Source organism: Streptomyces sp. MUM 203J (assembly GCF_022414595.1).
Taxonomy (GTDB): domain Bacteria; phylum Actinomycetota; class Actinomycetes; order Streptomycetales; family Streptomycetaceae; genus Streptomyces.
This window is the reverse complement of the sequence record NZ_JADWYO010000018.1, coordinates 1-57,671: the sequence shown is the minus strand read 5'-3', so window position 1 is coordinate 57,671 and position 57,671 is coordinate 1. Positions and strand designations below refer to the sequence as shown.

The following is a 57,671-nucleotide window of genomic DNA, read 5'->3' as shown; positions in this document are numbered from 1 at the left end:
CTGCCTGTGGGCATCCCGAAGCCTTCGCCGGCATCGCCCGTTTCCAGTACGAAGCTCACGACATCGACGGAGGGGCGCGAACCGCTCGCGAAGCGCTCGACCGGGGAGATGCCGCCCACCTCCATCACCGCATGGAACCCCTGTGGGCACGGCTGTGGCCGCACGGCATTGAACCGGACGGTACTCCCACCGCCGAACCGACCGGGACCCACTCCCTGCAGAAACCTAATCTGAGGCCGTGAGGTCGACGAGTATGGCCCCGGCCGCACGTTCGTCAGGCGGCTCGGTGACGGCGCCTTCGATCATGGCCCGCACTCTGTCTGGCAAAGGAGAGAGCGGCTGCTCCAGAGTTTCGCCGATGCCTCGGTAGATCGGCATGCCCAGCACCTCGTCCTCAGCGCGCTGGTAGTCCGGGTCCGGTACGTCGGGTGTCGCCATCGTGCCGCCTTCACCTGCTTCCTCAGACTCGTCCCAGGGTCCGTATCGGGCGGCAGCCCCATAGCGGTCCCGGTTCTTCGACCAGCGGACCTCGGCACGGATGGCGGCGCGTAGGTCGTGCAGCCCTCGTTGATGAAGGTGTTTGGCCGCCGTATGGGCCATGTGAAGCCCGGTCTGCTCGCCGCGGGGACCGTCACAGAGAAGGCGATGCCACGGAACGCTGCGGTCCCGGACGTAGGCTGCTTTCACGGGACGGCTACGCAGGACGGCGTGGACGGTCAACGCCGAGACGAGCGTGCAGCCCAACTGCCTCTGCTCGCCGGGCCCGTGACGGCAAGCAGTCACCTGTCCGAGTGGAGATGCCGCCACCCAGTTGCGGTGGTTGTACAGGACATAGGCGGGAAAGCAGCCGACGGCCTGCGCGTCCTGGACCAGCAGCTCACTTTGGCGGGCACCGGTCCGACGGACGACGTGCTCAAGCTCGTAGCCTCCGCCGCGCTTCGCGCGCTTGGCCTGGACCCGCATCCCGAAGCCGTGGCCGCCCGAATGGAACCACCATTCCCAGTCGGCTCCATTGAGGGCTTCTTCGCTTCGCTGGAACTCGCGGATCACCACGCGGTCGCTGTGCAAGCGGTAGATGTCCTGCAGGTTGAACTTGGTATACGCCTCTTCGTCCGGCACCGGCCCACGGAAATGGTCGTCAGCCAGACGCTCGAAGGTCCTCGTCGCGCAGGAACGGAGCGTTCGGCACAGTGACCCAGCCGATGGGGAAACGCCATGGCGCGCTTCGTCAGAACAGCGAAGCTCAATCCCGCAGTGCGGGCAGAAGGCGAAGTGCCCGGCGATGTCTCCGCCACAGCCACACAACAAGGTGCAGACCTCTCCCCACGTACGATCACGTGCAAGGATATCGGCAAACGGTGATCTCTGATGCCCCTTGCCTTACGCAAGGGCGCCTGCGTGGCCCGGCAGGGCGGCGCAGGAGGGGGCACCACGCCGGCAGCACGTTCCTCCCGGTGAAGAAGGAGCCGGGCGCGATGGAGCGGTGGGCCACCGGCAGCCGACCCCGTACAGCAGCGCCGTGCAGCAGGCGAACACCCGTTCGCCGCACGGCGCCGCTCGTTGCAGGGCGGGCCCTGCTGCACGAGCGGCACCGGATGATCGCCGCGCCCGCCGGGCAGGCCGTAGGGTTCACCCGGCAGGCCGCGCAGGTCCACCCGTTGAGCGCGATCGTCCGCCACGAGGCCGAGCAGGTTCCGCACGCCGTGACCGACGATCCTGAGGTCACCGACCGGTGGGCCAGAGGCACGGAGCACTGACGAGACTCGCCCCTCAGGGACGGTGCACCTCTGCCTGAAGATCATTTCCCGCGCTGTGCCGGCCGTTTCCCCGCGGCCCAGGCCGACGGCTCACCGCAGGGATGGCGGCGGCCCGCGCCTGATCCGTCCAGCTCTTATCGTGGAGGTCAAGGACGGCACCGAGCACTGGGCAGGCAGTCATGGCGGAGTCGGGAATCAACTACGAGGCGGTGTTCCGGGAGCTGCCCGGCATGGTGGCCCTGCTGACGCCCGAGCTGGTGTACGCGGACGTGAACGAGGAGTTCATGCGCCAATCCGGCCGTACTCGGCAGCAGCTGGTGGGCCGGTACCTGTTCGACGTGTTCCCGGACAATCCCGGAGATCCCGCCGCGACCGGCGCGCGGAATCTGAAGGCATCACTCAGGAGGGTGCTGACCACCGGTGAGCGGGACACGATGGCGCTGCAGCGCTATGACGTGGAGTCGCCGGAGCGCCCCGGTGAGTGGGAGGAGCGGTACTGGAGCCCGGTCAATGCTCCCATCATCGGCACGGACGGCCGGGTGGAGCTGCTGGTGCACAGGGTCGAGGAAGTCACCGAGCTGATCAGGGCCCGGGGCGGGCCGGAGGGCAGCCGGGCTCGTGTCCTGGAGGCCGAGCTGTACACCCGGGCCCGGGAGCTGCAGGAAGTCAACGAACGGCTGCGTGAGGCCCATGCCCGGGAACGCGAGGTCGCTCTCGCCCTGCAGGAGGCCATGCTCCCCGCCCCCGGGCCCGTGGGGCACCACCGGGCCGCTGTGCGCTACCGGCCCGCGGTCGGCTCCCTGAACGTGTGCGGCGACTGGTACGACCTCGTCGACCTGCCCGGTGACCGCATCGGGATCGCCGTCGGCGACGTCGTCGGCCACGGCCTGCAAGCTGCCGGTGTCATGGGCCTGCTCCGCAGCGCTCTCTCGGCCGCCTCCCGTGTCGCCGCCGGCCCCGCGCAGGCCCTGGAAGTCCTCGGTCTGTACGCCCGTTCCATCGAGGGCGCCGAGAACACCACCGCGGTGGAGACCTACGTCGACTGGGACACCAACACCCTCACCTACAGCAGCGCCGGCCACCCCCCACCGGCCCTGCTCCGTATCGACGGCAGCGTCGAGTTCCTCGACCAGGCCACCGATCCGCCGCTCGGTGCCCGCCCCGAGCACGGCGCCCGCCCCCAGGCCACCGCCGCGTTCACCGAGGGCGACACCCTCGTCCTCTACACCGACGGCCTGATCGAGCGCCGCCGTGAGGACATCGACACCGGTCTCTCCCGCCTCGCCGACGCTCTCAGCCGCCATCGTGCGGCCGACCCCGAACGCCTTGCCGACATCCTTCTGTACGAGCTGCTCCCGACCGGAGGCGCCATGGACGACACCGCCCTCGTCATCGTCCGGCTCTGAGGAATCACCGGGGTCGGTGGAGTCGGGTGCGTCCGGCGGAGATCTGGTGGAGGAGGCGCCGCTGACGGGCAGGGGCCGCGGCCGAGCCACCGGGCGACGCCGCGGTGGAGGCGCAGCGCAGCGGTGCAACCGAGGACGACCTGGCCCGGCTGCACCCGGGTGCGGTCGGATGCGGATCGGTCGGCACGCTCGTCGTCGAAGCCCTGGTCCGCACCGGTATCCAGCGCCTGAGCCTGTTTCGACTTCGACACTGTTGAGGAGTTCAACCTCGACCGGCTCCTCTACGCCACCCTCTGTGACGTACGCCTGCACCGGGCCAAGGCCCACCTCGCCGCCCGGGGTGCCCGCCGCGCGGCCACCGCCACGAACTTCCGGGCGGCGCCGTACGAGCTGACCGTGGCCGAACCGGACGGGTGCGCTGCCGCGGCCGACTGCGATGTGATTCTCCTGCGCCGACCGCCCCTGGCCCCGAGCCGTCCTGGGCCAGCACGCCCCCGCCCACGTCCAAGACGCACGCGACGGTTCCCTCGACCATCCCGCCTACATCACCGGCCTGCCCGCCGACCATCCGCCGCGCCGCAAGGAGAACGTCTTCGCCTTCTCCACCAGCGCCGCGGCAGCGCAGCTGAACCAGTCAGTTCGTCACCATGACGACCGCGCCGGGCTGCGTCGCCGACACCGGCGCCCACTTCCCCGTCCGCATGCGCGGCGGCCCGACCGCCCTCCTCGCCAGCGTTCCCCCTGTTCCTCTGATCCTCACCACGCCCGGTGCCGCACACCGTGTGGGGGACCGCGCCAGGGGGCTGCGGGACTGGGATCAGATCACCCTGGAGTGCCCGAGGGAGGCGTGGTCACGGTCACGGGCTGCCCGCCGTCCGTGGTCCTGGCGCCCGGGAGAGCAACGCCCAGGACTTGTGGATCGGCTCGCGGGAGAACGCACGAGGGGCGTAACTTCCCGAGTGATCGATTGATGGTCACCGAGTAGGCCCGCGTTGCACCGCGGGTTGGGAAGGCATGCCCGTGCTCAGCGCGGTCAACAACGACGGCACCACCGAGACCGGATCCCTGATGGACGAGATCGTCCGCGAGGGTGCCCGGCGGATGCTCGCTGCGGCCCTGGAGGCCGAAGTCAACCAGTACATTGCCGAGTTGGCTGGTGAACGGGATGAGGCTGGCCGCCGTCTGGTGGTGCGCGACGGCCATCACCGCGAGCGGACGGTGACCACTGCCGCCGGGACGGTCGCGGTGAAGGCGCCCCGCGTGAACGACAAGCGCGTCGATGTGGACACCGGTGAGCGCAAGCGGTTCTCCTCGAAGATCCCCGCGCCGTGGTGCCGCAAGTCCCCGAAGATCAGCGAGGTACTTCCTTTACCCTGCCTCCACGGACTGTCCTGCGGGGATTTCGTGCCCGCGATGGAGCGGCAGGCCAGGCACCAGAGGTGCTGGGTTCACAAGGTCCGCAATGTCGTGAACGCGCTACCGAAGTCGGCTCGGCCCGGCGCGAAGAAGGCCCTGCAGGAGATCTACAACGCAGAGGACCGCGACCACGCAGAGAAGGCGCGCGACCACGCAGAGAAGGCGATCAAGGGTTTCGAGCGCACCTACGGAGCGAAGTGGCCGAAAGTGGCCAAGAAGGTCACCGATGAGGCCGACGAGCTCCTCGCGTTCTACGACTTCCCCGCCGAGCGCTGGGTGCACCTGCGCACGACAAATCCTCGAGTCCACTTACAGTACCGTGAAGCTGAGGACCAAGGTCACCCGCGGGGCCGGCAGCCCGGCCGCGGCCCTGGCGATGGTCTTCAGCTCGTCGAGTCCGCCCGGGCCCGCTGGCGCGCGTTCACCGCCCCCCATCTGGTCGCCCTCGCCCGCAACGGCGCCCGCTTCAAGAACGTTCACCTCGTCAAACACCCCGAGGTCCTGGCCTCTTGACCCCGACCAACCGCAAGGAGGAGCTGATGGCCTTCGATGTCATCTGCCTGATCACTGAATGGGCGCCCGCCGTCGCGGCCTGCCGGGAGTCTCGCGGCATCAATTTCTACTGGAACGCACCTGAGAACCCAAACGGTGACGATCTGCCATTCGCAACCGAGCGAAACTACCGCGGTTTCGATTTCATCGAAGCCAGCTTCTACTACGAGATCCTGCGTGACCAGTTGCCAACTCTGCCGCGTAACAAAGCCGACGCTTTTCTCGGCTGCGTCCTCATGGACTTCGGACAGGACTGTCCCGAACTGCCCGAGGATCTTGCCGACGATGTCGGAATCGAACTCCCCTGCGACGAAATATACTACTCGATGCGTCCGGCAACGGTGCGGACGGTGCTCGAACGCATGAGGGCGGTGCCATGGGCCGAGATCGAACAAGCCGCCCATGACGCGGACATGCCGTCACCTATTCGCAAGTACGACATCCGTGACATCGAGCATTTTCTCTTCATCATAGAAATGCACCAGCGCTGGCTGGACGAAGCGGCCAGAACGGGACGTGGGCTGATCGTCCTTCGCAGTCAATGACCGGCAAGAGAGCTGAGCCAGTGAGGTTTTCCCAGCGAGACGATCTCTGTGGGGCCAGGGCGATCGGTGGGCGTCGCTGGCGAGCGGCTGCGGCCCCTGGGTTGCGGAAAGACATGAAGTTCCTGGTAGGGCAGGTCTCTCTCACAAGATCGTCCGCTGGACCAGAGGCTTCACGTTGGTCACCCATGTTGCCACGCTCGACGTCCCGCGCCACCTGGTGGAGTACCTCGCCCGCCTGCTGGCCGCCCACCGACGCCGGATCGGCACCCCGAAGGGCTCGCGGGCTCTGGGGCCGTTCCGTCAGGCGGTGCTGGTGCTCCGCTGGTTCCGCGACCGCGGGTGCGTGCACTGCCTGGCGCGCGACGCCGGCGTTTCCCAGGCCACCGGCTACCGCTACCTCCACGAGGGCATCGACGTCCTCGCCGACCAGGCGCCCGGCCTGCACGAGGTCCTGAACCGCTGTCGGCGCGAAGGCGTGACACACGTCATCCTCGACGGCACTCTGATCGAGTCCGACCGCCTGGCCCGCGTCCGCGACCACGGCAACGACCTGTGGTTCTCCCAGAAGCACAAGGCATTCGGCGGCAACTTCCAGTTCCTGTCCGCCCCGGACGGCACCCCCCTGTGGGTCTCGGACGCCGAGCCAGGGTCCACGCCCGACATCACCGCCGCCCGCATCCACGCCCTTCCAGTCCTGTACAGGACGGCAGCGGACGGCGGTCAGGGGAGCGCGGCGCCGACGGGCTCCGGTCGGCGTTCCGCCGGGTTGATGTCACAGTGACCGTCACCGGCCGCCGTCGAGTGCCGACTCGCGGCACGGCGGGTGGCCTTGCCGGCAGGGAAGAAGGGACTCCGCACCCCTCGGCGGGACACAGCCGTGCCCTGGGCGGCCGGCGCGAGGCCGGCTTCGGTGTGAGGCCCGGCCTCCACCGCCCTTGAGCATCTGTCTGACGAGGTGGCCTGACCGTGTGGCGTATGTCCATGGCGCCGAGCACAGCTCGCTCCTACCTTGTGGGCACACGCAGTTGCCTGCACCGAGCGACCCTCGGCGCTCGCCGCCGCAGCGGCAGGTCCCGCCCTGGCTCACAGCTGCCCCCGGCATCCTGCCGCACGTGGTCCGGTGGGCCGGGCGGCCGTCATGACGACAGGGCGAGAGGCCGCAGCCCCTTCTGCCCTTCCGGGTGGACCGCCTGCGGTCCGGCAGACCCGTGGTTCCCAGTCCGCCTCCCCCCGGCTGTTCCTGCCCGGGTGAATGCGTGCTGCGGTTCTGATCCCCGCCGGCACGATCCGAGCCGGGCGCACACACGTCGATTGAGAGTTGGGACATGAGCATTGCAGGCAGGGCCGGTCCGCGCGCCGACAGCCTCGGCCCCCGGCCGATCACAGGTCACCGTGACGGCGGGCCCGTGTGCTCCGTGGAGAAACCGGAAACCACAGACCGGGCCCGCCTCGTCCTGGCAGCCCACGATGACGCCGACAGCGATGATGGATCGGCCCTCGGCGACGTCCCGGGCAGCGCCTACGGCGGCTCGCGCCCTGGTCCGGATGTCCCCGAGTGTCATTGTGGGCAGCCGATGACCCGCTGCACCGGCTGTCGAACTCTCCGTTGCCTCGTCTGCGATCCCTACCGTTCTGATGACTGCACATCCGGCCTCTGAGCACCCCCGCACTTCCGCCTCCGCCGAGCGGTGCACACCCGACGCGGTCGGTGTTCCGCTCTCCGGGAACGGAACACCGGAGCGGTACTTCGTCGTGATCGGCAGTGACGTGGCGCGCAGGGTCTGCGGCTCCCTGCAGTCGGCAGGACACCGCGTGCGCCACTTCGCCCAGCCCACGGACGAGGATCTCCGCCAGGCACTGGACCGGCGGGTGGCAGGTGTCGCGATCCTGCTCGACGACGACGTCGCGTCCCTGCGCTACGCGCTCGCAGTAGCGCACATCCGCCCCAACGTCACACTCGTGGTGACGATCTTCGACCGGACCGTCGCCGAACAACTCGTACGCGTGGTTCCCAACTGTCAGGTCACCTCGCCGGCCGATGTCGCCGCTCCGGTCCTCCTGGCAGCCTGCCTTGAGCCCGATCTGCTCGCACTCACCCGTACACCCAGTGGGCACGCCGGTGCTCGCTGGGACGGGAAGAGCGTGAGCCTCCAGCCGTACCGGCCACCGCGCTCCCTGAGGTACCGTGCCTGGCTGGGGAGGGTCCGGGGGCAGCTTCGACCACACGACGGCAGTTCGAGGATCATGCTCATGGGTCTGGCGGGTCTGCTCGCCGTACTGCTGTCGGACTGGGCCTGGCTGGTGACCCGCCACCACCGGCCACCCGTCGAGGCGTTCTTCGAAGCAGCGCGAACCGTAGCCGCCGTCGGCCCCGCACTCGCCCACGGCTCGCACTCGTATCTGGTCTTCAACGGCCTCGCGATGCTCATCACCATCGTGTTCACCGCCGTCTTCACAGCAGGTGTGGTCGATCGCCTGCTCGCCCCGCGCTCAGTCGGCATCGTGGGCACACGGACCCTGCCCCGAGCAGGCCACGTGGTCGTGGTCGGACTGGGGCAGGTGGGACTGCGGCTGTGTACCCGGTTGCAGGCCCTGGGCATCGCCGTGGTCGCGGTAGAGCGGGACCCGACGGCCCCGAACCTCCGTCTGGCGAAAGCGATGGGTCTGCCGGTCGTCGTCGCCGATGCGACGGACAGGTTCGTGCTGCGCAGACTCGGCCTGCACAAGGCTCAGGCGATGGCGGCTGTGGCATCGGTCGATCTGGACAACGTCGCTGTGGCGGTGACGGCCCTGGCAGTCGCGCCTGAACTGCGCGTGGTCATGCGCGCGGGGGACCACGAGGCCATCGCCGAGACACGTTCGCTGTTCAAGATCGGTCTCGTCCATGACCTCGGCGGCCTGAGTGCCGCGTACACCACCGCGAGCCTGACGGGGCTGCGGCCGCGCGGTGTGCTGACACATGGCAAACGGCTTCTGGTAGAGCGTGCGGACGGGACGTTCGTACCCTGGCCGACGGCGGACCGGTGCGATCACTCACAGGAGTGAGATACCGACGTTGATATCGACGCCCGTGTATCCGGGCCTTCACCCGGCTGGCATCAGGGTGGTCCATGACATGTCCGTTTCTCTGATGAGGCCGGAGCTGAAGCTTCCCCATGATCTCGGACACTCGATATGACCGCGTGAATGTTCAGACCGAGGGCCGCCGGGTCGACCACGGCTCGGTGGCTGGTGATGACGGCGTTCTTCTCCAGACGTTGGATGCGCGCGCTGGCCGCGGGCTGTGAGAGTCCGACGCGGCGCCCTACCTCTGCGCCGGTCGACCGGCCGTCGGTCTGAGCCGGGCGAGGATGTCTCGGTCTATCCGGTCGAGTGGGTCCATTGCTGTCCGCGCCATCTTCTTTGAGATCACTTGCGTCACTGCCGTTGCGCAGATGTATCCGGCAGAATCTGCGCCAGGTGCTCCCGTGAACGTAGGGAGCGACGAGCGAAACGGTGGTGGGCAGTGGCCGCGTACGTCATCATCCCCGGTATCGACGGCTCGGACGGGCAACACTGGCAGACCTTGTGGGAACGGCAGTGGGACACCTCAGCTGTGAGGATCTCCCCTGCCTCGTGGTCCGCACCCGATCTGGATGACTGGGTCGACGCTGTGCAGGAGGCGTACGACGACGTTTCCCAGCAGGACAGCCACGTTGTGCTGGTGGCCCACAGCCTGGGCTGCTGGGCGGCGTCCGCCTGGCTGAACAAGAACCCCTCAAGTGCGATCGGCGGAGCATTCCTGGTCGCGCCGCCCGACCCGCACGGGCCGTCGTTCCCACGCCAGGCGGCCGCGACGTTCATAGAGGTGTCGGCACAGCCGTTGCCGTGCCCGGCTCTGGTCGTGGGCAGCACCGACGATCCGTACTGCACCCCCGGGGCAGCAGCCGGGTTCGCGGCACGGTGGGAGGCACGATGGCACCTGGCGGGCGCGTGCGGACACATCAACTCCGCCAGCGGACTGGGCTCCTGGCAGAACGGCCAAGAACTCCTGGACTCGCTGACCCAGTAGTGATCAACCCACACATGGGACGTATACCCGCCCGGCCGCGCCCTGCGCTTGGACCTCTCCGGCAGGACCGCCTCGCTGATCGTCCCTGTCTGCGTTCCACCCGGCGCCGACGGCGAGGACATCCTGGGCACCGCCTACGAGCCGGTGCGCGATCGCCGGCGCGCCGGGCGGCCACGACCACCGCATCCTCGAGCGTCTTCCGGACAAGACCAACCGCCTGCCGAAGGAGACCAGCGATGTCATCGCCTGCCGCTGGCACTTCGACTTCACCGTCCACCCCGAACGCATCGCCCAGGCGATGGACCTGGTCTCCTTCGGCCCCCGAGACCCGGCCGTCTCCCGCACCCGCCGCCTGGGGCTCGCCGCCGCCCGCTCCTACCGCGACCAGTACGGCCACCTCGACGTCCCCGCCGACTACACCGATCCCACCGGCTGCACCCTCGGCACCTTCATCACCACCACGCACGACGCGGTGAAGACAGGCCGCCTCGGATCCGACTGGATGGCCGAACTCGACGCCCTGGGCATGATCTGGGACAAGCACGACGCGGCCTGGCTGCCGCAGCCGACTACCACCGCCTGCACGGTCACCTCGCTGCCCCCGCCACCACCCACGTCGGCGCCTGGCTCGCCGAACAACGCCTCCTCGCCGCCAAGAACCAGCTTGATCAGGCCCGCGCGGACGCCATGGCCCACCCCCACCCCTGGCCAGCAGCTGATCACCGACCTCGGCCTCACTCCCGGCGCCACCCCCCTCGCCCCCACCCGTCGCGCCCGCCGCACCTTCGAGGAGACCGTCCAGCTCCTGGAGCTCTTCCCGCACCGCGAAGGCCGCGCCCCGGCCGCCCGCGAGACGATCCGCGTCGACGGCGACACGTCGAGATCGGCGCCTGGCTTGCCAAGGCCCGTACCAAGCACCGTTCCGCCGGCTTCACCATGATCACGTACGCCTGGTCGCCGCTCTGTCCGAGGGGGGAATGGACGGCCGAGGACGCCGTTCCGGCCGCCCTGGTGCAGGTCGTGTTCCGGGCCGGTGCTGCCGGGGTCCCTGAGTATCCAGGGCGGCGGGTCGGTGGCCCTTCGTCGGGTGTCGCGCAGGGTGGTCGTTGCAGCGGGCGAGGGCGAGGGCGAGTGCGTCTTGCGGGTCGTCGGCGCGGAAGGAGACGCGGCGCAGCAGGCGCACGTTGTCGAGTGCGACGCCTTCGCGGGCGAGGACGAAGAAGGAGGGTGAGGAGGGCGGAGCGGGCGTTGCCGTCGTCGAAGGGGTGTAAGAAGCAGACGTCGAGGAGGTCACCGGCCGACTCCGGGGCGGTTTCGGGCCGGGCTCCGCACCGAAACCTTTGCGGTCTTCGGTGCGTGGGCTCTGGTCGCGCGCCCGGTGCTGCTGTTCGATGGCACTGCCCCTGGCTCCGGGCCCGACCGCCCGGCGGGTGAACTGCGGCACTGCGACCGGCCGGGGTGCCCACACCCACTTCCCACGTTCCGACGAAAGAACCGTGTCCACTCATGAAGTACCGTACGACGTCAGTCGACATGGCGCCGCGTCGGCCGAGGCCGAGGCGACTGCGCAGGGTGACGGGGCGGTGATCGGTCTCGTGCTGATCGCCACCGCGGGATGCGGCGTGACCGGCGACGGTCCGGAGTCCCCTTCCCTGGGGCAGGACGAGGGACAACTGCCCTCCTCGCTGACAGTTCAGCGGCTTCTGCGGCCTACCTGTCCCGCCCCGGCCGTCTGCCAGGATGGCGGCCCCGCCCCGACGAGTCCTGGCAGTGCGGCACGCTCGCCGTTCCCCTGGACTGCACACGGCTGGAAGGCGAGACGGCCGGCACGGCGTTGATGCGCACCGGGGCGGCGGACCGTCGGCCGCCCCGGTGCGGATCTTCGAACTTCGGAGGACCGGGCGGATCCGGGATGACGGGTCTGCCGGCCACCGCCGGGCGGTTCGGCAGGGGGTGGCGCCGTGAGCCTGCGCTCCTTCCTCGGGAAGAGCGGTTCGGTCCGCTCCCGCAGAGCATCCGGCGCGGTCCGGGGTGATGCCCCCAAGATGTCGAACATCGCTCGGCTCGCCGGTCGGGCACGCCGTCGGCGGCGGTCCATCTCATTGCGTGAGGCGCTGTGAAGCGGGTTCTTCCGTTTTCTTCCACAAGCATGGACGGCAATCGGACTCTTTCTGTGTGAATGTTTTGCCGTTGGTGCCGATCCTGTCCGGATCCCCAGTTCAGGGGTGCGCGGTCGAGAAAGGGTGGCTGTAGAAATGGGACGCAATTACTGCCGTTACGGTGGAGGGAATCCGCTTGATCCGATTTCAGTCACCGGCTCGAAATCCAACGGGGTGACCATGAGAATGAGAACGGTCGGAACAGGACCTACGTAAGGCTGGTTTTCGTCGAATCGCATGCCGTCCCCGATGTGTCCTTCCCCGACCCGGTTCTCGGCCGTTCACATCGTGGAACTCGATCAGTCAGGAGAGAGCACCGCAATGCCCGTATCCCAGTCCCCCGGAGCGTGGCCGCAACAGGCGGCCGACCCCGGCGCTCCGATGCTGCGTGTCCTGGGGCGCATGTCGGTCAGGGGCGGAGGCCGCGAGCGCCCCGTCGGCCCACCGCTGCGCCGACTCCTGCTCGCCCTGCTGGTCGTCAGACGCGGTCAGGTCGTCCCCACCGAACTGCTGATCGAGGAATTGTGGGCGGGCAGGCCCCCGAAGAAGCCCCTCGCCGCTCTGCAGAGCCATGTCTCGCACCTGCGCGGCGTGCTGGATCCGCCGGCCATCCGCGGCGCGGCCTCCGCCCTGCGCCATCATCCGCCCGGGTACGTGCTCCTGCTCCCTCCGTCGCAGATCGACGTCCACCGCTTCGAGCAACTGGTCCACGCCGGACAGCTGCTGCTGAAGGACGGGGACGCGGCCGCCGCGTGCACCACCCTCACGGACGCGTTGACGCTGTGGCAGGGGTCCCCCTACACGGAGTTCGAAGACTCCCCGACGCTCGCCCACGAGCCCGCCCGGCTGGAGCAGCTTCGGCTCACCGTCCTGGAGCACCGGGCCGCCGCGCGCCTGCGCATCGGCGACGTCGAGCAGGTGGTGTTCGAGCTGGACAGCGAGGTGCGCCGCCATCCCGTGCGGGAGCGCCTGGTGGGCCATCTGATGACCGCGCTCTTCGCGCTGGGGCGGCAGGCCGAGGCGCTGGCGGTGTACGACCGGACGCGTGCCTACCTGGCCGAGGAACTCGGTGTGGAGACCGGCACCGAACTCCAGCAGATCCATGTGGCGATCCTCCGGCGGGAACCGGAGCTCTGGACCGCCGCGCTGCCGCGTACGACGGAGCGGCCCGCCGCCACGCCGGAGGCCGGGACGACGAATCAGCCCCCGGCCCCCCGCCCGGAAGGTGAGGAGCGTGGGACCTTCACGCACCCCTGCCCGGCCTCCTCGTCCTTCGTCGGCCGGGAGCGGGAACTCGGCCGCCTGGAAGCCGAGGCAGTCGGTGCCCTCACCGGGCACGAGCATGTGAGCTGCGTGACCGGCCCCCTGGGGATCGGCAAGACGCATCTGCTCACGGAGTTAGCCGCGCGCATTGCGACGGATCACCAGGACGTGGAGGTGGTCAGTGTCCACGCGCTTCACGATCAGGGCGTCCCGCCTCACTGGCTGTGGACCCAGGCGCTCAGGCGCTTATCGGTCACGCGTTCCGGTGCCTTCCACGACGCCGCGGCACCCTACGAGGCGCTGCTCGCTCCGCTGCTGCCCGGCTCCGGGCAGCGGAACGGCGCCGACGACGCCCGGACGCGATTTCTGACGCAGGACGCCGTGTGTGAGGTACTGCGCACCCTGGCCGGGCAGCGACCACTGGTCTTCTGCGTGGACGATCTCCACTGGGCCGACCCCGCCTCCCTTGGACTGCTCGAGATGCTCGCCCGGCGGCGCTGCGGCTGGCGGATCGGCCTCGTCCTCACCGTCTGGGACTGGAGGATCACGGTCGACGGCAGGCTGCGCCGGGTGCTGGGCGACATCCTCAGAGGCCCCCGGGCGGGTGTACTGAGGCCGGCCGAGCTGCCTCGGCACACCCTCGCCGCGCTGGTGCGCTCCCGGCTCGGCCCCGACACGGCGGAGGAGCACATCGAGTGCGTGTACCGGCAGAGTCGCGGGAACCCCTACTTCGCCCACCGGACCCTGATGTGGTGCGGTGCCATGTGTGACCGGGAGGGCCGGACCAAGGGTGCGTGCTGTTCCCGGACCGGGGCGAGATCGCTGGAGAGCCTGCGTCTTCTCCTCGCCAGGATGCCGGAACGGGAGCGGCGGGTCGTCCAGCTGTGTGCGGTGGCCGGCGACCGGACCGATCTCGGTCTGCTGCGCCGCGTCGCCGCCGACGAACCGGTCGACTCGGTGCTGGAGCAACTGCTGCGGGCAGAGTTGCTGCGCGAGGACCCTCACCACCCGGGCCGGTTCCGCTTCGTCTCGGCGCTCGTCCGGGAGGCGTCAGCCGAAGCCCTCACGAGCGAGGAGCGTCGCCGGATGCGACGGCGGATCGCCGCAGCGCTCGGAGATGCGCCGACCAGGGCGGGGCTGCCGGCCGCGACCGACGGCCTCGACGAGGTGGCCGGGCCGGCGTGTCACGGGTGCTGACCGGGCTCCCGTCCCGGCTCACCGCCCGTCGTGGCCTTGGGAGCCGGTGTACGGGAAGCGCTGATCCTCCTCACCATGTCGAGGAGGGACCGGCCGCCCACTTCCTCGCATTCCAGGGGAGAGTCCCGTCGGGGCAGACGGCGGATGCTGTCGGCCCAGCGTACGGGCTCGACCAGATGTTCGCCCAGGGTCCGGGCGAACTCGCCCCTCACGTGGGGAAGGCCGGTCACGTTGGCGATCACCGGCGTATGCGGGTCGTGGAACGTGAATTGCCTCAGGTACTTCTCGAACTCGACGCGTGCCGGTTCCATGTACCGCGAGTGGAACGGCCCGCCGACACGCAGTGGGACGAAGCGGACGCCCTGCCGTGTGAACGCCTCGTGCGCGACCCGCAGTTCCGCGTACGGACCCGCGATGACGAGCTGGGTGTCGGAGTTGAAGCCCGCCACGTCGATCGACTCGATCCCGTCCTGCCGGAACAGGTCCAGGAGTTCCCGCTCCGGCACGCCCAGCACGGCCGTCATGCCTCCGTCGGAGACCGCGGCCATGAGTTCGCCGCGTTTCCTGACCAGCCGCAGGCCGGTCTGGAAGTCGAAGACCCCGGCGGCCAACAGGGCGTTGTACTCGCCGAGACTGTGTCCGAGGTAATAGTCGGGGCGGCGCTCTTCGCGGCGCTCCCTTTCGAAGGTGTGCAGCGCGTTGACGACGAAGAGCGCCGGCTGAGTGCATTCCGTTCGCGCCAGGATGCCGTCGGGGTCGTCCCGGCAGACCGCGACGAGGTCGTATCCGAGGAGATCGCAGGCGAACTCCGTGAGCGCGGGATAGTGCGCGAACACGTCCGCGCCCATTCCCCTGAACTGCGCCCCTTGTCCGGGGAAGAGAACTGCAAACGGCATGACGTCTCCCAGAGCGGAAAGGTGGTGGCAACGAGGTCGGTTCCGGTCAGCCGCCCGCATCGGGACCGCCGAGGGCGGCCCGGCCCAGTACGTCGAAGAGCAGCAGCGCGCACTGCAGCCGCAGGCGGTCCTCCCGGACCGGGCGGCCCAGGAGGCGCTCCGCCTTCCTGATCCGGTAGGCGACGCTGCTCTTGGCGATGTGCAGTCGGTCGGCGACGGCGGACATGCTGCCTTCCGTGTCCAGGTAGCACTTGACGGTGGCCCTCAGCTCGGACATGCCGTCGGCGGCCAGTGGACCCAGTTCGCGGCGGACGAACGCGGCACTGAGGTCGGGCCGGGAGCGGAGCAGGACGGCCAGCTCCACTTCGGCGTAGTCGTACGGTGACCTACGGTCACCGGCGCCGGTGCCGGCTGCGCGGACGATCTCGGCCGCCTCGGCGGCCTGCCGGTGGCTCGTCCGGAAGCCCTCGATCCCCTCACCCGGCAGGCCCGCCGCGATGTGAACCGCCGGGGACGAAGCGGCCCGCCGGTGCGGTCCGTCGTGGTGGCCCAGCCGGCCGGGCGGCCCGGGGTGTCCGCGGGCGCACGAGCCCCATGCCCACAGTGACGACACTCCGACGGGGACGGTCAGAAGGGAGGAGCACCCGGCGCTGCGCAGCAGCGCCGTGGCGGCGGCGGCCAGGTCCGCCGTGCCATGGGACTCCCAGCCGTCGCGCCAGACGACGAGCGCGAGATGACTGCGGCTGATGTCGTAGCCGAGCCGCAGGAACGCCTGCGGCGCGTCCACGTCCGCGCCGTCGAGGATGTCGAGGACCAGTTCCTGACGGTGTGCCGCGGCGCTGCCGAACCATCCCCGCCGTTCGTTCTCGGCCTGCTCGGCCTGGGCCAGGAGGACGTGCTGCACCTTGGCCACCAGCGCCTCGGACAGTGCGCGGATGACGTCCGCCGCCTCCGACGGGCCCAGCGCGTCCTGGGCTGCGCGAAACAACTCACCTACCAGACAGTCCAGTTGTTTCTTGAGTGAGTCGAACGTCCCGCCGACGGGAAGGCCACGACGGGTGAACTCCCGGACGGACACGCCGACGATCTCCGGAATGTCGTCACCGGCATGGCCTGCCAGGCAGGTGAGGACGTGGAGCGCCAGCGCCTCCGCGCTGCGCGCCCTCAGCTCGTCGGGGACCCCGGACGGCAAAGAGACCCCGGCAGCTGCGGCCGACTGCCGGACTGCGTGCCGGGGGGCGGCGGGGTGCGGGTCGTCTGCCCGGGCGGGATCCGCCGCGGCCATCAGGCAGGCCACCTCCACCGCCCAGCCCACGGCTCCGTCGCCGATCAGCAGCCGGGCCTCACGGATCGCTGCCTCCTCGCTCACTGCTTCCAGAAGCGCGGCGGTGCGACGGGGCCGCAACTGCAGGATCCACGACCGGTCCGTCAGAGGGCTCTCCGGCTCGCCGCCGGAAACGCGCTCCCTGCGGGACGCCCTGCGGTGCGTGTTCTCGGCGTGGCGACGGCCGCCGCGGTACGGCAGCGGGGACGGCAACCTGCCGGTCGTTCGTGCGCCGTCCGGCTGGGCCGGGGCGCGGAGGCGGTCGTGCGGACCGCTCGGCTGCTTCATGGGCGCTCGTGCTCGTTCCTGGTGGGGGGTCGGGTTTCGGTGTGGAGGGAGGGCTGACTGGGGATCGCGCGGCCGGTGCTCCTCGAGCGGAACGCCTGCCGCGCGGGCGATCAGCCGGCCCGGCCGGTCCGGGCGTCGGGCGTCTCGCGGGCCGGCTGCAGGAGGCCGAGCCCGACCAGGTCGGTGACGTGCTTGCGGACGAGGCCGGACGACAGGTGGGGGATGTCCTTGCCAGGGCCGATTCCGGCATCCTTCACGGCGGCGTGGAACCGCTCGGCGGAAAGCGCCGGCCCGCGCCCGATCTCCTCGGGCCGAGCGAAGGCGTGCAGCAGCGGCAGCAGCGAGTGCCGGCGCTGCTGCCGCGGCAGGGCACGCAGCGCGGCCCTGAACCGGGTGAGCCACGCGTCGTAGTCGTCGATGCGCCGGATCGGGTGGCCGGCCTCGACGAGCCAGTCGACGAAGGTGTCCAGCGAGACGCCGTCGTCGTGCGGGTTCAGCACGTGGAAGGTCCGGTGGCCTTCGGTGACCCGCGCCCCCAGTGCGGTGATGGCCTCGGCGCCGAAGTCGACCGGCAGGCCGTCGTGGTGCGCCGGGGCGCCGCTCCGGTGGAACGAACCCGGCGCGATGCCGGTGGCGACCAGGCTCAGCAGGAGTCGGGTGCAGAGGTCGGGCACATTGACCTGACCGGTGTACCTGGTGTGCGCGAGGAGGATGCCGGGCCGGAAGACCGCGGTCGGCAGGCCGTGGCGTTCGTGTGCATCCCGCAGCAGGACCTCGCCGGCCCACTTGCTGGTGGCGTATCCGTCGGCGTAGCCCCGGCCGACGTGCCGTGCGGGGATGGCGGTGCGGATGTCGGCGTCCTCGTCGAGTGACGCGTCCGGGGTGCCGAGCCGGACGGCGGCGGTGGAGACGTAGGTGACGGGCTTCATGCGCGTGGTGAGCGCCAGCCGGATCAGTTCGGCCGTACCGACGACGTTGGGGCCGAACAACTGGCTGTAGGGCAGCACGTGGTTGACCAGGGCGCCCGAGTGGACGATGAGGTCCACGGTGTCGGCGAGTCTGTGCCAGGTGCCCTCGTCCAGGCCGAGACACGGTTCGCCGAGGTCCCCCGCGAGCACCTCCAGGGACGTGCGGGCCGATTCCCGGTAGCGCCGGAGCAGTTCGGCGTCGCCGCTGTCGAACGTCTTCTCCAGCCTTCGCGCCGCTTCGGCCGGGTCGTTGCCGCGGATGACACAGATCAGCCTGCCACCCGAGGACGCCAGCCGCTCCAGCCATTCCAGGCAGAGGAACCGGCCCAGATAGCCGCTGGCCCCGGTCAGCAGGACGGTCCGCACGCGGCCGTCGGGGCGGGGCAGCGCGGGGGCGGCGGCCAGCGTCGGTGCGTCGAGGAACTTCTCCAGGGTGAGGTCACCGGCATGGACCTCGGTGCAGTGCTCGCCGTGCACGGAGTCCGACGTCGGCCTCCGTGCACGGGACCGGCGTTCCGTCTCGATGTACCGGGCCAGTCCCGCCACGTCGTTGGCCGGACTGGTGATCACCCCGACCGGAACCTCGACGTGGAAGATCTCCTGAAGCAACCGGGAGAAGGAGAGGGCCGACAGGGAGTCCCCGCCCAGGTCCGTGAAGTGCGCGCTGCTGCTCGGAGCGGCGTCCGGGGAGCCCAGTAGCGCCTGGGCGGCCCGGCCGACCGTCTCCACCACCGGCCGGTCCGTCCCGGTCTGCCTCAGCTCGCGCAACCGCCGCTCCTGCCCCTCGGCGAGCTCGACGTACAGATCTTCGAGCGCGGCGCCGTAGCGTTCCTTGAGCCGGGGGCGCAGCATCTTGTGGCTCTCGGTGTAGAGGCCGTTCTCCGGGCTGAAGGGCTCGGTCTCGATCAGGTGATCGCGCGGGATCTCGTACGAGTCGAGTCCGGCTTCCCCGGCGATTCGCCGGAGCGATTCGCCGATCGCCGACTTGAGTGATGCCGGGTCCCCGTCGTGCCGGGCCAGCGCGTCCGGGGTGGGCACCACCACGGCGAGCAGGTACGCACGTTCGCTGCTGCCGTACACGTAGATCTGCCGGACGAGAGGACTGCCGAGGAAGACGGTCTCCAGGCGGGAGACGGCCACGAATTCGCCCTGGGAGAGCTTCAGGGTGTCCTTGGTTCGGTCGACGTGGACGAGCCGGTCCGGCCCGACCTCGGCGAAGACGTCACCGGTCCGGTAGTAGCCGTCCGCGTCGAAGAGTTCGGCGGTCAGGTCCGGACGCTTGTAGTAACCGGGAATGAGCGTCTGCGACTTGAGCAGCAGCTCGCCGCGCGGATACGGCAGGTCGGTGCCGTGGTAGCCGAGTCCGGGGACGTCCACCAGCTTGTAGTCGATCACGGGCGGACGCTGCACCACCGTGTCCAGCAGGACCCCGCCCGCTTCGGTGGAGCCGTAGCCGGTGTGCAGGTGGATGCCGAGGCAGGACTCGACGAAGGCCGCCAGTTCGTCGGACAGCGGGGCGCTGCCGACGAACGCCTTGGCGACCCGCCCGCCCAGGACGTTCTCCCGCAGGTCCTTCCTCACCGCCGCCTCGACGTCACCCGGTTCGCCGGCCCGCCGGTCCAGTTCGCCGCGGTACCGCTGGAAGAGCATGTCGCAGATACGCGGAACCATGGTCAGTTCCGTGGGGCGCACCAGCGCGATGTCCTCGAACAGGGTGGACAGGTCGCTCTTGGCGGTGAAGTGGCCGACACCGCCCCGCACGAGCGAGCCCATCAGCGCGTAGCGGCCGGCCAGGTGGCTGTGCGGCATGTAGAGGACGCTGACCGCGGGTACGTGCGTCGACCCGTAGCTGAACCCGTACCACGCGGTGCCGACCAGCCGTTGGGTGTACACGGCCCCCTTGGGGGCCCCGGTGCTGCCGGACGTGTAGACGAGCAGGGACAACGGATCGTCGCCCGGCTCGGGCGTGAACAGGGGAGGCGGCGGGAGTTCCCCACCCCGGTCGATCACCTCCGCCAGTGTGCCGACGGCCACCGGGCTGCCGGCCTCGGCCAAGCGCCGCCGGGCGAGTTCGAGGGCGGCACGCTGCCCGGCGTCCTCGGGTCGGTGGTCGAAGACGGTCAGGTGCCGGACCGATGCCGCCCCGAGGGCCAGGCCGACGGCGGTTTCCAGGTGCTCGGCGCTCGCCGCGATGCCGCACGGTTCGGTCTCCGCGACGATCGCCCGCAGCCGGTCCGGGTGCGCGCCGTGCTGGAGGGGCACGGGTACGACGCCCACGTGGATGCTCGCCAGGTCGAGCGTCGCGTGGTCGATGCTCGGGAAGCCCAGGGTGCACAGTCGTTCCCCCGCGCGCAGCGGGTGCTCCGGATCGTGGTGCCAGCGGCCGGCTACCGCGCGGACGCGGGCCCACAGCTCGCGGTAGCTCACGGTGTCGAACCGGGGGAGCAACTGCCCCGTCAGCGGATCCCTGGCCCGCTCGCCGAGCGCCGGCCGGTCCCCGTGGCTCTCCATGACGGACGCCATGACCTCGGCGAGCGCCCGGCTCGGATCGACGGACGCCAGAACCTCGGCGAGTCCGCCGCCCGGATGGTGGTCGGACGCGGTGGTCGCATCCCGTGGTACGGCCATGATCAGCTCTCCCGTGGTGTCTCGGTGACGGAGGTGGGGCGTGTGCGACCGGGCCGCAGGGCGGCTCTCACCAGCCGACCGGCAGCGCCGCCACTCCGCGGACGAGGCGCTCGGTCCGCCAGGACAGCCGGTCGGCCGGGACGGCGAGCCGCAGACCGGGTAGACGGTCGATCAGGACTTCGAGTACGACGCGTAGCTCCAGCCGGGCCAGTTGGGCGCCCAGGCAGTGGTGGAGGCCGTGCCCGAAGGTGACGTGCGGGACACGCTCACGGTGGAAGTCGATCTCGTCGGGGCGCTCGAAGACCTCGGCGTCGTGGTTGGCCATCCCCAGTTCGGCCACCACCGCGTCACCAGCGCGAATGAGCTGCCCGCTCAGCTCCACGTCCTCGGTGGCGATCCGGGTGAAGCCTGCGGTCGCGCTGATCGGGATGAATCTGAGGAGTTCCTCCACGGCCTTGGGGACGAGCGCGCGGTCGGCGCCGAGTCGCCGCCAGAGGGCCGGCCGGGTCAGCAGCGTGTAGACGATGTTGCCGATCTGGTTGGCGGTCGCCTCCTGACCGGCGGAGAGCAGGCTGACGCCGAGGCCGATCAGCTCCTCCTCGCCGAGCGGACCGTCCTCGCCGTCCTCGTCGTTCCCGGCGACCAGTTCACCGAGCAGGTCGTCGGTGGGGGTGACGCGGCGCTGCGCGATCAGACCGGCGAGGTAGGCGTCGAGCTGTGCGCGGGCCCGCGCGGCCTGCTCGGGATCGGCCAGCATCAGCAGGCCGTCCACCCACTCGCCGAACCGTTCCCGGTCGGCCAGGGGCACGCCGAGCATTTCGCAGATCACCGTGATCGGCAGCGGCCAGGTCAGGGCCGTGGTCAGGTCGGCCGGCGCCCCCGTCGCCACCATGGCGTCGAGCAGCTCGTGCACGATCTCCTGAACGCGCGGACGCAGCGCTTTCATCCGGCGGACGGAGAAGGCGTTCGTCACCCGGCGCCGCAGCCGGGTGTGCTCCGGCGGGTCCATGCTGAGCATCGAGGTGCGGGGCAGGCCGACCGCGACCGTGCGGGGCACATGGTCCCCCACGGCGGCGGCACGGCTGAACCGGGGGTCGGCCAGTACCGTCCTGACGTCCGCATGCCGCGTGACCAGCCAGCCGTCGCCGCCGAAGGGCAGGCGTACGCGCAGCACCGGCTGTTCGCCGCAGATCTCCACCAGCGTCGGGTCCAGGTCAAGCCGGGTGATCGGGCCGAATGGGTAGGACCGTACTTCTTCCCCTGCAGCGTTCAACGTGTCAGTCCTTTGCGTGCTGTCGAGAGGTGTCCACGGGGTCTTGGCTTCGCGCTCCCGGCAGTGGACGGAGCCGGATCGACGTCACAGGCCCTCAGGCCAGGCTCGCGGTCTTCCCGCCGTCGACGACGAGATTGCTGCCGGTGATCCACGATGCCCGGGGCGAGACCAGGAAGCTCACCGCATCGGCGATGTCCTGGGACGTGCCCATGCGTCCGAGCGGGATCTCGGCGGCCCACTTCTCCGCGAGGGTGTCGAGGTCGCCACTGCCGGGGTCGCCGCCGAAGTACTCGACGATCCGGCGGCGCGCGGCCTCCGAGGCTGGTGTCTCCACGTTGCCCGGACAGACGGAGAGCACGCGGATGCCGTCAGCCGCGAGCTCGGCGGCGAGTCCCTTGGCGTACGTCTCCAGTGCGGACTTGGCGGCGGCATAGTGGTAGAGCATCGGGTACGCCGCGATGGTGGCGGTGGTCGAGACGTGGACGATGGTTCCGCCGCCGCTTTCGCGCAGGGACGGCACGAGGGCCGCGTTGAGCCGGACGGGGGCGAGGAAGTTCACGTCCATCGTGTACTGCCAGTCGTTCTCCAGATCCAGCACGCTGTGGAACGAACGGCAGCCGCCCGCGTTGTTGACGATGATGTCCACGCCGCCCAGGGTGTCCAGGGCGGTGTCCGCGAGCACGCGCACACCGTCGGCCGTGCTCAGGTCGGCCTCGACGAACGTGGCGCCGGAGGGAGTCTGACCGTGCGGGTTCCGGGCGGCGGTCACGACGGCGGCGCCGGAGCCGAGGAGGTTGCGCACGATCGCGGCGCCGATGCCACGGCTGCCGCCGGTGACCACGGCCCGCTTGCCCTCCAGCTCCCGGGCATCCGTCGCGGTCGGATGGAATCGGCTTGTCATGAGGCTCGATGCCTTTCTTCTCCGGACCGCCCCGTGCGCCGCGCGCATCGGTGGCGGAAATTCGTCGGCCGTGATGAGGAGTGAAATCCGTGCTCCGGACGATCGCATGACGCGAGGCCACTGAATCCACCATCCACGCAGTGATCGATGCGGTCAAATGAATCATTTCGATGTGCCGCATCGCTCGATTCGATGTCCAGGGGTGTGGCCAAAGACGTCGATTTTCATGCACTATTCGATGGCGTCAGCGAATTCTTCGGGAGGAAAAATGGCCGGCTTGAACGAACCGTTCACCGTGGGTGACCTCACGGTCCCCAACCGGATCGTGATGGCCCCGATGACGAGAACGGCATCCCCTGGTGGCGTGCCGGGTCCGGACGTCGCGGAGTACTACGCGCGCCGGGCGGCCCATCGGGTCGGGCTGATCGTCACCGAGGGCACGTACGTCGACCGCCCTGCGGCGGGCGCGTACGACGACGTTCCCCATTTCCACGGCGAGTCGGCCCTCGCCGGCTGGGCCCACGTGGTGCGCCGGGTGCACGAGGCCGGTGGCAGGATCATTCCGCAGCTGTGGCACACCGGGGCTGCCCGCACTGCGACCGAGCCGCCCGCCGAGGTGCCGTCCGGAATCGGGCTGGACGGCGGTCCGGCGGGAAGGGCGATGACCCAGCGGGACATCGACGCCGCGTTGGCCGCCTTCGCGGAGGCCGCCGCTACCGCCGAGCGACTCGGGTTCGACGGCGTCGAGCTGCACGGCGCGCACGGCTATCTGATCGACAACTTCCTGTGGAGCGTCACCAACCGGCGCACCGACCGGTACGGCGGCGACCCGGCCTCCCGCGCCCGCTTCGGGGCCGAGGTCGTGCGGGCCGTCCGCGCGGCCGTCGGCCCGGGGTTCCCGGTCTTCTTCCGGCTGTCCCAGTGGAAGGTGGGCCGGTACGAGGCCCGCACCGCCCAGAGCCCGGACGAGCTGGCGCAACTGCTGACGCCGCTGACCGAAGCCGGTGTCGACGTGTTCCACGGCTCCACGCGCCGCTACCGGCTGCCCGAGTTCGAGGGCAGCGCCCTCAACCTGGCGGGCTGGATACGCAGGCTCACCGGCAGGCCCACCGTGACGGTCGGTTCGGTCGGCCTGGAACGACAGTACGGCGAGGGCGACTTCACCTCCGGGTTCACCGGGCCGTCCGGGGTGGCCGGTATCGAGGAGCTGGTGGCCCGCCTGGAGCGCGACGAGTTCGACCTCGTCGCCGTGGGCCGGTCGCTGCTGGCCAACCCGGACTGGGCGGAACTGGCGCTCGGCGGGGAGTTGGACCGGGCCGCCCCCTACGATCCTTCCGTGCTCCGGACCCTGGCCTGAGGGCTGTGAGTGATCTCGCTGCCCCACCGTGTCGACGCGAGGCGTGAGCCGCTCCTGGCCGTCCGCCAGGCGGGGTGGCGAGGACACCCGTCCGGCCGGTCGGCGGGCACCTGGCATCGAGGGTCCCCGGTGAGGCGCGGTGGCGACCCGTTCATCGCACCGGTCGGGGTGCCGCGCCGTGTGTGGGAACACGCACGCGGTGGCCCGGCCCGAGGCGACGCCGGGGCAGGGCGGGAGCGGCTGACGTACGCATGCCGAGCCGTCGGCCGGCCGGCGATCCGGCGCGCTCGGACATCCGGTGAGGAAGGGGCCGGCGGGCGCGGACCGGTCCGCCACGCGTCGCCCGTGAGCACGCGGACCGGTGACCCGCCGTACCGCGACCGCTGTTCGCCGTTCGGTCGGGGCGGCCGGGCCTCGTTCTCCCCGGAGCGTTTGCGTGCCGGGCCGGCGTCACACCGGTGTGCCGGTGCGACGCCGGCCCGGCCGTCACCAGACGACCGGCATACTGCGCAGCCCGTGGACGATGTCGTTGAGCTTGAAGTCGGCCTGCACCAACGGCCTCGCAGGCCGAAGGCCCGGCAGGCGGCGCAGCAGTGTGGCCAACGCGACCTGCATCTCGACCCGGGCCAGCTGCTGGCCGATGCACTGGTGCGGGCCGAAGCCGAACGCCAGGTGGGTGGGGGCCCGCCGTTCGAGATCGACGGTGTCGGGGCCGGGGAACACGCTCTCGTCCCGATTGCCGGACGGGAGCGCGGCGACCAGCCACTCACCCGCCTTCACCTCCGTGCCGCCGACGGTCAGGTCCTCCGTGGCGTACCGGAGCAGACCGAACTGGATGACCGACAGGTAGCGCAGCAGCTCCTCCACGGCGGTTTCGATCGACGCCGGGGCGGCCCGCAGCGCGGCCATCCGCTCCGGGTTCCGGAACAGCACCGCCACACTCAGCGCGATCATGCTGGCGGTCGACTCGTGCCCGGCGGCCAGCGTCAGCACGCCGAGCGTGGCCAGCTCCTGCACGGTCAGCGGCCGGCCGGTCTCGTCCGCGCGGCTGATCAGCCGGCTCAGCATGTCGTCCCGCGGCTCGACGAGCCGTCGCTCGACCAGCTCACCGAGGTAGTCCTCCAGCCGCCGGGCGGCCGCGTCGCGGGTGGCCTCGTCCGCCTCGAAGCCCATCAGGACCTCGCTGTCGCGCTGGAAGGCCAGGTGGTCGGCGTAGGGTACGCCGAGCATCTCGCAGATCACCCGTGAGGGAATCGGCAACGCGAAGTCCCGCACCAGGTCGGCGCTGGTCCCGGCGAGCATCGCGTCGACGCGCTCGTCGGTGATCTTCTGGATGTGGGGCCGCAGCGCCTCCACCCGCCGCACGGTGAACTCGCGCATCATCAGCCGCCGCAGCCGTGTGTGCTCCTCGCCGTCGAGCTGGATCATGAAACCCGGCAGCGGATCGCGTCCGTCGTAGGACGGCAGCATGTGGTTCGACCCGGCGGCACGGGAACTCAACCGCGGATCAGAGAGCACGCTCCGGATGTCCTGGTACCGGCTGACCAGCCAGGCGTCCATCCCGGCCGGGCAGCGCACCAGGGACACGGGTTCGTCGGCGCGCAGCCGGGCGTAGGCCGCGTCGGGGTCGAAGGGACAGGAGTCCGGTCGCGTGACCGGGAAGTCACGGGTCTCGGTTCCTGGAACGGGGTGGGTGTTCGTCACGGGGAGGTGCTCCAGATGGTCGGTGGGGGGCTTACAACGCGCCGACCCGGCACGACGAAGCGCGGCGATCAACCACGGCGAAGTGTCGTTTCCGGTGTCGACGATCTCGTGGGCGGACGGGAGTCGGCCCGCTCGGGTCACTGCCGGTCCGTCACGCTCGTGATCGCGGCCGGACTCTCCCGCCTCCCGGCCGGGCGGCTGAAGCGTCGGACCGCGGGGCGTTCCACCAGCGTGTAGAGGGCCGCCGCGAGGACGAGGCTGATGACGACGGTGAGCAGGACGTCGACCAGCCTCGTCGACAGGGGCGCGGTCACCTCCGCTCCCGTGGCGTGCACCAGACCGATCGGACCGTACTGGATCACGATGTAGTGCACGATGTAGAGGGCGAACGAGATCTCGCCCAGCCACACCATGACCCGTCCGCCGAGCGGCGTGCGCGCACCGCGAATGTCGGCGCAGGCGCCTGCCGCGATCACCAGGGCAAGCGCGAACGCGGTCGGCCCGGCGCAGAGACGGAAGATGCCGGGCAGGTGGGACTGGACCACCACGCAGACGACCGCCAGGAGAAGCGCCGGTGTCATGCTCAGGCGGATCCATTTCCCCGTCATCACGATGCGTGCCATGAGGATGCCGAGAACGAATTCGAGGATCCTGGTCAACGGGAAGCTGTACGCGAACCAGGAATGCCATTGCGGAATCGTCGGGTCCCACGACGTGGCCGGCTGCGTCGGCAGCAGCAGGGCGAGGAACGGGACGGCGATGACCGTCACGGCGACGCCCCCCGCCCACGCCCACAACCGTGACGGGCCGATCCGCTCGACGGCGCGGAGCAGCCAGGGAAACGCGAAGTAGAAGACCATCTCGCAGCCGAGGGTCCAGCTCGGAACGTTGATGCCCCTCAGCCCGCCGAGAGCGTCGAAATTGGGGATCCAGGGTTCGATCAGCAGCAGCACCGGAACCGTGTTCACCAGCATGATCGGTACGCCGGCCACGAACATCGCCGCGGTGGTGGCCGCGAAGGTCGTGACATGGTTCGGGAGTATCTTCACCAGGCGTCGACGCCAGAAGAGTCCCGCGGTGTCGTCCGGGTCGGCGACCCACGTGAGAATAAAACCGCTGAGTACGAAGAAGAAGGCCACCCCGACCGGTCCGAGCGTCGTGAGCAGATAGGGCAGACCGGGGTGCATCGTGCCCACGAGCCAGCCCGTCACGTGGGAGACCAGGACGGCGAAGGCCGCGATGAACCGCATACCCGTCAATGACGGCAGGCGATTCGGGCGAGTGTACGCTTCCGGCGTCTGCATATCCGTTTCCCTTCGGTTCTTGCGGTTTCCGAACCCGCCCGCATTCTGTGAAGCCGGAACCGACGGGGAGTCAGGCACGCCACTCGGAGGTACGGTCCGAGGAGGCTTGCGCCAGTGCGTGCACGACGTCGTCGGCGTCACCTCGGATCCCGTAGACGGGAGTTCCGGGCTGCTGGCGCCACGACTCGTCGAGACCGCCCGCGTCCACGGTGTCGAAGCCGAGCGTGTGGATGAGATCGCGCACGGTCCGCTTCGCGCCCGCGCCGTCGCCGGCGACGGGCACCGCCTGGCGGCCGGGGCTGCCCTGAGGACGGCCCCGGTCCAGGATGTCCTGGGCGTACGTCCCGTTGAACGCCTTGATCACGGGGTGACCGAGCTGTCGCTCCGTCCAACGGCTCTCGGGCAGTCCGTCCTCGACGGCGGCGATCCTGCCGTCGCGTTCCGGGTAGTAGTTGCCGGTGTCGATGACCGCGGCGCCCGGTGCCGCGCCGTCGAGGAGCCCCGCGGGCAGGCCGGGTACCGCCCTGAGGGGGATGGCCACGACGACGACCTGGGCACCCCTGGCCGCCTCGGACACGGCGACCGGGGTGGCGCCGGTCTCCTCGGCGAGCGAGGCGAGAGTGTGCGGCCCGCGTGAGTTGGCCACCGACACCTCGTGCCCCAGTGCGGTGAGCCGACGGGTCAGGTTGCCGCCGACGGCGCCCGCTCCGATGACGCCGATCCTCACGGGTTCGTCCTTCCGGCGCACTCGTCCGGCATCGCGTAGTGGTACTCCTCGATCCGGTCGATGAGACCGCCCTCGAACCGGAAGAAGAGCAGCGCGTTGATCTCCCTGCGGGACCCGTCGGTCATCTCCAGGCGGAGCACATGCTGCTGGAGCACCTCGTTCTCGTGCCGGAACTGGCGCTTCACGTCGTACCGCAGCGACTCGACGGCGGTGACGAAGGACTCGAACTGCCTCAGCCGCTCACCGATCGCCTGGTCCGCCGTGCTGTCGTTCTGCCACACGGTGGCCTTGTCGGTGCACATCCTCCGGGCGGCGGAGAAGTCGCGCCTCTCCAGAATCCGCAGAAACGAATTCACCTTCTCGATCACGTTCTGCTCCATTCCGATTCCTGATCTCTCTGTGACGGATGCGGGCCGGGATCCGGTCGCCCGGGGTGAAGTCGAAGATCTCGTCGGCGGCGGGACCACATGGCGCGGCGTCCTCGCGTGCGGAGCCTCCCGGTCCACCCGGGTGTCCGATGTACACGGCGCCGTGACCTCCGTCAGGCTGCCGGTGGCGATCCATCCGTGGCACCGGTCCCGCAGACCGCCCGTCGGCGATCCCCGCCCGTGGGCCGCACGCGGCACCGCCCGACGCTCGCGCGTGGATGCCAACGTCCGTCGGGAACCGCGCGAGCCGGGGTCAAGCACGCGAACTCGTCCGGTGGTGGTGCGAGATCACCGATCGCAGCACCTCCCGGAAGGCCGCGCCACGGCTGTCCAGGCCGAGGCCGGGCATCACGGCCACCCCGAGCGAAGCGGACGCGCGGTCGCTGACGATCTCGACCGCCCGGAGCCTTCCGCCGTCCAACGTCGTCATGCTCGAGGCGCGTTGGTACATGAGAGCGACCCCGGAACCGGCGGCCACGAGCCCGCGTAAGGTCTCCAGGCTCGAGGTCCTGATCACCTGCGGCGTGGCGACGCCGGCGTCGGCGTACAGCTTCTCGAAATGACGGATGAGGGGCGGGGAGTCCAGGGTGACGAGCGGTTGCATGACCAGTTCCCCGAGCGCGACGGGGCCATCCCTGCCTCGTGGGTCGCTCTCGGCCACCAGGGCGTGAACGGGCAGGTCGACGAGTGGGTGGAACCTGGATCCCCCTGCCAGGAAGTCGTAGGTGACGATCAGCTCGCACCGGCCGTCCCGCAGGTGCTCCAGGAGCTGGTCGGCGGACGCCTCGTGTACGTTCAGCTGCAGTCGCACATGACGCTTCCTGGTCATCCGATGTGTCATCGGCAGCAGAAACGGGGCGATCGGAGCGAAGAACCCGACGTTGAGCCGGCCGGCGGTGTCGCTCACCAGGGCGTCACCCTGATTCTTGATGTTCTGCGCCTGCGTCAACAGCGCCCGCGCCTCCCGCAGCAGGCGCCGGCCGCTCGGCGTGAGGGTCACCCCGCGGGATCGGTGGCGAAGAAACAACTGAACGCCGAGCTGGCGTTCCAGCCGCATCACGGCCGAGGAAACCGTCGACTGCGTGGTGCACAACTTCTCCGCCGCCTCGGATATCTTGCCCAGCTCGGCGGACACCACGAAGTAGCGTAACTGCGCGAGGCTGAAGCCCAGCTGATCGGTCATTCGACGCACCGGGAGGAGGGTCCCTGGTTTCCGGCTGTCCGGATCTCGCTGCTTTCGGTCGGCCACGGTCGTCCGCGGGGGACCGCGCTCCTGGGGTCGAACACGTTTGATCCCGCCGTTCCGTCTTGCCTGATCTCTTCCACACGAGCCGCACCGCTGTCGGCGCCTCGCTGGTCGACATGGTGAGCCACCCCCCTTGCGGATTCCTTGTCAAACGGTCGGCGGCCCCTTGCCGGGGCCTTTCGCTCTCCTTGCCGGTACCTGGCGGACCGCGGCGTGGCGCGGGGGAGCGCCGCGGTCGGGCGCTCCACTCCGACGCAGGAGCATGGGGACGGCAGCCCGGGAAGGCCCCCTGCCGGGGCCGGTTGTCCGGCCGGACGGGCGGAACCGCTCCGCCGGGCCTGCGGCTTCAGGCACCCCGGCCGGCCGTACGGCACGGCGGAGGCCGTCCCCGGCCGCGGGGCGGGCGCGCCCTTCGTCCGCTCCCCGGGTACGAAGGCCGCGCAGTGGTCCGGACCCCCGGTCGCCCGTCCCGAGCGGACACGACCGCCGGACCGAAGCGCGTCGCGGAATTCGCTCCGGGGAGCATTTCACCAGCCGTGGCAGCCCGGCTCTACTGGGATTTCGACAGCTCGGCGAAGTCATCGCAGCCGTAGGAGACGCGGTGAGCGCTCCCGCCTCCGGCCGGGCCCTCCTTCCCCGGTCCGACGAAAAGTGACTTTCCCTGCGAATCGAACGCGTCTCCTCATACTGCCAAGGAGTGAGAAATGAACAGAACGGACAGGATCATCCGTTTTGTCGAAGAGCAGTTCCTGATCGAGTTCGGTGTCGACGTGACGCCGCAGAGCGATCTCTTCAAGGGAGGCGTCATCGATTCCTTCGGATACATCCGGCTCATGGCGTTCCTCGAAAAGGAGTTCTCGCTGAAAATCGAGAGTGAGGAGTTCCTGTTCGACGTCCCGGCCACGCTGGAGGCGATCGACGGGTTTGTCGCCGAAAGAGTCGAGAAGGCCGGAAGGGCGGACGGGAACGGCGCACAGCGGGGAGGCCCGACGTGTGCGGAATAGCCGGCTTCCTCTCCCCGTCGCCGAACGCCGGGTCCCGGCCCGCTGTCATCACCGCGATGCTGTCGGAGATCAGGCACCGGGGGCCGGACGAGGCGGGGTACTACCTCGACGACGGCATGGCGATGGGCACCGTGAGGCTGGCGATCGTCGACCCCGCCTCCGGGGCGCAGCCCATGTCGGACCACACGCAGCGGTACTGGATCTGCTTCAACGGCGAGCTCTACAACCACGTCGAGCTGCGTGAGGAGCTCTGCGGACTCGGCCGGCAGTTCCGTACCCGTTCGGACACGGAGGTCGTCCTCCAGGCGTGGATCCAGTGGGGACAGGACTGTCTGAGCCGGTTCAACGGGGCCTTCGCCTTCGCCGTGCGCGACGCGGTCGCGGACGAACTCTTCATCGCCCGGGACCGGTACGGCAAGCGGCCGCTCTTCTACGCCGACCGCCCCGACGGATTCCTCTTCGCCTCGGAGATGAAGGCGTTCCGAGCCCACCCTGGCTTCCGGTTCGAACTCGACCCGCACGAGCTGAAATCGATCTTCGGGATCTGGACCCCGCTGCCGGACCGGTCCCCGTTCAGGGGCATCAGCCAGCTTCCCCCCGGCAGCCTCCTCACCATCCGCGCCGGCCGCCCGACTCTGCACACCTACGAAGAACTCGCCGTCGACGCGTCGCCGTTCACCGGAACACCGGCCGAGGCCGCGGCGCTCGTGCGCGACACACTGCGCGCAAGTGTCGAGGTGCGGCTGCGCAGCGATGTCGAGGTCGGGGTCTATCTGAGCGGCGGCCTCGACTCGTCCATCGTGGCCAGGCTCGCGACGGACCTCTCGTCCCGCGCGGTACGTACCTTCTCCGTCGAGTTCGAGGACCGCTCCCTCGACGAGTCGAGCAGCCAGCAGGCGGTCGCCCGGTACCTCGGCACGAACCATTCCTCCATCGCCGTCTCGGCGGCGGACGTCGTGGAGCACTTCCCGGCGGCCGTTCACCACGCGGAAGTCCCCGTGTTCCGCACCGCGCTGGTGCCGATGTACCTGCTGTCACGCCACGTGCGCGACTCCGGGATCAAGACGATCCTGAGCGGCGAGGGCGCCGACGAGGCCTTCCTCGGTTACTCGCTCTTCCGCGAGACGATGCTGCGCGCTTCGTGGAACCGGCTGTCCGACGACGAACGGCGGCACGGGATCGCCGCCTTGTACCCGGAACTCGCCCACTTCGGGCCCGAGCACCGGGTCCATGTGACCGGACTGCTCAGCCGGTTCTCCGAGGAGCGGCTCGCGGGCCTGTTCTCCCACGAGCTGCGATACCAGAACGGCCGGTTCGTCCAGCGTCTGCTCAAGGACCGCGCCGAGCCGTTCGCGGACCTGCTCGCGCTGGTCCGGGACACGCCCGGCTACGCCGCGCTCTCCCCGACGCAGAAGGCGCAGTGGCTGGAGTTCAAGACCCTGCTCGCCGGCTATCTGCTGTCCAGCCAGGGAGAGCGCATGGGGCTCGCCCACGGGGTCGAGAACCGGTGCCCCTTCCTGGACCCGGCCGTGGTGCGGGCAGCCGCTCTGGTCAACCTGTGCTTCGACGACGGGTGGGAGGAGAAGGCCGTCCTCAAGGAGGCGTTCCGGGACGTTCTTCCCGAGGAGCCCCTCACCCGGCGCAAGCAGCCCTACCGCGCGCCGGGCAGCGCCGCCTTCCGGGAGCACCGGCCCGACTACCTGGAACTGGTGCTCTCCGAGCGTGAGCTGGCGAAGATCGAAGGCATCGACCCGGTCTTCGCGAAACGGCTGGTCGACAAGGTCATGGCCACTCCGGCAGCCGGGATCAGCACGAAGGAGGACCACGCCTTCGTCCATCTGCTCTCGACCGCCGTGCTCAACCGACAGTTCGTGATGGACCGGGGAGACTCCATGCCAGCCTCACAGGCCGCCGAGATGAACCTGACGACAGTGATCGACAGGCGGAGTAGCGAGCTTCTCACCGGGGGGCGGCGATGAATCCGCACGGGCGGCGCCGGGACGCGGTGGACGACGAGGCACAGGCGGGCGCGGACGGCGTCGCGATCGTCGGGCTCGCGCTGCGGGTGCCCGGCTCGGACACGTTGCAGGAGTTCTCCCGGCACCTGGCCGAGGGGCGTTCCCTGATCACCGAGGTGGCGCCGGAGCGGTGGTCGAAGGAGCGCTGGTTCGGCAGTCCGCGGCGCGGCGCTCAGAAGACGAACAGCGTATGGGGCGGCTTCGTCGAGCAGGCCGACTGCTTCGATGCCGCCTTCTTCAACATCTCTCCGCGTGAAGCGGAGAGCATGGACCCGCAGCAGCGCTTCGCCCTGGAACTCGCCTGGCACGCGATCGAGGACGCGGGCATGCGCGCGAGCGAGCTGGCGGGGACGAGGACCGGCGTCTTCATGGGCGTGTGCCACGCGGACTACGCGGAACTGATGGAGCGGGACGGGGCGAGGACCGACGCCTACTTCCCGACCGGCACCGCGTATTCGATCATCTCCAACCGGGTCTCGTACCACTTCGACTTCCAGGGACCCAGCATCACCAACGACACCGCGTGCTCCAGTTCGCTGGTCTCCGTCTACGAGGCGGTCACCGCCCTGCGGAACGGCGACTGCGGACTCGCCCTCGCCGGCGGGGTGAACCTCTGCTGGTCGCCCAAGCACTTCGTCGCCTTCAGCCAGGCGAGCATGCTGTCTCCCACCGGCCGCTGCCGGGCGTTCGATCAGGGCGCCGACGGCTACGTCCGCGGTGAGGGCGGCGCGGTCCTGCTGCTGAAACCGCTGGCGCGGGCCGTCGCGGACGGCGACCCCGTGTACGCGGTGATCAGGGGAGCCGCCACCAACCACGGCGGCCGGACCGGTTCGCTCACCGTCACCAACCCGGTCGCGCAGGCGGACCTCGTCGAGGGTCTCTACACCCGTGCGGGCATCCGCCCGGAGACCGTGTCGTACATCGAGGCGCACGGACCCGGCACGCCCGTCGGGGATCCCATCGAGGTCGCCGCGCTCAAGCGGGCCTTCCGCAACCTCCACCGGGCGCAAGGCACACGGCCCGAGCCGGGGACCACCGGCATCGGCTCGGTCAAGACCAACATCGGGCACCTCGAAGGCGCGGCCGGAGTCGCCGGCGTGGCCAAGGTGATCGCCGCCCTCGCCGCCAGGATGCTCCCCGCGACCGTCGGCTTCGAGCAGCGGAACACGCTCATCGACCTGGCCGACAGCCCCTTCCACATCGTCCGTGAGACCCAGCCCTGGGCCGAGCCCGCCCCCGGTCCCGACGGCACTCCGGTCCCTCGCCGGGCCGGAGTCAGCTCCTTCGGCTTCGGCGGGACCAACGCCCACGTCGTCCTGGAGGAACACCTGCACGACGAGCGGCCGGACACCGAGGCCGAGGCCGTGAGCCCCCACATCGTGCCGCTCTCCGCCCGGACCCCCGAGCGTCTGCGGGAGGCGGCACGGCGGCTGCGCGCGTTCCTGGCCACGTCCGACACCGACGGGTCCGCCGCCGCGCCGGTGCGGGCCCCGCGCGAGCTCGCCGACATCGCGTACACCCTCCAGACCGGTCGCGAACCGATGGCCGCGCGCGTCGCCTTCGTGGTGGCGGACCTGCGGCGGCTCCTGGACGCCCTCGACGAGTTCGCGGACGGGACGCTCCCCGACACCACCGCGCACGGCCCGGCCGAGCAGCTCGGCGGCGACGGCTTCGCCGAAGCGCTGGCGACCGCGACGCGGTGGGCCGAGGGCGGCGACGTGGACTGGACCGTGCTCGTGGAGCACGCGCGGGCACGTCGCGTGCGACTGCCCGCATACCCCTTCGCGCGTGAACGCCACTGGTTCCGTGCCGGTCCGGCCGACGAGCAGGCCACGTCGGCGCCCGCGAGCGACGCGCCGCACCCGCTCGTGCCCCGCAACACCTCCTGCCTCGACGAACACCGCTACACCTCGGTGTTCACGGGTGACGAGCCGTTCCTCGACGCGCACCGGGTGCACGGCGCGCGGGTGCTGCCCGCCGCCGCCCAGCTGGAGATGGCCCGCGCGGCCGTGTCCTGCGCCACCCGTCGCGGTGACATGGCCGGCACGGCGGTGCGGCTGAGCGACACGGCATGGCTGCGCCCGCTGGTGGTGGACGGGCAGCCCGTCGAGGCCCATGTGGTGATCACCGCTCGGGACGACGGCACCCTCGGGTACGAGATCCGCACGGGGACCGATGCCGGGGACCAGCCGGTCGTCGTCCACAGCCGGGGCACCGCCTCGGTGGATACGGCCGGCGAGCACGACGAGCCCGAAAGGCTCGACCTGGACCGGCTGCGCGCGTCCTGCGACACGCCGCACGATCCCGCCAAGGCGTACGCGGACCTCCGCCAGGCGGGCCTGGAATACGGGCCGGCGATGCGCGGGCTCACCGAAATCCGGTTCGGGGCAGGGGAGCTGCTCGCGCGCCTTCAGCGGCCCGCCGCGGACGCCGCCACGGTGCTGCCCCCGAGTGTGCTGGACGCAGGGTTCCAGGCGTCGGTCCTGCTCCGGGCGGCCCTGGCACCCGGGGAGAGCCGGAGCCTGTCGATGCCCTTCGCCCTCGACCGGATCGACGTCCACGGCCCCTGTGCGGACGTGATGTGGGCCTGGGTCCGCCGCCGGGGCGGCGGGAAAGGGCTCACCACCTTCGACATCGACCTGTGCGACGACGCCGGTGTCGTCCGCGCCCGCCTGCGCGGACTGGCCCAGCGGACCGTCACCGAGGCGGCGGGTCCCCGCGGGCCGCGTGTCGTGGCCGCCGCCTCCCGCTGGGTGGAGGCGCCGCCCGGGGCCGCGGCCGGACCGGTCACTGTGCACGGCTTCCTCACCGGAAGGCCGGACACCTTCGCTTCCGAGGTCTCCGACGCGACGGGCCTGCCGTTCACCGTCCTGCCCGACGTCACTCCCGACGCGGTGGCGGACGGCGTCGGCACGGTGCTGGACCTCGTCCTGGGGCGGGTGCGGGAACTGCTGCGGTCGAGGCCGAGGGGAGCGCATCGTTTCCTCGTCCTGGTCGACGACCGGGTCCCGCGCCGCTTCCACGCACCGCTCGTCGGCCTCTTCAGGACCCTGAACCTGGAGAACCCGTCCGTCTCCGGGCGAGTCGTGCGCGTTGCCGGGTTCGGTACCGCTCGGTCCGACCGGATCGCGGGTCTCGTCCGCTGCGAGGCAGCCGATCCGACCGCGTCCGACGCCGAGATCCGCCACTGTGCGGACGGCACGCGCCACGCCTGGCGCCCCGTCGCCGTCGAACCGGGCACCGGGCCGCAGACTCCGCCGCTCAGGGCGGGCGGGGTCTACTGGCTCACGGGGGGCCTCGGCGGCATCGGCCGCAGCGTCGCGCGGTACTTCGCGCGGTGCGCCGACGTCACCGTCGTCCTCAGCGGCCGTACCGAGGTCGGGGACGCCACCGACGAAACGCTCCAGGCGCTGCGTGCGGCCGGCGTCGACGCGCACTACCTCCCCGCCGACGTCGGCAGCGCGCGGGACGTGGAGCGCGCCGTCCGGGCCATCGTGCGCGAGCACGGATCCCTGGACGGGATCGTCCACGCGGCGGGGACGCTGCGGGACGGGTACCTCCTCACCAAGGATCCGCGGGACGTGGCGGAGGTGCTGAGGCCGAAGGTGAGCGGCGCCCTCCATCTCGACGCGGCCACCCGGGGCCTCCCGCTCGACTTCTTCGTGCTCTTCTCCTCCGTCGCCGGGATGTACGGCAACGCGGGTCAGGGCGACTACGCGGCGGCGAACGCCTTCCTGGACGCCTTCGCCCACGACCGCCAGGCGCTCGTGGAGGCCGGCGAGCGGAGCGGCCGGACCGTGGCGATCGGCTGGCCGCTGTGGGCGGACGGCGGGATGACGGTCGACGACGTGACCCGCGCGTCGATGCGTCGGCAGCGCGGCTGGGAGCCGCTGCCGACGGAGGACGGCCTGCGGATCCTGGGCGCCGCCCTGCGCGACACCCCGGAACACGTCGTCGTCGCGTACGGCGCGGAAGCCACCCTCGCACCGCAGCGGCACGCCGAGCCCGCGCCCCGGCCTGCCGGCCCCGCCGCGCCGGCCCGGGCCACGGGCCCACTCACCGGGGACGACCTCCTGGCGCGCACCACAGAGCTGCTGAAAACCGTGCTGGGCGAGGTACTGCACCACGACCCGGCGACGCTGAGGACGACTGTCGGCCTGATCGAGTACGGGATCGACTCGATCGGCGTGCTGGAGGCCACCGAGCGCCTCGGAGAGATCTTCGGACCGCTGCCCAAGACGCTCTTCTTCGAGTACGTCGACATCGACGGTGTCGCCGGCTACCTGGTCGAGGAGCACCGGACGACGCTGGAATCGCGCTTCGGGGCCGACGACGAGCCGACGGCCGAGCCGGAGCACACAGCGCCAGAACCGGACGCGGACCACCGGCCCGGGACCGCACACCGCGCCTCCGCCGCGGCCTCTCCGGTCGGCCCCGCTACCGACGACCACCACGACATCGCGATCGTCGGCATCTCGGGCAGGTACCCCGGTGCCGACACCCTCGACGAACTGTGGACGGTTCTCGAAGAAGGGCGCCACCTCTTCCGGGAAGTGCCGCGCGACCGGTGGGACCACGAAGCGATCCACAGCCCCGAGCGCAGTGTCCTCGGCAAGAGCTCCATCCGCACCGGAACGTTCCTCCGGGAGATCGACACCTTCGATCCCCGCTACTTCCGCATCTCGAAGCGCGACGCGGAACGCATGTCCCCCGAAGTCCGCCTCTTCCTCCAGGTCGGTGTCGAGGCACTGGAGGACGCGGGCTACTCCCGCGAGACGATCCACCGTCGGTACGAGGGCGACGTCGGCGTGCTCGTCGGCACCATGAGCAACCACTACGGCCTGTACGGGTTCCAGAACAGCCTGACCCGCGGCGCCCCGGCCACCGGCAGCTACATGGCCACGATTCCCAACATGCTGTCGTACTTCTACGGCTTCAGCGGGCCGTCGATCTTCCTGGACACGATGTGCTCCGGCTCGTCGACCTGCATACACCAGGCCGTGCAGATGCTCCGGACAGGCGAGTGCAAGATGGTCGTCGCCGGAGGCGCGAACCTCCTGTTGCACCCCTACAACCTCATCACCTCCTCGCACGAGCACTTCACCACCGCCACCTCCGACGTCATCCGGAGTTTCGGACTCGGCGCGGACGGCACGATCCTCGGCGAGGGCGTCGGCGCCATGGTGCTCAAGCCGCTAGCCGAAGCCGAGCGCGACGGCGACCACGTCCACGCCGTCATCAAGGGCACCGCGCTCTCGAACGCCGGGGTGCGCAACGGCTTCACCGTCCCCAACCCGCGGATGCAGGCCCGCGCCGTGGAGAAGGCCATCGACGACTCCGGCGTCGACCCACGCACCATCACCTACGTCGAGGGCCACGGCTCCGGCACCTCACTCGGCGACCCGATCGAGGTCAGGGCGCTCACCACGGCGTTCGGCAGGCACACACGGGACAAGCAGTTCTGCGCGCTGGGGTCGGTCAAGTCGAACATGGGGCACCTGCTGCACGCGGCCGGAATGATCGGCTTCGCGAAGGTGATCCTCCAGCTCCGCGAACGCACCCTCGTCCCCTCCCTGCACAGCGAGGAGCTCAACCCGGACATCGACTTCGAGGACACGCCCTTCCACGTACAGCGCGAACTCAGCGAGTGGAAACCCGCCGTCACGACGGAGAACGGATCCACCGTCGTCCACCCCCTTCGCGCGGGCATCACCTCCATCGGCGCGGGCGGCATGAACTCGCACATCGTCGTCGAGGAGTACACCGCCCGGCCCGGCCCGCGCACCGGCGGGCCGCAAGGGCCGGACCTGTTCGTCTTCTCCGCGATGACCGACACCGCGCTGGAGACCTCGCTCGCCCGGTTCCGCGACTACCTGGCATCGGCGGACGAGGCCGACCTGCCGTCCATCGCGCACACGCTGCGCGTCGGCAAGAACGAGCTGCCGCGCCGCTGGGCCTTCCTCGCGAAGGACCTCCCCGGTGCCGTCGAGGCCGTCGACCGTTACCTCGCCGGCGACCACGACCAGGCAGCCGCACTCGCCGACACCGACCCGTCCACCGCGACCGCACGCGAACTCGCCGTCGCCTGGACCGGCGGCGGCAGCGTCGACTGGACGCCCCTCACCGGCGCGCAGCCACCCCGGCGGATCTCCCTTCCCGCCTACCCGTTCGAGCGGGTGCGCTGCTGGACAGAGCCCGAGCCCGGCGCTCCCCACGTCACCGCACCGCTGGCCCTGCGAGAGAAACCGCATCCGTTCCTCGGGGCCAACCACTCCGACATCGACGGGCTGCGGTACGGCCTGGACGTCCACCTCGACGACCTCGCCGACTACGGCTGCGCCCAGGACAAGGTGCGCGGGATCGTCCCGACCTTCGTCGTCGACCTGGCGCTCGCCCTCGGGAAGGTCACCGGCTTCACCGACACCCCGCGCGTGAGCGGCCTGCGCCTGCACGGCCCCGTCCCCTGGGCCGCCACGGCGCGCCTGGTCACCACCCTCACCCCGGTGGACCGCGACGCGGCCCGCGCCGTCGTGTTCCGCGAGGACGAGACAGGGGCACGCGCGCCCGTCGCCGAGTTCGACGTCCACCCGGACCACGGGCGGGCCGCGCCGGACGCCGGGCCGGTGGTGACGGACGGTACGGAAGGGCTGCGACGCGACGCCACGCGCGTCCTGGACCGGACGGAGGTCCTTGCCGAACTCGAAGAGGGAGGCGTCACCCCGGAGCCGCTGAGGTGCGGGGTGTCCGGCGCCTACTGGCTGCCGGGCGGACGGCTGGTCCTCACGGTCGCCGTTCCGCGGCTCCGCCAGGACCACACGCCGAGGAACGTACGGATCGCCCCACACGTCCTCGCGGCCGTCGCCCACTGCGTCCACCTCGCCGCCAAACAGGCCGGCGAGCCCGACTGGCCGCGCCGGTTCCCCCACCGGATCGACGAGGTACGCCTCTTCGGCGGCAAGCGTGCCGCCGACGACGTGGCGTACGTGGTCCTCGACCCGCCTCCCGGGGCCGGCGCCCCCGGTGGCCGTGTCCGGCTGGCCGACCGCGACGGCCGGGTCCTGGCCGAACTCACCGGCATGGGGTGGGGCGACGCCGACGCGGCCCCGCACCACACGGACGTGGAACGGAGAGGAACACCCGTGCAGGTCCCCGACACGCGGACGGAGCAGCCGCCCGCCCACCCGACGCCGCCGCGGAGCGACGACGACGCCCTCGTCGCCTTCGCGGTCGACGAACTGCGGCGGCTCGCCGCGGACATCCTCAGATTCGACGCCGACGAACTGGACGCCCACACCGGGTTCGACGCCTTCGGCTTCGACTCCGTCTCGCTCGTCGCCTTCAGCAAGCTCGTCAAGGAGTCGCTCGGCATCGAGCCGACCCCCGTGCTGTTCTTCGACGTGAACACGCTCGCCGCCCTCGCTGCTCATCTCGTCGCCGAGTTCGGGGACCGGATCCGCACCGCGCGGGACCGATCGGCCCCGGCACCGGCACCGACACCCCCGCCGACGCCGGCCGGCCAGGTCCCGCCCGGCAGGACGGCACACCAGAGCCGCCCCGGGGAAGGAAGCCGCCCCGCCCCGGGTCGCGCCGACCGCCCGGTGCCCATCGCGGTCATCGGCGTCGCAGGGCGCTTCCCGCAGGCTCCCGACCTCGACACCTACTGGTCCAACCTCGCGGCAGGCAAGGACTGCGTCACGGAGTTCCCCGTCCACCGCCACGACGCGGCCTACACCCGCGTCGTCGAGGAGGCCGAGTTCCCGCACCACGCGGGCGTCGTCGACGACGCCGACACCTTCGACGCGGAGTTCTTCCGGATCTACCCGCGCGAGGCCGAGCTGATGGACCCCCAGCACCGCCTCGCCCTGGAGACGGTCTGGAGCGCCGTCGAGGACAGCGGGTACACGCCCGGCGCCCTGCCGCGCAACACCGGCCTCTTCTTCGGCGTCTCCGGCACCGACTACGCGACCCTGCTCACGACGTACGGCGTCGAGCCCGACGCGTTCACCGCCACGGGCAACGCCCACTCCATGCTCGTCAACCGGATCTCGTACATCCTCGACATCCGGGGCCCGAGCCAGCCCGTCGACACGGCCTGCTCCAGCTCACTCGTCGCCGTGCACCGTGCCATGGAGGCCATCCGCTCGGGCTCGTGCGACCTCGCGATCGCCGGCGGGGTCAACCTCCTGCTCGGCGTGGACACCTTCGTCAGCGCCCATCGGGCCGGGATGCTCAGCCCGACCGGACGGTGTCGCACCTTCGCCCGGGACGCGGACGGCTATGTGCGCGGCGAGGGCGTCGGCGCCCTCGTGCTGAAGCCGCTGGACGCGGCCGAGCGGGACGGCGACGCGATCCTCGGCGTACTCCTCGGCAGTGCGGAGAACCACGGCGGGCGCGCCAACTCCCTGACGGCTCCGAACGCCGACGCCCAGGCCGACCTGGTCGGCACGGCGATGAACGGGATCGACCCGGACACCGTCGACTACATCGAGACCCACGGCACCGGCACCGCGATCGGCGACCCCGTGGAGGTCCACGCGCTGCGCACCGCGTTCCGGCGGTTGGGTGCCGGCCCCCGCGCGGACATCGGGCTGGGCTCGGTGAAGACCAACATAGGCCACCTGGAGGCGGCCGCGGGCGTCGCCGGGCTGCTCAAGGTGCTGCTCGCCATGCGGCACGGCGTCATCCCGGCCTCGCTCCACTGCGCCGAACTCAACCCGTACCTCCGACTCGACGAGGGGCCGTTTCGCGTCGTGCGCGAGAACGAGCCGTGGCGGCGGCGTCCCGGCCCCGGCGGCGCCCTCTACCCACGGCGGGCGGGGGTCAGCAGCTTCGGCTTCGGCGGCGTGAACTGCCATGTGGTCGTGGAGGAGTACACGGCGGGCGGCGCCCGCGACGGCGGCGCCGACGTCGCCGGCACACCGGTCGCCGTCCCGCTGTCGGCCCGAACCCCCGGACAACTGCGCCAGGTCGCCCTCGGTCTGCTCGCCCATCTGGAAGGCACGCCCGAGCCGCACGCTCTGCGCCCGCTCGCCTGGACCCTGCAGACCGGGCGTGAGGCGATGCGCGAGCGCGTCGGATGGGTGGTCGGCTCCCGCCGGGAACTCGTCACCCGGCTGCGCGCCTTCACCGAGGACGGCGCACACCCCGGGCACGGGGTCCGGGGCACGGTCGCCCGGCGTTCCGGCGACAGCGCACCTGTCGCGCGGGACGGTGATCCCGCACGTCTGCTCGCCCGCTGGGCCGAAGGGGACGCGGTCGACTGGCGCGCGCTGTACGGGGCGTCGACGCCCCGGCGCGTCCACCTGCCGACCTACCCGTTCGGGCGCGAACGGTACTGGATCCCCGGCGCCGCGCCGGACCGGCCGGCCCGGTCGCGAGAGGCTCACCGGCCCACCACCGGGACCGCGCTTCTCGTGCCCCGCCGGATCCCGAAGCCCGCGCCCGCGCACGACGAAGCGGGTCACGGCACGCCGCCGCGCCGCGTCGTGATCCTGTGCGGAGCGCTCGCCACCGCCCGGGAGCCCGTCGAGCGGCGGATCGGGGATGTGCGGTGCTTCACCGCCGAGAGCAGCAGACAACGTCTCGACAGCCGCTTCGGGGACGTCTCACGGCAGGTGTTCGAGATCGTGCGCGACGTCGTCGCCGAGGTGTCGGCCGACCGCACGCTCGTGCAGGTCGTGGCGCCCGTGGGGGGCGACGACACCGTCCACCTGGCTCTCGCCGGCCTGCTGCGCACCGCCGCGGCCGAGGACCCCTCGCTCACCGCACAGCTCGTCTGTCTCGACGTCTCCGGCGGGCAGGTCCCCGACGGTGCGACCGTCGCCGCCCTCGTGGCCGAGAACGCCCGCGCCGCCGACGACGACCTCGTGTTCCACCAGGACGGCGTCCGCTCCGTCCTCACCTGGCGGCACGCCACCGCGCCGGCGGGTGACACGACCGTGCCGTGGCGCGACGGCGGCGTCTATCTGATCACCGGAGGCGCGGGCGGCATCGGTGCCGTTGTCGCCCGCGCCATCGCCCGCGACGTCGCCGGTCCGACGCTCGTCCTCACCGGCCGCTCACCGCGCGACGCACGGATCGACACACTCCTCGACGAGTTGCGTGCCGCCGGCGCCGCCGCCCGGTACGCGCGGGCGGACATCTCACGCCAGGAGGAGGTACGCCACCTCGTCAAGGACATCCGTGAGCGCGACGCGGACCTGCACGGCATCGTCCACTGCGCGGGAGTGCTACACGACGCGGCGCTGGTGAACAAGACGGCGCAGGAGTGGAGCGACGTCCTCGCGCCGAAGGCCGACGGACTCGTCCATCTCGACCGCGCCGTGGGCGACGCCCCCCTCGACTTCCTCCTGCTCTGTTCCTCCGGCTCCGCGATCACCGGCAACCCCGGACAGGCGGACTACGCCACGGCCAACGCCTTCCTGGACGCCTTCGCCCTGCTGCGGGGCGCACGCGTCGCCGCCGGGGAACGTTCGGGGCGCACCCTCTCGCTCGCCTGGCCGCTGTGGCGGGAGGGCGGGATGACCGTCGACGAGTCCGTACGAGCCCGCCTCCGGCAGAGCCGGGGCCTGACCCCCATGGAATCCGCGGAGGGCATTGAGGCGCTTGTCCGCAGCTGGCGACTGGGCGACGAAGGACGGGTATGGGTCCACCACGGAGACCCGACCCGCGTCCCGGCGACCCCGGACGGCCCCGGCACGCAGCCGCCCGCACCGGCCCGTGCCGCCGCGCCCGCACCGGCGGACCCCGATCACGTCGTCGGTGAGACGCTGCGCCGTCTCGCCGAGACCTTCGCCCGGGTCACCGGGACCGCACCGGGCGCCGTCGACGGCGACGCCCCTCTCAACGCCATGGGGCTGGACTCGATCATGATCGTGCAGCTCAACAGGGAGCTGGCCCTCACGTACGGCGAGGTCTCGAAGACGGTCTTCTACGAGTTCCCGACCCTGCGCGCGATCGCGGAGCACCTGGCGCCGAGGCCCTTGATGTCGGAGCACGTGCCACGGGGTTCGGCCCCGCGGACCGGCGAGTCCGCCGGGCGGACGCCCACCCCCCGGCCCTCGGGCGCCGCGTCCCGCACGAAGCGGGAGCCCATCGCCGTCATCGGCATGACGGGGCGCTATCCGGGCGCCGCGGACCTCACCGAATTCTGGGAGAACCTCAAGGCCGGACGGGACCGGATCCGCGAGATTCCGGCCGACCGCTGGCCGTTGGAAGGCTTCTACGAGCCCGTGCGCGCCACCGCGATCACCACCGGCCGCAGCTACAGCAGGTGGGGCGGCTTCCTCGACGACTTCGCCGCCTTCGACCCCCTCTTCTTCCGGATCGCCCCTCGCGACGCCTACGCGATGGACCCGCAGGAGCGTCTGTTCCTCCAGGCGGCCTGGGAGGTCCTGGAGGACGCCGGATACACCCCCGAGGAACTCGGCGTCCGCCACGGCAAGCGGGTCGGGGTCTTCGCAGGCGTCACCAAGTCCGGCCACGCCCGGCACGGCGCGCGACGCCTGCCGTCCGGAGAGACGATCGTCCCGGCCCTGTCCTTCGCGTCGCTGAGCGCCCGTACCTCCCACATCCTCGACCTGCGCGGTCCGAGCCTGACCATCGACACGATGTGCTCGGCCTCCCTCACCGCGGTCCACGAGGCGTGCGAGCATCTGCACCAGGGCTCCTGCGAAGCGGCCATCGCCGGCGGGGTCAACCTGTACCTGCACCCGCTCGACTACGTGGAGCTGTGCCGTTCCGACATGCTGTCGGCGGGTCCCCGGCTACGCAGCTTCGGCAGCGGCGGCGACGGCTTCGTCCCAGGTGAGGGTGTCGGCGCGGTGCTGCTCAAGCCCCTCTCACGGGCCCAGGCCGACGGCGACCGGGTGCTGGCGGTGATCCGCGGCACGAGTGTCAACCACGCCGGCCGCACCCACGGTTACACGGTGCCGAGCCCCGGCGCCCAGGCCGAACTGATCCGTGACGCGCTGGACCGCGCCGAGGTCTCCGCCCGCGACATCGGCTACGTCGAGGCGCATGGCACCGGCACCGAGCTCGGTGACCCGATCGAGGTGAAGGGCCTGACCCTCGCCTTCGCGCAGGACACGGCCGACCGGCGGTTCTGCGCCCTCGGCTCCGTCAAGTCGTCCATCGGGCACCTCGAAGCCGCCGCCGGTGTCGCGGGACTGGCCAAGGCCGTCCTGCAGCTGCAGCACAAACAGTTCGCCCCCAGCCTGCACGCCGAGGAACTCAACCCCGGCCTCGACCTGGACCGAACTCCCTTCTTCGTCCAGCGCGAGCTCGCCGACTGGCCGAGCGACCGTCCGCGGCTGGCCTCGGTCTCGTCCTTCGGCGCCGGTGGCTCGAACGCACACGTCATCCTGGAGGAACACGTGTCCGAGTCAGCCCCCGGCCGGGCGTCGGCCCAGGCCGGAGCAGAGCACTTGGTCGTCCTGTCCGCCCGCACCCCGGAGCAACTGCGAGACCACGCCGGGCGCCTGGCGGACCACCTTGCCGGGACCGGTTCCGGGGTCGACCTCGCCGATCTCGCCTTCACCCTCCAGACCGGGCGAGTGGCCTGGGAAGAACGCCTCGCCGTGGTCGTGACCTCGGTGGCCGAACTGAGCGAGACCCTGCGGGCGTACCTGGAACAGGACACCGCCGCCCCCGGGGTGTACCGGGGCACCGTCGGGCACACGCGCGGCGCCCTGGCGGAACTGACCGAGGACGAGGAGCTAAGGGAGCTCCTGGTGACCCGCTGGGCCGAGACGGGCAAGCTCTCGAAGATCGCCGCCCTGTGGACCGAGGGCGTGACGCCGCACTGGCCCGCCCTGCACGGCTCCACCACGCCCCGGAGGATCTCGCTGCCCACGTATCCGTTCGCCCGCGACCGGTACTGGGCCGGCGACCTCGAAGCCGTCGGCACGCCCGATGCCGGTGGCGCGGCTGCCGCCGACCGGGCCGCCGGCGTCCCCGACACCGTGGACGCGGCCCGGCCGACGCACCCGGCCTCCGCCCCGCCTCCGGCGAGTGCCGAGGCCGGCGACGCCGCGGCCGGGCGGCCCCCGGCGCGGCTCGGCGAGCAGGTCCGCTCGGTGGTGCGCGCGAAGCTGGCCGACGCGCTGGCCATGGACGAGAGGGAGATCGACGGCGGGCGCGCTTTCGCCGAGTTCGGGCTCGACTCCATCCTCGGTGTCCGCTTCGTACACGAACTCAACGAGACGCTCCGCCTCGACCTGACCACCAGCGCCATCTACGACCACAGCACGGCCGACCGCCTCGTCGCCCATGTCCTCGACGTCCACCGCGAGGCCCTGGCCCTCCCGGCGCCCGTCAACGCCCCCCTGTCTGTGGCCCCGGCGCCGCCCGAAACCGCCGACGTGCTCCGGCGGGAGACGAGCGGCCGCGGGCCGATCGCCGTCGTCGGGATGAGCGGACGGTTCGCGGCCGCGCAGTCGCTCGACGAGCTGTGGCACCACCTCGCGGAGGGCCACGACCTCACCCGTGAGGCGACCCGCTGGCCCCTGCCCGCTGTGGACGACGTCGGCAACCCCCGCTGCACGCGGGGCGGCTTCCTCGACCACATCGACGAGTTCGACCCCCTGTTCTTCAACATCTCCGGGGTCGAGGCCGCCGTCATGGACCCCCAGCAGCGGCTTCTCCTCGAAGAGTCCTGGAAGGCCCTCGAGGACGCGGGATACGCCGGGAACGCGATCAACGAACGGGACTGCGGGGTCTACGTCGGCTGCTGGGAGGGCGACTACCGGAACCTCCTCGACGAGGACGCCCCGGCCCAGGCGTTCTGGGGGAACCTCGGATCCCTCGTGCCCGGCAGGATCGCGTACTTCCTCGACCTCAAAGGCCCGGCCATCGCGGTCGACACGTCCTGCTCCAGTTCCCTCGTCGCCCTCGACCTGGCCTGCAAGGACCTGTGGTCGCGGGAGACGGACACGGCACTCGTCGGCGGCGTCTACGTCCAGAGCACCCCGCGCCTGTTCGACCTCGCAGGCCGCGCCGGCATGCTCTCGCCGACCGGGAGCTGCCGCGCCTTCGACCACCGCGCCGACGGCTTCGTCCCGGGCGAGGGGGTCGGCGTCCTGGTCCTGAAGCGGCTCGAAGACGCCCTCGCGGACGGCGACCACGTGCACGGCGTCATCCGTGCGTCCGGCACCAACCACGACGGGGCCACCAACGGCATCACCGCACCCAGCTCGGTCTCCCAGGAGCGGCTGCTGAGCGAGGTGTACGACAGGTCCGGGGTCGACGTCGAGACGATCCAGCTCGTCGAGGCGCACGGCACCGGCACGAAGCTGGGCGACCCGATCGAGTTCCAGGCGCTGACCGGCGCGTTCCGCAAGAACACCGACAAGACAGGCTACTGTGCCCTCGGTTCGGTCAAGACGAACCTCGGCCACACCCAGTACGCGGCCGGAGTCGCCGGCATCCTCAAGGTGCTGCTCGGCATGAAGCACGGCCGGATACCGGCCTCGCTGCACTTCGAGAAGCCCAACGAGGCCGTCCGCCTCGACGACAGCCCGTTCTACCTGAACACCCGCACCCAGCCGTGGCCCACCCCCGTGAGCGGCCCGCGCCGCGGCGTGGTCAGCTCCTTCGGCGCAAGCGGGACGAACGCCCACGTCGTCCTGGAGGAGCCGCCGACGGTGCCCGTCCCGCGCACGCCCGCCCCGGCCCACGTCGTCGTGCTGTCGGCGCGCTCCCGTGAGCAACTCGCCCGGCAGGTGGCCCGCCTGGCCGCCCACTGCCGTCGGGAGACCGCGCTCGACTGCGGCGACATCTCCTGGACCCTCGCGGTCGGCCGCGCGCACTTCACCCACCGCTTCGCCTGCGTCGTACGGGACCGCGAGGACCTGGTCCAGGTCCTGGAGGAGGGACTCGGCGGACCGCGCGCCCTGACGGGCGAGGCCGCGTCCCGCGTGCCGGCCGCCTCCACCACGGACCTCACCGCACTCGCCGGACTCTTCGTGCAGGGCGCGGAGCTCCACTTCGCGAGGCTCCTTCCCGGGGCGGGCCACGGCCGGCGCCGGGTTCCCCTGCCCACCTATCCCTTCGCCCGCGAGAGCCACTGGGCGACGGGGACACCGCCGGTCGAGCCCGCTCCGTCCGTCCCGTCGGCGGAGGACACGCCCGTGACGGCTCCCGCGCCCGTGGCGCAGACCCCCGTCGCCCCCGCCCATCCCCGCCTGACCGGCCTGGCCCCCGTCCCCGGCGCCCCCGGCACCCTGCGGGGTACCGTCCGGCTCACCGGTGACGAGCTCCTTCTGCGTGACCATCGGGTGCGCGGCGGCCGGGTCCTGCCCGGTGTCGTCCACCTGGAGCTCGCCCGCGAGGCCGCGGCCCGGGCCCTCGGCGCAGACCCCGCGGCCCCGCTCAGGATGCGCAACGTCACCTGGGTCCGCCCACTGGCCGTCGACGGCCGGCTGGACGTGGAGGTCATGGTGCGGCCGGACGGCGAGGGCGTCGCCGTCACGATCGGGTCCGCGGCACCCGACGCGGGCTCCTACAGCGAGGGCCGCGTACTGCGGTCCACCGACTCCCCGCCGGCCCCCGTCGACCTGACCGCTCTGCGCGCCGCCTGCCCGACCCGCGTACCAGGCACCCGGATCGCCGAGGCACTGGTCGCGGCGGGCATCACCCACGGACCGTCGCTCCGCGCGATCGACGAGGCCTACGTCGGCGACGGGACCGTCGTCGCCCGCCTCTCCGAGCCTTCCGACGAGCCATGCCCGTACATCCTGCGCCCCGCGCTGATGGACTCGGCGATCCAGGCGTCGGCGGCGCTGACGCTCGACGGCTCCGGACCGCCTTCCGGCGAGGTCGTGGTGCCGTTCGCGCTGGACGCGCTGGAGCTCCACGGCCCCTGCGAGGAGACCATGTGGGCCGTGGTCCGCGTCACGGACCCCCAGCGGGCGGCGGGCGCGCTCGGGCGGCTCGACATCGACCTTGTCGACGAGGAGGGAGCCGTCCGGGTCCGGATGACCGGCTACACCTCGCGGGCCGTCCCCGAGCCCGCCCCCTCTCTCTTCGCGCCGGCGTGGGAGCCGGTGCCAGCCGGGGAGCCGGGCGAGACCCCCGCGTCCGGCCGGGACCGGGTGCTCGTGGTCGGCGCCTCGGACGAGCAGCTCGCCGGGATCGTCCGGCACTTCCCCCAGGCCCGGGCCTGGCCGCTCGCACCGAGCGCCTCGGCCGAGGAGAACACCGTCGCGCTGAAGGCCATGGGAGAGATCGACCACCTGCTGTGGATCGCGCCGGACACCGCGCCGCACGCGATGGACACCACCGGTTTCGCCGCCGCCCGGGAGGACGGCGTGATCGCGGCGTTCCGCATGGTCAAGGCACTGCTACGGGCCGACGGCGACGCCCGTTCCCTCGGCGTCACGCTGATCACCCGCAACGCCCTCGCGACGTGCCCGGGCGAGGCGACCCGCCCGGCGCACGCGGCCCTGCACGGCCTGTTCGGGTCGCTGGAGCGCGAGTACGGCCACTGGACCGTCCGCCGCGTCGATCTCGACGAGGCGACGGAGACGGCGGAGGCGCTCGCCGGCATGCCGGTCCACACCCCCGGCGGCACCTGGGTGCGCCGCTCGGGTCAGTGGCTGCGTCTGCGGCTCGTGCCGTCGGCCTCGGCCCACCCGGCGACGGTTCCCTACCGGGAGGGCGGCGTCTACGTCGTCATCGGCGGCGCGGGCGGCCTCGGCGAGGCGTGGACCCGACACGTCACGGAGAACCACGGCGCCCGCGTGGTGTGGCTCGGCCGCAGGCCGCAGGACGCCTCCATCGAGGCACGACTGCACGCAGCACGAGGGCGCGGGGAGGTCCGCTACCTCTCGGCCGACGCCACCGACCCCCAGGCGCTGCGCGCGGCCCACGAGGAGATCAGGGCCCGCTACGGGCGGATCGACGGCGTCGTCCACTCGGCTCTCGTGCTGCGCGACCGGGGCCTGGCGAACATGGAGGAGACCGACTTCCGCGCGGCCCTGGCGGCGAAGGCCGACACGAGCGTCGGCATGGCCGAGGTCTTCGCCCGGGAACCGCTCGACTTCGTCCTCTTCTTCTCCTCGCTCCAGTCGTTCGTGACGGCCGCCGGACAGAGCAACTACGCGGCAGGCTGCGCCTTCGCCGACGCCTACGCGCACCTGCTGGGCCGGCACCTGGACTGCCCGGTCCGGGTGATGAACTGGGGCTGGTGGGGCTCGGTCGGCAGCGTCGCCTCCGCGTTCCACGAGCGGAGCATGGCCCGCTGGGGGCTGAGGTCGATCGAGCCGCCGGAGGCCATGGCCGCGCTCGACACCCTGCTCTCCGGTCCGCAGCCGCAGATGGGTTACGTCAAGCTGACCGACCCGAAGGCCGTCGAGCCGATCGACCCGACCCTGCGGACGACGGTGTACGCGCGCGCGTCCGTGGGCGTCGCGCCCGAGACGGTCACCGCCCGGGCGAAGCAGGCAGGCGGCGACGAACGGCTCCTGCGCGGTACCGCCGACTGGCGCCGCACCGAACGCGACCCCCTGCTGGCTCGGCTGATCCGCGGCCACCTGGAGGCGCTCGGTGTCGTCCGCGCCGGTGAGCCCGCGCCCGCCGACCCGTCCGTCCTGCGCTCCCGCGGTGGCATCCACGAGCGCTACACCGCCTGGCTCGCCCACTCACTGCGCGTCATTCCGCACCACGCTCCGCCCCTCGACGTCCTGCGGAGGCAGTGGGCCGAGGAATGCGCGCGGTGGTCCGCCGACCAGGACAAGGCAGCCGAACTCGCCCTGGTCGACGCCACTTTGAAGGCTCTGCCCGACATCCTGACCGGCCGCACACCAGCGACGGACGTCGTGTTCCCGCGCGGATCGGTCGAACTCGTCGAGGGCTGCTACCGCAACAACCGGGTGGCCGACACCTTCAACCACACCATGGCCGTCGCCGCCTCCGGAATCGTCGCCGAGCTGCTGCGCCAGGATCCGGCCACCCGGATCCGGATCCTGGAGATCGGAGCCGGTACCGGTGGTACGAGCGCCGGCGTGCTCGCCGCTCTGCGTCCGTACCAGGACGGCATCGAGACGTACACGTACACCGATCTGTCGAAGGCGTTCCTGAACCGTGCCCAGGCCCGGTACGGCCCTGACACCCCCTATCTCGACTGCCGGCGCTTCGATGTCGAGCAGCCGCTCGCGCAGCAGGGCATCGAGCCGGGCGGCTACCACCTCGTCATCGCCGCCAACGTCCTGCACGCGACGCGCGACATGCGCAACACCCTGCGCAACGCCAAGGCCGCGATGAGGGAAAGGGGCTGGCTGCTGCTGAACGAGCTGACCGCCTTCGACGTGTTCAGTCACCTCACGTTCGGGCTGCTCGAAGGCTGGTGGCTCTCCGAGGACGTGCCCCTGCGCGTCGAGGGCTCACCCGCGCTGGCGCCGGACACATGGCGAGAGGTGCTGCGCGGCGAAGGGTTCTCCTCGATCGTCTCCCTCCTGCCGTCCGCCCGCGACCTGGGCCAGCAGATCATCGCCGCCCAGGGCGACGGCATCGCCCGCCAGCGGGTCACGGCCCCGGCACCCCCGGCCACCGAGCCGCCGCGGCGGCAGACGAGCGCCCCCGTGCCCCCTGCCCCGGTCCCCGCGCCGGCCCCGGCTCCGGCGACCCCGATCTCGGGAGACACGCGTGCCGCCCTCCTGGCAGTCCATCTCACCGACAAGGCGGCGGAGACGCTGAGGGTTCCCGCCGAGAAGATCGACCCCGAGACGTCCCTCACCGCGTACGGGATGGACTCGATCCTCGTCCTCCAGTTCACCAACGCGCTCCGGCAGGACCTGGGCGAGCTGTCGTCGACTCTGGTCTTCGAGAAGGACTCGGTCGCCAGACTCGGCGCACACCTGCTGGAGGATCGCGGTGAAGAGGTGGACGCGCTGGTCGCCGCACTGCGGCCGGGGCCCGTGCACGACGAGGGAGCCGTCGGCGCGGCGGATCCGTCCCCCGGCACGCTGTTCGACGCGGCCGTGCGGTCAGTGCCCCCGGCCCGGGGCGGCGCCCTCCTGAAGGCCGCCGCGCGGTTGCGGCCCGCCTTCGTGTCGGGTGCGGCCGGTGTGGAGCCGGAGCCCCTGCATCTGGCCGAAGGCACCCACGAGGTGGGTCTGGTCTGTCTGCCCTCCCTCATCGCCCCCACGGGCGCGCACCAGTTCCTCAGGCTCGCCATGGCACTGCGGGGGCAGCACTCGGTCTGGGCGATCGGCATGCCCGGCTACGGGACGGGCGAGCCGCTGCCGCAGAGTCTGGACGCGGCGGTGGACCTCCAGGTCGCGGCCCTGCGACGGCGCTTCGCCGGACGGCAGTTCGCCCTGGTGGCGTACTCGTCGGGCGGCTGGCCGGCGCACGAGATCGTACGGCGGCTGGAGGCCGAGGGCACCCCGCCGGCCGCGTTGGTGCTGCTCGACTCACCCGTGCGGGCCCGCGAGGCGCTGGCCGACGACATGATCACGATCACCCGCTGGCTGGCCGACAGGTTCCCGCAACTGCCCGTCGACGACGAACAGCTCACCGCGATGGCGCGGTACGCGGAGCTCTTCGCCGACTGGGCCCCCCGGCCGGTGTCCACTCCCACCTTGTTCGTGGCCCCGGCCGAGACGGAAGCCCTCTCCGAGGTGCTCGGCGACGGCTCCCGCCGGCCGTGGCCTCCGCACTGGCCGCTGGAGCACACCAGGCTGGAGGTCCTCGGAAACCACTTCACCCTGCTGGAGGAGCACGCGGAGGCCACCGCGTCGGCCGTCCGCCGGTGGCTGGTCCGGAGGCTCGGCTGAGAAGGCGTCCGCTTTCCCTTCATCGGGCTTGGCCCGTCGAACAGCGTTCCTGTCCGGGTGATCACCGAGAGGGCGGTGCATGAAGGAAGGGCCTCTTGGCAGCTCGGGGTTGCGATCCCAGCCGACCAGCACCAGGAGGCCCTTCTGCCACAGTCTTTCGCGTTCGGGCCTGCCGAGTCCCACGTGGTCTCCCGGTCGTGTGACAGCCTCGCGCACAGGCAGGGCCCGCAGCCGCAGGGGGCCACGGCACCTGAGGTGACGGCGCTCGCCACGCCCTCGTCCAGCGAGGTGTCGGGGTCGTCGAGCAACACCTCGCGCGAACCGCGGAGCCTGGTCACCGGCAGCGGGTCCGCCACCGGCCGGATACGAGCTTCCCGGCCTCGGCACGCTGCACGGTCGTCAGGCCACGCGCGAGTCCCTGCGCGGCCTCGGCCCGTCCAGGCCCCGGACCCTGCCGGCTCTGCCGCAGGAGAACCGCGAGCGCGCCCACAGGGCCCGGGGGACGGGCCTCATCGGACGACCGTGCAGGCCTGCCATGAGCGGTCAGGCGTACGCGGGAGTGAGCAACTGCGCACAGATGTATCGGAGCCGTCGGGCACGAGAGGCCGAGAGCCGGGCGGCAGCGACCCCGATCAGACCATCGCCGCACAGCAACGGCAGCAGCTCGGGGGCGCATCCCCAGGGCGGCCTGCGCACCAGCCACCAGGGTGATCACCATGACGGCCGCGCTCCCCATCGGACTGCGGGTGACGGTCACGCGTGTCGACTTCGTCTTCCGGCCGCAGCCGACGACCTTCTTGACGATGGCTCACGTCGTGATCCGCTGGCTCAGCGGCTGAGAGGCCCTCACGCCCGTGTGGCGCACGGAAGTCCCCCGTAAAGTCTCCCGATGCTCTGTTCGGTGATCCTTTACCCTCCTGCCTCTGGTCGGCGAAGAGGAGCGACGTACATGACGGCAAGGATTCATCTCATCGGCGGCGGATGGCAGTCTGCGGAGGTCTACGCGCCTTTCCTCGGCGATGCCGGGCCCGCGGCCCGGATCGGGTGCGTCCTCGTCGACGAGGGCAACGCGGACGAACAGTTCGTCCGTTGTGCCGAGCGGCTCACACAGGTGGGCCCCTGCGTCCCCGTGGCCCTGACCGTACCGCTGGGGGGTCGCTTCGACCCGGCCGCGCTGGACGACGTGGACGCTCTCCTGGTCTGCGGCGGCCTGACCCCTGCCTACCAGGAGGCACTCGTCTGCTGCGCGGACGCCGTGCGGCGTACGCTCACCGAGCGCGCCATGCCGTACGCGGGGTTCTCTGCCGGAGCGGCCGTGGCCGCCGCGACGGCCGTTGTCGGCGGCTGGCTGGACGCCGGGGTTCCGGTGTGCCCGGACGACATCGCCGAGGACCTCGACGAGGTCGCCGCGCGCGATGGCCTGGGTCTCGTACCGTTCAGCGTGGATGTGCACGCCGCCCAGTGGGGGACGCTGCCGCGTCTGATCAGCGCCGTGGGAAGCGGCCGGGCCCCGTTCGGTGTCGCGCTGGACGAGGACGCGCTTGTCACCTGCACCGCGGGGGAGCCGGTGCGGGTGTCGGGCGCCGGCCGGGCGCATATGGTGCGGCGCGGGCGCGACGGGGGAGTCGAGGTGCGCTCCTGGGCCGCCGGGCAGTCCTTTCGGGTCGGTCAGCCGGGGTGAACCGGGAGCGCCCTGCCACAGGGCAGTCGCCGGGGCCGGATCTTCATGACGTCGGCGGCGGTCCGGGCGGTGAGGCACTACTCGCCATCGGCTTCCCCGGCCGGCCTCAGTGTTGGCGATCGGTGACCGGTGCCCCTGGCCGGTGATGCGGCTTTTGCCGCCCGGGCCGGCGCTGTCGCTCCGGTGCCGGACGATTCCGGCGGGGGTTCGCACTGGCGCCGAAGCTCTACCGGCCGTTCAAGCCGTCCCGGGACCACTGTCCATGCCCGTCAGGGCGTGCGGAGCGGCGTGACCGTTCGCCTGCGGTGATGACGTGGGCAGGGGCTCGTGGCTGCAGGCCACTGTCCTCGCGGGACTGGGACTCCGGCCGGCGGTGACTGCGCCTCACCGGGGCCGCTCCGCCGACGAGCCCGACTGGTCACGCCGATGGCGTGAGCGCCCTGGTGACCGGCCGGGCCGGAACATGGCCTGGGGGGTTCAGCCCAGGTCGGCCACGGGGTGGCCGTCGACGAGGGTGCGAAAGGTCTCGACGGGGTCGTCGTCCAGGACCGGGAGGCTGCCGCTGAGCTGCAGGGTGGCGAAACCATGGGCGAGCGACCAGGCGGCCAGTCCAGTGCGTCGGGCGTCGGGGCGCCCGGCGGCAGGGAGGTCCTCGATGCCGGAGCGCAGCGTGCGGGCGACCCGCTCCCTGGCGGTGGCGAGATCCGGGTCGTCGCCGCGCAGCAGGTGGGGCCGGAACATCACCTCGAAGTGGGCCGGGTGACCGAGGGCGAACCCGACGTAGCGGCTGCCCATCTCCCGCAGCCGGTGCGCCGTTCCGGTCGGCACTGCGTTCAGGGCTGCGGCCAGCAGCTCGAAGCCTTCCGTGGCGATCGCGGTCAGCAACCCGGTCTTGTCCTTGAAGTGGTGGGCGGGGGCGGCATGCGAGACCCCGGCGCGCCGGGCGAGGTCGCGGAGGCTGATCGCGGCGACGCCGTCGCTGCGGATGACCTCGAGGGCGGCGGAGACGACGGCCCGGCGCAGATCTCCGTGGTGGTAGGAGGACGGTGCTGCCATGGACAGCAGTCTACCCCGCATCTTGGCATTGACAAGATTGCGGCGACCGCGCAATCTTGTCAGTGTCAAGTTGTGGTTCGGTGCGGGACAGCGGAGGAACTCACATGGCGCACAGCCTCGGCACGGTACGACAGATGTGGCACCTGCTGGAGCCGGTCCACGCCACGCTCTACTACGCGCCGGAGGCGTTCGAGGAGGCCGCCGCACTCGGCTACGCCACCCGGGAGCGCTGGCCGAGCTACTTCGCCTACCGCGCCGCGCCGCTCGGGACTGCCGGACCAGAGGTGGTGAGTGCACTCTTCTACAGCTTCAGCCCGCGGATGGTGGAGTGTCACACCGCGTCGGCCTGGGGCACCGCCGCTCCCGAGCAGGTCCTGCGGGCCCGGAGCGCCGCGATGGACCGCGCACTGCGCAGACTGCTCGGCGGCCGGGCCGACTCGCCGGAACTGCGCGAGGCAGCGGAACTCGCCCGCCGCGCCGCAGTGGCGGCAGAGACGGCGGGCCGCCCCATGGCCGCGGCGAACGCCGCACTGCCCTGGCCCGACGAACCGCACATGATGCTCTGGCAGGCCGCCACCATCCTGCGCGAGCACCGCGGCGACGGCCACCTCGCCGCCCTCCAGGCCCACGGCATCGGCCCTGCCGAGTCCCTGCTCTCGCACGCCGCCGCAGGCGCCGCGCTAGAAGAGGTGTTCCGCAGCAGGCAGTGGACCGACGAGGAGTGGGCCGCCTGCCGTGAACGGCTCGTCGCCCGCAACCTGCTGGGCGCCGACGGCAGCGCCACACCCGAGGGTCTCCGGGTCCGTACCGCGGTCGAGGAACTCACCGACGAACTCGCCGCCGCCCCCTGGGCCGCGCTCGGAACCGACGAAACGCACCGGCTGGCCGAACTGCTCATGCCGCCGGTGCTCGACATCGTCGACGCCGGGATTCTCCCGACGCAGAGCACTCTCGGCATCGGCATGACATACGACTACCAGTGAGCGTGAGCGCCCGGCCCATCAGCGGCCCGCCGCCGGTATCTCCGGGCGACGGACCGTCGAGGAGTGCCGGCGCCGCCTGTACCGTGCGGACGAGCCGACGCTGTCGCCGTCCGTGAGGGGACTCGCCCACAGGATGATCTCCCCCCGTCCGGCCGGGCTCCACGGCGCCGAGGGGGTCCGAGCAGGCCATGTCCGCCCACACCGGCGGGGGCGTGGACGGCATGGCCGAACGGCAGAACAAGTCCTGTCGGGGGTGGGCGGGATCAGCGGGCGGTGGCCACGGCAGTTCCGGCGTCGTATGTCTCCTGGAAGACCGTGCGCTGGAGCGGGCGGCGGCCCGGGTGCAGGCGTTCCTCCGCCGGGTAGCCGAGAGAGACCAGTAGCGCGATGGCCAGATCGTCCCGGTCCCCGATGCCGATGACCCGCTTGACCTGGTCCTGGTCCCAGCCGTTCATGGGGGAGGTGGCCAGGCCGCGTTCGGTGGCGGCAAGCATGAGGAACGAGGCCGCGATCATGGCGTCCTTGACCGCGTACTCGCGGAGCAGGCCGCGCCTCTCCAGGCCCTGGTGGAACTCCTGGGAGGCGGCGGTGAACATGGTGATGAACTCGTCCTGCCACGCGCCGCTGCGGCGGGCCTGGTCGTGGATGTCGCTGTGATCGCCTCGCCATGCTTGCGGTTCGGCGACGAAGACCAGCATGACCGGTGCTTCCCGTGTCTGGGGCTGGCCGCCGGTGGCCTGGATCAGGCCCTGCCTGCCCGTCCGGCTACGCACCACGACGATCGAACGGGCCTGGAGATTGAGGCTGGTGGGCGCCTCGGTGGCGAGGTGGAGCAGTGTGTGGAGGGTGGATTCCGGGACCGGATCGGGGGTGTAGTGCCGGACAGTGCGGCGGGCACGGATGGCTTCGCTGACGGAGAGCGTAGGAGGGATCGTCATGGAGACCACTGTGGGAGAGTTTCTCTCTTCTGGGAAGTAAGCACTTCAGAGTGCGTTACTCTCCTCTGGTGAATCCTTTGGTGGAATCCTCCGGGCTGCCGGCCGACGTCTACTCCGCGAAGTGCCCGACACGGCAGGTTCTGGACCATATCGCTGGAAAGTGGACGGTGCTTGTCGTGGACGCCCTGCTGCAGGGCACCATGCGTTACAGCGATCTGAACCGACGTATCGAGGGCGTCTCCCAGAAGATGCTCACCCAGACCCTGCGTCGACTGGAGACGGACGGATTCGTGGACCGCACGGTCTATCCGTCCGTCCCGCCCCACGTGGAATACGCGCTGACCGCCCTCGGGCGGAGCCTGGCCGAGCCGATCAGCGCGCTCCGGCGGTGGACGGAGACACACATCAACCAGATCGAACAGGCCAGGAGCCAGGCGGCCCAGGGCAGTCACCCGGCCTCGCCTGCCAGAAGGGCCGAGACGCCCCTGCAGTCCTGAGGGTCCTGCCACGGCGACCGCTCCCGACAATGGGCCTGTGCGTGCATGGGCAGGACTCGAAGCGCTGTATGAGGTGATGAGCGGCGCAGCGAGGTACAGGATCACCGTCACGTCCCGGAACAAGCCTCGGTCATCCCGCGACGATGACGTCCGAGAAGCTGCCTTGGAGGGCAATCACATCTGGGTGCAACGTCGTGCCGATCTCGGCGAGTGTGCGCTCAAGCTCGGCAAAGTCTGGAGCCAGCTTCACTGGCACGGGCTTGGGTCTGATGCAGGGTTGGGTGACAGGTTCGGTTACGCGGCCTGTAGGGCCGGTGTGGTCATGACGG

General features: G+C 71.2%; 32 protein-coding genes and 3 pseudogenes (1 of these 35 running past the window's edge). 20 read left to right on the top strand and 15 right to left on the bottom strand.

The genetic code is table 11. The annotated features are described in order from the left end of the window. A protein-coding gene (locus I3F58_RS12445) for a hypothetical protein (RefSeq protein WP_240108407.1) crosses the window boundary here: on the top strand, positions 1 to 242 show its end. 283 nt of this gene lie to the left of the window's left edge; only the last 242 of its 525 coding nucleotides appear in the window; its start codon lies off the left edge, out of view; its stop codon occupies positions 240 to 242. Here I3F58_RS12445 and I3F58_RS12440 read toward each other — a convergent pair. Further along, the gene (locus I3F58_RS12440) at positions 226 to 1,119 is read right to left on the bottom strand and encodes a DUF6615 family protein (RefSeq protein ID WP_240108406.1); all 894 of its coding nucleotides are present in this window, start codon (positions 1,117 to 1,119) and stop codon (positions 226 to 228) included. The genes I3F58_RS12445 and I3F58_RS12440 overlap by 17 nt on opposite strands. Positions 1,120 to 1,454: 335 nt before the next feature. Here I3F58_RS12440 and I3F58_RS12435 point away from each other — a divergent pair, with 335 nt between their 5' ends. From I3F58_RS12435 to I3F58_RS12410, 6 genes and pseudogenes are all read left to right on the top strand, one after another. Beyond that, complete coding sequence (locus tag I3F58_RS12435) at positions 1,455 to 1,757, top strand: hypothetical protein (RefSeq protein ID WP_240108405.1); 303 nt, start codon at positions 1,455 to 1,457, stop codon at positions 1,755 to 1,757. A gap of 179 nt (positions 1,758 to 1,936) precedes the next feature. Continuing rightward, entirely contained in the window at positions 1,937 to 3,163 is a 1,227-nt protein-coding gene (locus tag I3F58_RS12430; protein ID WP_240108404.1) for a PP2C family protein-serine/threonine phosphatase, read from the top strand. A gap of 1,020 nt (positions 3,164 to 4,183) precedes the next feature. After that, positions 4,184 to 5,092: pseudogene (locus I3F58_RS12425) on the top strand (transposase). Between the two features lie 26 nt (positions 5,093 to 5,118). After that, positions 5,119 to 5,676, top strand: coding sequence for a hypothetical protein (locus I3F58_RS12420; protein WP_240108403.1), 558 nt, complete (start codon positions 5,119 to 5,121; stop codon positions 5,674 to 5,676). Between the two features lie 175 nt (positions 5,677 to 5,851). Continuing rightward, entirely contained in the window at positions 5,852 to 6,457 is a 606-nt protein-coding gene (locus tag I3F58_RS12415; protein WP_240108402.1) for a transposase family protein, read from the top strand. 854 nt (positions 6,458 to 7,311) lie between these two features. Further along, on the top strand, positions 7,312 to 8,721 hold the full coding sequence (locus I3F58_RS12410) for an NAD-binding protein (protein ID WP_240108401.1): 1,410 nt from the start codon (positions 7,312 to 7,314) through the stop codon (positions 8,719 to 8,721). 53 nt (positions 8,722 to 8,774) lie between these two features. Here I3F58_RS12410 and I3F58_RS12405 read toward each other — a convergent pair whose 3' ends face one another. Further along, complete coding sequence (locus tag I3F58_RS12405; RefSeq protein ID WP_240108428.1) at positions 8,775 to 9,110, bottom strand: Lrp/AsnC family transcriptional regulator; 336 nt, start codon at positions 9,108 to 9,110, stop codon at positions 8,775 to 8,777. 71 nt (positions 9,111 to 9,181) lie between these two features. Between I3F58_RS12405 and I3F58_RS12400 the strand changes: the two genes are divergently transcribed. From I3F58_RS12400 to I3F58_RS12390, 5 genes and pseudogenes are all read left to right on the top strand, one after another. Further along, positions 9,182 to 9,727 (top strand): alpha/beta hydrolase, encoded by a 546-nt coding sequence (locus I3F58_RS12400; RefSeq protein ID WP_240108400.1) that lies wholly within the window; start codon positions 9,182 to 9,184, stop codon positions 9,725 to 9,727. 298 nt (positions 9,728 to 10,025) lie between these two features. Then, a pseudogene (locus tag I3F58_RS29790) lies at positions 10,026 to 10,196 on the top strand (helicase associated domain-containing protein); the annotation flags it as partial. Next, positions 10,160 to 10,357: pseudogene (locus I3F58_RS29785) on the top strand (hypothetical protein); the annotation flags it as partial. The pseudogenes I3F58_RS29790 and I3F58_RS29785, both read left to right, overlap by 37 nt. A 469-nt stretch (positions 10,358 to 10,826) precedes the next feature. Further along, the gene (locus tag I3F58_RS29360; protein ID WP_275678445.1) at positions 10,827 to 10,958 is read left to right on the top strand and encodes a hypothetical protein; all 132 of its coding nucleotides are present in this window, start codon (positions 10,827 to 10,829) and stop codon (positions 10,956 to 10,958) included. A gap of 1,249 nt (positions 10,959 to 12,207) precedes the next feature. After that, a complete protein-coding gene (locus I3F58_RS12390) occupies positions 12,208 to 14,346 on the top strand; it encodes a BTAD domain-containing putative transcriptional regulator (RefSeq protein ID WP_240108398.1) in 2,139 nt (712 codons plus the stop codon). Here I3F58_RS12390 and I3F58_RS12385 read toward each other — a convergent pair. From I3F58_RS12385 to I3F58_RS12365, 5 genes are all read right to left on the bottom strand, one after another. Beyond that, on the bottom strand, positions 14,334 to 15,242 hold the full coding sequence (locus I3F58_RS12385) for an acyltransferase domain-containing protein (protein WP_240108397.1): 909 nt from the start codon (positions 15,240 to 15,242) through the stop codon (positions 14,334 to 14,336). The genes I3F58_RS12390 and I3F58_RS12385 overlap by 13 nt on opposite strands. A gap of 46 nt (positions 15,243 to 15,288) precedes the next feature. Further along, positions 15,289 to 16,854 carry a CdaR family transcriptional regulator gene (locus I3F58_RS12380; protein ID WP_240108396.1) on the bottom strand — a complete coding sequence of 522 codons (1,566 nt, stop codon included), beginning with the start codon at positions 16,852 to 16,854 and terminating at the stop codon, positions 15,289 to 15,291. Positions 16,855 to 16,964: 110 nt separating this feature from the next. Beyond that, on the bottom strand, positions 16,965 to 20,450 hold the full coding sequence (car, locus tag I3F58_RS12375) for a carboxylic acid reductase (RefSeq protein WP_240108395.1): 3,486 nt from the start codon (positions 20,448 to 20,450) through the stop codon (positions 16,965 to 16,967). 67 nt (positions 20,451 to 20,517) lie between these two features. Then, complete coding sequence (locus I3F58_RS12370; RefSeq protein WP_240108394.1) at positions 20,518 to 21,723, bottom strand: cytochrome P450; 1,206 nt, start codon at positions 21,721 to 21,723, stop codon at positions 20,518 to 20,520. Between the two features lie 94 nt (positions 21,724 to 21,817). Continuing rightward, on the bottom strand, positions 21,818 to 22,624 hold the full coding sequence (locus I3F58_RS12365) for an oxidoreductase (RefSeq protein ID WP_240108393.1): 807 nt from the start codon (positions 22,622 to 22,624) through the stop codon (positions 21,818 to 21,820). 268 nt (positions 22,625 to 22,892) lie between these two features. On the opposite strand from I3F58_RS12365, the gene I3F58_RS12360 reads away from it, so the two are divergent. After that, positions 22,893 to 23,981 (top strand): NADH:flavin oxidoreductase, encoded by a 1,089-nt coding sequence (locus I3F58_RS12360; protein WP_240108392.1) that lies wholly within the window; start codon positions 22,893 to 22,895, stop codon positions 23,979 to 23,981. A gap of 486 nt (positions 23,982 to 24,467) precedes the next feature. On the opposite strand, the gene I3F58_RS29630 is transcribed toward I3F58_RS12360, so the two are convergent. The 5 genes from I3F58_RS29630 to I3F58_RS12335 form a co-directional block, all read right to left on the bottom strand. Beyond that, the gene (locus I3F58_RS29630) at positions 24,468 to 25,685 is read right to left on the bottom strand and encodes a cytochrome P450 (protein WP_240108391.1); all 1,218 of its coding nucleotides are present in this window, start codon (positions 25,683 to 25,685) and stop codon (positions 24,468 to 24,470) included. A 137-nt stretch (positions 25,686 to 25,822) separates the two neighbouring features. Further along, a complete protein-coding gene (locus I3F58_RS12350; RefSeq protein ID WP_240108390.1) occupies positions 25,823 to 27,067 on the bottom strand; it encodes an acyltransferase in 1,245 nt (414 codons plus the stop codon). Continuing rightward, positions 27,060 to 27,716, bottom strand: coding sequence for an NADPH-dependent F420 reductase (locus tag I3F58_RS12345; RefSeq protein WP_240108389.1), 657 nt, complete (start codon positions 27,714 to 27,716; stop codon positions 27,060 to 27,062). Before I3F58_RS12345 ends, I3F58_RS12350 begins: the two co-directional genes overlap by 8 nt. Next, entirely contained in the window at positions 27,713 to 28,096 is a 384-nt protein-coding gene (locus I3F58_RS12340; protein WP_240108388.1) for a nuclear transport factor 2 family protein, read from the bottom strand. Before I3F58_RS12340 ends, I3F58_RS12345 begins: the two co-directional genes overlap by 4 nt. Before the next feature lie 301 nt (positions 28,097 to 28,397). Beyond that, on the bottom strand, positions 28,398 to 29,327 hold the full coding sequence (locus tag I3F58_RS12335; RefSeq protein WP_240108387.1) for a LysR family transcriptional regulator: 930 nt from the start codon (positions 29,325 to 29,327) through the stop codon (positions 28,398 to 28,400). Positions 29,328 to 30,094: 767 nt separating this feature from the next. Here I3F58_RS12335 and I3F58_RS12330 point away from each other — a divergent pair. The 5 genes from I3F58_RS12330 to I3F58_RS12305 all read left to right on the top strand — a co-directional run bounded on the left by I3F58_RS12330 (position 30,095) and on the right by I3F58_RS12305 (position 53,868). Continuing rightward, positions 30,095 to 30,394: an acyl carrier protein gene (locus tag I3F58_RS12330; RefSeq protein WP_240108386.1), complete on the top strand. Its 300-nt coding sequence runs from the start codon at positions 30,095 to 30,097 to the stop codon at positions 30,392 to 30,394. Next, entirely contained in the window at positions 30,382 to 32,373 is a 1,992-nt protein-coding gene (gene asnB / locus I3F58_RS12325; RefSeq protein ID WP_240108385.1) for an asparagine synthase (glutamine-hydrolyzing), read from the top strand. Before I3F58_RS12330 ends, asnB begins: the two co-directional genes overlap by 13 nt. Then, on the top strand, positions 32,370 to 52,187 hold the full coding sequence (locus I3F58_RS12320; RefSeq protein WP_275678444.1) for an SDR family NAD(P)-dependent oxidoreductase: 19,818 nt from the start codon (positions 32,370 to 32,372) through the stop codon (positions 52,185 to 52,187). Before asnB ends, I3F58_RS12320 begins: the two co-directional genes overlap by 4 nt. Positions 52,188 to 52,903: 716 nt before the next feature. After that, positions 52,904 to 53,026 carry a hypothetical protein gene (locus I3F58_RS29350; RefSeq protein WP_275678443.1) on the top strand — a complete coding sequence of 41 codons (123 nt, stop codon included), beginning with the start codon at positions 52,904 to 52,906 and terminating at the stop codon, positions 53,024 to 53,026. Positions 53,027 to 53,136: 110 nt separating this feature from the next. Next, positions 53,137 to 53,868 (top strand): hypothetical protein, encoded by a 732-nt coding sequence (locus I3F58_RS12305; protein ID WP_240108384.1) that lies wholly within the window; start codon positions 53,137 to 53,139, stop codon positions 53,866 to 53,868. A gap of 477 nt (positions 53,869 to 54,345) precedes the next feature. On the opposite strand, the gene I3F58_RS12300 is transcribed toward I3F58_RS12305, so the two are convergent. Beyond that, a complete protein-coding gene (locus I3F58_RS12300; RefSeq protein WP_240108383.1) occupies positions 54,346 to 54,924 on the bottom strand; it encodes a TetR/AcrR family transcriptional regulator in 579 nt (192 codons plus the stop codon). A gap of 104 nt (positions 54,925 to 55,028) precedes the next feature. On the opposite strand from I3F58_RS12300, the gene I3F58_RS12295 reads away from it, so the two are divergent. Continuing rightward, entirely contained in the window at positions 55,029 to 55,907 is an 879-nt protein-coding gene (locus I3F58_RS12295; RefSeq protein ID WP_240108382.1) for a hypothetical protein, read from the top strand. A gap of 263 nt (positions 55,908 to 56,170) precedes the next feature. On the opposite strand, the gene I3F58_RS12290 is transcribed toward I3F58_RS12295, so the two are convergent. Further along, positions 56,171 to 56,845, bottom strand: coding sequence for a nitroreductase family protein (locus I3F58_RS12290; protein ID WP_240108381.1), 675 nt, complete (start codon positions 56,843 to 56,845; stop codon positions 56,171 to 56,173). A gap of 68 nt (positions 56,846 to 56,913) precedes the next feature. On the opposite strand from I3F58_RS12290, the gene I3F58_RS12285 reads away from it, so the two are divergent. Next, positions 56,914 to 57,342: a helix-turn-helix domain-containing protein gene (locus tag I3F58_RS12285; RefSeq protein WP_240108380.1), complete on the top strand. Its 429-nt coding sequence runs from the start codon at positions 56,914 to 56,916 to the stop codon at positions 57,340 to 57,342. A gap of 130 nt (positions 57,343 to 57,472) precedes the next feature. On the opposite strand, the gene I3F58_RS12280 is transcribed toward I3F58_RS12285, so the two are convergent. Further along, positions 57,473 to 57,671: hypothetical protein (locus I3F58_RS12280; protein WP_240108379.1), on the bottom strand; the 199-nt coding region annotated here is incomplete at its 5' end.

What these genes read in the sequence shown, in the direction of transcription:
- I3F58_RS12390 (WP_240108398.1), top strand. Translation starts at nt 12,208, where the DNA reads ATGCCCGTATCCCAGTCCCCCGGAGCGTGGCCGCAACAGGCGGCCGAC.
- I3F58_RS12305 (WP_240108384.1), top strand. Translation starts at nt 53,137, where the DNA reads ATGACGGCAAGGATTCATCTCATCGGCGGCGGATGGCAGTCTGCGGAG.
- I3F58_RS12290 (WP_240108381.1), bottom strand. Translation starts at nt 56,845, where the DNA reads ATGACGATCCCTCCTACGCTCTCCGTCAGCGAAGCCATCCGTGCCCGC.
- I3F58_RS12380 (WP_240108396.1), bottom strand. Translation starts at nt 16,854, where the DNA reads ATGAAGCAGCCGAGCGGTCCGCACGACCGCCTCCGCGCCCCGGCCCAG.
- I3F58_RS12365 (WP_240108393.1), bottom strand. Translation starts at nt 22,624, where the DNA reads ATGACAAGCCGATTCCATCCGACCGCGACGGATGCCCGGGAGCTGGAG.
- I3F58_RS12420 (WP_240108403.1), top strand. Translation starts at nt 5,119, where the DNA reads ATGGCCTTCGATGTCATCTGCCTGATCACTGAATGGGCGCCCGCCGTC.
- I3F58_RS12360 (WP_240108392.1), top strand. Translation starts at nt 22,893, where the DNA reads ATGGCCGGCTTGAACGAACCGTTCACCGTGGGTGACCTCACGGTCCCC.
- I3F58_RS29350 (WP_275678443.1), top strand. Translation starts at nt 52,904, where the DNA reads ATGACGGCCGCGCTCCCCATCGGACTGCGGGTGACGGTCACGCGTGTC.
- I3F58_RS12430 (WP_240108404.1), top strand. Translation starts at nt 1,937, where the DNA reads ATGGCGGAGTCGGGAATCAACTACGAGGCGGTGTTCCGGGAGCTGCCC.
- I3F58_RS12295 (WP_240108382.1), top strand. Translation starts at nt 55,029, where the DNA reads ATGGCGCACAGCCTCGGCACGGTACGACAGATGTGGCACCTGCTGGAG.
- I3F58_RS12385 (WP_240108397.1), bottom strand. Translation starts at nt 15,242, where the DNA reads ATGCCGTTTGCAGTTCTCTTCCCCGGACAAGGGGCGCAGTTCAGGGGA.
- I3F58_RS12300 (WP_240108383.1), bottom strand. Translation starts at nt 54,924, where the DNA reads ATGGCAGCACCGTCCTCCTACCACCACGGAGATCTGCGCCGGGCCGTC.
- car (WP_240108395.1), bottom strand. Translation starts at nt 20,450, where the DNA reads ATGGCCGTACCACGGGATGCGACCACCGCGTCCGACCACCATCCGGGC.
- I3F58_RS12410 (WP_240108401.1), top strand. Translation starts at nt 7,312, where the DNA reads ATGACTGCACATCCGGCCTCTGAGCACCCCCGCACTTCCGCCTCCGCC.
- I3F58_RS12335 (WP_240108387.1), bottom strand. Translation starts at nt 29,327, where the DNA reads ATGACCGATCAGCTGGGCTTCAGCCTCGCGCAGTTACGCTACTTCGTG.
- I3F58_RS12340 (WP_240108388.1), bottom strand. Translation starts at nt 28,096, where the DNA reads ATGGAGCAGAACGTGATCGAGAAGGTGAATTCGTTTCTGCGGATTCTG.
- I3F58_RS12320 (WP_275678444.1), top strand. Translation starts at nt 32,370, where the DNA reads ATGAATCCGCACGGGCGGCGCCGGGACGCGGTGGACGACGAGGCACAG.
- I3F58_RS12330 (WP_240108386.1), top strand. Translation starts at nt 30,095, where the DNA reads ATGAACAGAACGGACAGGATCATCCGTTTTGTCGAAGAGCAGTTCCTG.